This window comes from Clostridium sp. AF20-7 (assembly GCF_003479275.1).
GTDB classification, from domain to species: domain Bacteria; phylum Bacillota; class Clostridia; order Lachnospirales; family Lachnospiraceae; genus Otoolea; species Otoolea fessa.
The window spans coordinates 57,672-115,342 of sequence record NZ_QUGF01000003.1 but is presented as its reverse complement, the minus strand read 5'-3'; the positions used below and the strand labels follow the sequence as shown (position 1 = coordinate 115,342).

Below are 57,671 nucleotides of genomic sequence, written 5' to 3'. Positions count from 1 at the left end.
CGAAAGTTCTGGTGAAGCTCGATCTTCTGGTGCGCGCTCTCCTCCGACGTGTATGTGCTGTATTTTTCCAGAAATAATTCCGGTCTCGCCAGGCGGAATTTATAGATACTCTGCTTGACATCGCCCACCATAAACACATTCGGGCGGTCAAAACGTTCACCGCTGATACACTGGATCAGCGTCTCCTGAACCAGGTTGCTGTCCTGGTACTCGTCCACCAGAATTTCGTCGTACTGCACGGCGAGCTCATCCGCGACTGTGCCTGGTACGCGCACTGTCCAGGCATTTTTCCCTTGCATCTGATCGGTTTCTTCTGCACTTGAAGTTTCCTCCGCCTCGGAACATTCTGATTCCGGTTCTGTCAGAATCTCCAGCGCAAAATGTTCCAGATCATGAAAATCCACCACATTTTTCTCTTTCTTCTTCGCCCTAAACCGCCGTCCAAATTCCTGAGCCAGCTCCAAAAGTTCCAAAATCCGCTCTTTTCCGGCTTCCATATCCGTAAGCATCTGCTCCGGGGAGGCAAACAGGTACTCTCCTTTTAACTTTTCAACTGCTTTTTTGACCCGACCGCGGCAGTCGGAAACAAGCGCCTTTTTCTCCGGATCGACCTCCCCGTTTTTGCCGCGGATCGCCGCCAGACGCGAAAACGTAAATTGTTCCAATGCCTCCGAGATCGTTTCAAACGAACCGGCTGCCCCGCAGACTGCCTCCGCATGGCGCAGATCTTCCTCGATCATCGGCAGGTACGGCATCGGTCCTCCCGTCTCCTGGCAGATCTCCCACGCCTCCCGAAGCTGTATTTCCCACTCTTGCGCCTGCAATGCAATATCACGCAAAAGGAACTGCATCCACTCCGTCTGCTCCAGCTCTCCCTGTTCGGTCAGGAGCAGCTCCTCACGGCATTTTTCATACCACGCATCCGGCCACGGGTTACTCTGGGCGAAATTGTAGACCTGCATCACATACTCGGCAATTCCACCGTCCGCCTTGCCCGTCGCATACGCGTCCACAAACTCCTCATACCGTTTCCCGCCGTCGCGGTAATAATCTTCCAGCAGCCCATCCATCACATCAGCGCGCATCAGAAGCATTTCGCCCTCATCGCCGACCCGGAATGCTGGATCGATGTCCAGCCGGTCAAAATGTTCCCGCATGACATGCAGGCAGAAGCTGTCGATCGTCGTGATCTGGGCAAACTGAACCAGAACTGCCTGCTGCTGGAGATGTTCATTTTCCGGCTCCGATTCCAGTTTTTTCTCAATCGCCGCCTGGATCCGCTCCCGCATCTCCGCCGCTGCCGCCCGGGTAAAAGTCATGACAAGCAGGCGGTCTATGTCCTTCGGGTTCTCCCCCTCCGTGATCATCTGGATGATCCGCTCAACCAGCACCGCGGTCTTGCCGCTTCCGGCCGCTGCCGACACCAGGAGGCTTTTCTCCCGCCCCTCAATTACCTGCTTCTGTTCCCTGGTCCAATTTACTGCCATTTCTCGCCCTTTCCTTTTTCATGACTGGTTCTTCTTTCATTCCCACAGTCACAGCCAAACACAAACCTACCGTTCCGTTTCCTTATCCTTTTCTTCCATCTTCCCCCAGATCTCCTCCGGGCTCAGCTTATCAAAACGCCGGAACTGGTAGCCGTCCGTTTTCAAATCAAATCCGCACACACTGTGGTACGGGCAATAATCGCACGCCGTTTTCTGACCGTTTTTGTACGGCGACGCCGCAATGTTTCCATCCAGAATCTCCCGCCCCATATGCTTCATTTTTCGGTTCACATACGCGCCCAGCACACGGAATTTTTCTTCCCCTGCCGCCTGCGAACGCCGCTCAACGATCGCCTCATTTTTAATCGAAACCGGCACAACATCCGAATCCGCCGTCGCCTCCTCGCCCAGCCGGTTATCCAGATGTGCCAGTGCCTCCCGATCGCCGTTTACCAGCCCGTTCATCCGCAGTGCCTTCAAAATATCGGCATTCGTCTCCTCCTCCGACTCCACCGGCTTGCGCTCCACCATCGGATCCTCGATATGATAATAGAAAAGCCCCGCTGGAACCACCGTTTTATCCGGGTATTCCCGCCCGATCTTCTCCATCGCCGCATCCATGTAGACGACCAGCTGCAGCTGCAATCCATAATAAATATCCGTCAGGTCAAATTTCGTTTTTCCCGTCTTGTAATCAATGATCTTAAGATACAGCCGGTCGCCATCCTCGCAGAGATCGATTCGGTCAATCCGCCCGCGCAGATGGATCGCCTCCTCGCTTGAAAGCGGAATCCGCATCGCTCTCAGGTGATCCATCGGTGAAAAACTGACCTCAAACCCGGCTGGCTCAAAATCACCTTTTTTTAGCTGTTCCGTCAGTGCCCAGATCGTCCGATCCGTGATCCGGTATACCTTCCGTTCCAGATACTGATTCCGGTACGAGCTTCCCAGAATCGCATTGCCGTATTCCTCCGTGACCGACGCCACGCACTCCGCCACCATTTTCTGGCGGTCTTCCTCCGAAATGCCGGAAAACCGGCGATTTTCCTCTTTCATCCGCGTGAAATACATGTCGATCGCCGCATGGAACAGATTTCCGATATCCGACGGGGCAATCTCGTACATCTGCCGTTCCGACAATTCCAGCCCATACGAAAGAAAATGTGCATACGCACACGACGCATACAGCTCCATACGCGTCACACTGCCCCGCAGAATCGGGCTATAGAGCGCCCGCGCCGCCGCCTTCCCGATGCCCGTATCCTGATAGGTATAAAATGCAGCATCCGAGAGCGCCTGCATTTCATCCCGGTACGATTCTGACTGAATAAAGTATCGGTACAGCGATATAAACTGGTCATTTTCCCCGCTTTTTTCATCCTGCAGTCCCCGAAGCACCCAGCTCATGCCAAGCTCCGGCGACCAGAGCGCTTCCTTCTCTTCCTTCGGCTGTTCCAGACGTTTCTCCGGAAATAATTTAAGCAGCTGCAGCATCAGACTCGAAGGACGCATCGCTTTTCCCTCGGCAGAGGACGCCGCACACGACAGATAGAGATAGTCCGACGGCTTTGTCAGCGCCAGATAGAGATAAAATCGCTGCAAAAAGCTTTCCTCCCGCGCGGTCGGCGCCAATTCTACCTGCATTTCCCGCAGCGCCCGGCGATCCGCCTCCGAAAGGATCCCGCCGCGTCCCGAAACAGACGGCACTATCCCGTCATTGACTCCGGCAAAAAACAACACTTTTATATTGGAAAGACGGGTTCGCGTGATATCGCCGACCACGATCCGGTCCACGACCGCGGGGATCAGTCCTACCTTGATCTCCGCAAAACCGGCGTCCAGAATCTCTGCATACTCCCGCTGTCCCATGATCTCCTCGCCGAGAAGCGCCACAATCCGGTCAAACAGATCCATCACCAGCCCATACACCTGCCCGTACTCCTTGGCAAGACTCATATCGCCCACTTCTTCAAACTGCTGCGCCATCGCCGCCAGCTTCTGCTCCATCTCAAGTGCTTCGAGAAAATGGACCAGCGCCTCCGTCCGCTCGCGCACCGTTGCTTTGCGGTTGGAAAACACCTCCCGAAACGGCAGAAATGGTGTGACAACCGCCTCACGGAACTGATTTAACTCATCCAGATTGATAAGCTCAGCCCCCCGGTACACGCGCTCCCATGTGCTGTTCCACCGCTTAAACCCGCGGATTCCAAGCGCAATCACATAATTTTCCGCCTGATAGATCACTTCCGGTGAAAGCCCCGCAAGCGGCATCACCAGCCCTGTTTTCAGGAATCGAAACACCGATTCATAGGAAAAGCCCGATTGCAGCACCTCCAGCGCCGCCCGGATTAGTTCCACCATCGGGTTACTTAAAATATTTTTCTTATAATCAATAAAACACGGGATCTGATTCTTCTCAAACTGCCTCAGAATCTCCCGGGAATATGTCTCCAAGTCGCCGGTAATCACCGCGATCTCCCGGTAACGGATGCCCTCCGATGCCACCAAACGCCGGATTTCTCCGCATAAGAAAGAGATTTCCGCCTGCGGGGTTGCTGCTTCAATTAGACGCAGGTTTTCCCGACCGTGTTCAGCCGCAGCCCCGCTTTCGTTCCCGCTCCCAGAATGATACACCTTTCCTCTATATCGGAACAATTCATTTTCAATAAATCCCAGTTCCGGGCTGTCCTTAAATCTCCACATTGGTTTTTCTTTCAACAAAATATCCTCATCCCGGCTGCATCCGGCAGCTGCAGCACGGTCAATCAGACGGCAGACGGTATGACGGCTCATGTAAAAGAGCTTCTGCTGCACGCTCTCGCGGTACGGGTTGTCCTCCGGATCCATCGTGACCGTCACGATCACCTTCCGGCAGCACTGGAATAAGAGTTCCAGAAGCTCATACTGGATCGGCGTAAAGCCTGTATAGCCATCCAGCGTCACAACGCTGTCGCGGATGAGCTGTGACTGCGGCAGCACCCGGCAGAGAAGGCTTAAAATTTCTTCTTTTACGATCACTTTTTCCTCGGTATACGCCTGGAATGCCCGGTATAAAACCTGCATATCCAGAAGCTTCTGGCGCAGCAGCGGGCTTTTCGTCTCCCCGATCAGCGTCTCCAGCTTTTCCTCCGTGATGCCGTACTGGAAAAACTCAGACAGCATCGATTTGATCTCGCTGATAAAGCCCGCCTTGTCCAGATGCCCTCCAAACAGGTGCAGATTTCCCCGGACGCCCGATGAGACGCGCCGCAGAACCATCGATTTTCCCATATCATCCAGCACCGCCAGATTTTCAATCGCCAGTTCCTCAAACACCCGGTATGCCAGACGCTCAAAACTGACAATATCGATATTCATCACGCCATGGTTCGGATGCAGCATCACGATCTCTTTCTGCGTCTGCATCGTAAACTGTTCCGGCACCAGAGCAAAAAAACGTCCGTCCGGCTCTTCCATCGACTGACGGATCAGATTTTCATACAATGTCCGTGTCTTTCCCGAACCGGAACCACCGATTATAAATTGCAATGACATAGTTTTCCCTCTGTCTTTCTGTCTATGTTTTCTGTCAGATACCAAAGCACTTCCGCCCGGATGCATCCCGGATTCCCATTTCTTCCCGGTATTTCGCCACAGTCCGCCGCGACAGCGTGATCCCCGCTTCCGCCAGTTTTTCTGACAGCACGCGGTCGCTGAACGGCTTTCTCGGATTTTCCGTTTTGATCAGATGGCGGATTGCCTCCCGCGGATCTTTGCCTGTTTCCATCCGATTCACCATTTCTGCCTGAACTGCCGTTTCTTCCTGATTCGCCGCCTCTTCCCGTTCTGCCATTCTTCCCTTATCCGTTGTCCCGAATCCCTCCGCAGCCATATGTCTTGAAAAGAAATATGACAGCGGAAAAATCCCCCAGCGGCATTGCAGATATTTTTCACGCACTGTCCGGCTCAGCGTCGGCTCGCTGACCCCCAGCGATTTAGCCGCCTGTTTCTGCGTCCACGGAGCCAGTTTTCCACTTCCTTTTGCAAAAAACTCCCCCTGTACGCACAAAATCTCTTCTGCCAGCCGCGACAATGTCTGATTGCGCTGCCCAATGCACTGGCAGACCCATTCAGCCTGTCGGATTTTTCCCTCGATGTAGTCCTTCGCCTCCGTCTCGGTATCTTTCTGCTTCATCAATGACAGATAATACGGATTGATGGCAATCTGCGGCAGTGTCTCATCGGAAAGCTGCATTTCAAATCCGTGTTCCGTCTGTGAGATAATTATATCTGGTACAATATATTTATCATAGCTCTCATCCCCATATCCGCTTCCCGGTTTGGGATTCAGCTCCCGGATCCGCGCTGCTGCCAGAAGCACTTCCTCCAGCTTGCAGGAGCATGCACGGGCAAGCTGCTTCATCTGGTTTTTTCCCAGCAGATCCAGATGGTTGGAAATGATGCGTGCCGCCAGAATTTCGGTTCGCATCGTTCCATTCTGAACAATATCAATCACCGCGCCGCCGTCTTCTGCCAGGTAAGACAGCTGCATCAACAGACACTCCTTCAGCGACCGTGCCCCGATCCCACACGGTTCCAGCCTGCCAAAATTTTTCCAGATCCGTTCTCCTTCTGTCTCCTCAATTCCCAGCCCAGCGCAGAGTTCTCCAAAATTCACGCTGAGATATCCGCTTGCATCCAGATTTTTGATCATATAGCGGAATATTTTTTCTTCTCTTTTCGTCAGATGCAGCATACACGCCTGTTCCAGAAGTGATTCCAAAAGCCCCTCCTGGCTTCGTCCCGGCTCTAATCGCCCCGCCTCTTCTTCCTCATCCTGATAATAAGTCTGGTTCTGGCGGTCAAGGCTGGCAAGTTCTTCAAGTCTGCGGATTTTCTCGTTCAGCTCTCCATTTTCTTCCAGCCGTCCGTTCTCCGGCTCCCGCTCTTCCAGATCCACCACTGGATTTTCCAGCGCCATCTCTTCTATGTACTCTTTCAGCTCTATCTGCCCCATCTGAAGAATATTTGCGGATTGTATCATTTTCTGGGACAAGGTCTGTTTGAGCTTTAACTCCTGTTTCAGTTCCATCGTACCACCCCTGAAAAGATGTAAAACGCCCAGATGCCTCGCCGTTTCTGCCTGCGAAGTACCTGGGCGTCCTGTCTTTTGCCTGCCTAATTACTGATCCAGCTCGTCCTCGCCGACCAGCTCATCATATTCCTGCTCGTCCAGAAGCTCGTCAAACGCATCTGCCACGATCTCATACTCATCATCGTCCTCGATGTTTTCCAGGTTCGGCTGTCCGTTCTCATCCTCGCTGTAACGGTACAGATATACCTCTCCGTCCTCTGCCTCGATGTCATCCATCGGAAGAAGGGCAATATAATCCTTACCGCCTGCCGGGAAAATCGTCAGAACAACACACTCAATCTCTCTGCCGTCATCCAATGTCAGAGTCACGGTCATCTCCTCGCCGTTGTCGATCTCTTCCTGCGTCATATTCTTATTATCTGCCATATTTTACCTCTTTCTTTTCTATGCCTTTTCTACGTCCCACAAGATCCGTTGGCGGAATCCTGTCTTGACTCCACTGTATCAGAGTATTCTGTAAAAATCAAGACTTGACTTCCTCATTGTCCTCTTCATCTGCCGCCTCGTTACTGTTCACGCATACGTGCCCAGTAACGGAATTTGCCGTGGCTTCGCATTTAAATACGGCAAATTCCTGCTGCCGCCACGTTTTCTTACGGCACTTTCGGTTCCAAAAGTGCCTACCCGTGTACAGTATCGCCGCTTCATTCCGATACGCCGCCATCTATTCCAGCCCCTCATCCGGCACCTGTACGCGCATTCCACGTGCAAATGCCCGGTTTAAGCGGATTGTGTGCCGTGCCAGCGGGTTAAACAGCATATAGATGCAGAATACCGCCTCGATAAATTCGATTGCCGCCGCCATCACCAGCATAAAAACCAGCGGAAATGGCAGCCACCAGCTCATCTGAAGCAGCGATACGCCGCCCCACACGATACTCGCCCCACGCCCGATCAGCATCAACACCGTAAGCACCGGGCTCTCCCGCAGCATAAGCATATACCAGCCATAAAAAATAAACGGTCCCAAAAGCGTCATGACCGCATTTGTTTTCTCCATTCCATAGACAAATGTCATAATCAGATAAAACAGGCAGTACAGAACCCGCACCCCCGTCAGAATCCGTACCATCCAGTGCAATGCCTCATTCTGCTCCCCGTAACCCGGAAGTGTTTTTTCCATCTGTTTTACCCACATTGCCCATTCCCGCTGCACTGCAGCGTACTCCGGACGATGCTTTCTCTTTATAAATCCCATTCAGAGTCCCCTCTCTAATATTCAATTCCCCGCCGCGCCAGGATTTTCCGGTCAAACGGATGCTTGATTTTTTCCATCTCTGTCACGTAATCAGCCCGCAAAAGCAGCTCCTCCGGCGGTTTCCGCCCCGTCATCACAACTTCCAGATCCGCTGGTCTGTGATCCAGAAAATCCACTATATCCGCCAGCTCCAAAAGTCCCGAAGAAAGAGAAGCGCAGACCTCGTCCAACACTAGCAGAACATCGCAGGTTTCATTATTCTGTATTTTCCTGCTTCTTGAATCCTCCGTTTTCCCACACCGCTTCACTGCCTCACGGCACGCTGTCTCAAACATACTTTTATAATAATCCGCTGCCTCCTGCCTCACCTCATCGGTCATTTTCCACGTGAATCCAAATGTTTTTTCACAGGGAATCAACGTCACCTCCGGGAGCCGCTTTAAAATCTCCACCTCCCCAGACTGGTCCGTTTTTAAAAAGCGGGCAGCAACTACCTGTTTTCCCGTTCCTGCCGCCCGGACCGCCAAACCGATCGCCGCCGTCGTCTTTCCTTTTCCGTCGCCGCAGTACAGATGTACACATCCCATATATTTTTCCTTTTCTTTCTTTTTATCTCGCTTTTCAGCGCACCGATACCAACTATCTTATCATATCAAACTGCCAACCACAATATTTGCCCGATTGAAAATTTACATTGAAATATTTGGCATCTTACTGTTCACGCATACGTGCCCAGTAACGTAAATTTCCCCATATACGCAATCTGGCGGTCTGATCCCAAGGACCAGAACCGCCAGAAAACCAAACTCAATGATTCAATTTTACCAAACTTCTAACTTCAAACTTCTAATTTTCCTATTTGAATGCAGCAACCAGCTCTTCCGCATCCTTATAACCCTGTTTTTTCAGTTCCCCGATATACCACTCGGTTACTGGTTCTACAATCGCCTTGAAGGAATCGATATCCAGATCCTCATACGGGATGACCTCGACGCCATTCTTGGACTGCCATCTGGAAAGGATCTCGTCGTCGCCTGCACGGTTGATCTCGCGCTCGTACTGAACAGCAAGTTTACCGCACTCATCGACTACTTCCTGCTGCTCCGGTGTCAGGCTGTCGTAAATATCCTGGTTGATGCAGAAGAACAAGCAGTCATAGTTTGCATTCCACATGGAAACGTATTTCTGTACTTCCTGTACGCTTGCCGCATCAATCGCCGGAAGCGGGTTCTCCTGACCGTCTACCGTACCCTGCTGCAATGCCGTGTAAGTCTCGGACCAGTTCATGTTGGTCGCATCTGCGCCCCACAGCTCGTAGCACTTCATCAGAAGGTTTGAACCAGCCACACGTACTTTCAGGTTCTTCATATCTTCCACGGAATGAACCGGGCGCACGCCGTTCGTGAGCTGACGGAAACCATTTTCCGCCATACCCATACAATGCAGGTCATAGGAAGAAAGAATCTCATCCATCTTCTGGCCAGCCTCGCCGTCCAGCTTCGCGTCGGCATCCTCCACTGAATCAAACAGATACGGCAGCGATACCACGTTGAAACGCGGGTCAAATGCCGAATAAATCAGGTTGCTGTGCATCGAAATCTGCACCGGATCTCCGTTCATCAGCGCCTGGATGCCCTCGGACTGGTTTCCACCGGTCAGCTGATCCGCTGCGTAAACATCTACTTTGACCTTGCCGCCCGTTGCCTGATCCATGAGCTCGCCAAACTTGCGTCCTGCCTGTGCCCAGGTACTGGTTTCTGTCGTGGAACACGTAAAGTTCCAGGTCATTTCCGGCCAGTTTAGGTCACTGTGATCTTCCACCTGATAGGTCGAAGAATTTTCAATGCCCGCCGTCTTAACTGCACTAGCCGCATTTTCAGTAAAGGTGTTTACCAGATCCTCTGCATCATCAAAGCCCTGGGTTTTCAGTTCTCCGATAAACCATTCCGTTACCGGCTCAGCTGCTTTCTTAAAGGATTCGATGTCGAGATCCTCATATTTCAGCACCTCCACACCGTTCTTAGTCTGCCAGCGATCCAGAATCTCCTCATCGCCTGCACGGTTGATCTCACGCTCGTAAGCAACTGCCTTACGGCCTGCCTCATCAACAACCGCCTGCTGCTCCGGTGTCAGGCTGTCATACAGCTTCTGATTGATGCAGAAGAACAGGCAGTCATAGTTTGCGTTCCACAGGGAAACATATTTCTGTACTTCCTGTACACTCGCCGCATCAATCGCCGGAAGCGGGTTCTCCTGCCCGTCTACCGTGCCCTGCTGCAGCGCCGTATACGTCTCGGACCAGTTCATATTGGTCGCATCTGCGCCCCACAGCTCATAGCACTTCATCAGAAGGTTCGAACCAGCCACACGCAGTTTCAGGTTCTTCATATCTTCCACGGAACGAACCGGATGTTCGCTGTTGGTCAGCTGACGGAAACCATTCTCCGCCATACCCATACAATGAAGGCCATAGCTTTCCAGGATCTCAACCAGCTTGTCGCCCGCCGGACCATCTAAGACTGCATCCGCTGTTTCAACAGAATCAAACAGATACGGCAGTGATACAACATTGAACCGCGGGTCAAATGCCGAATAAATCAGGTTGCTGTGCATCGAAATCTGCACCGGATCGCCGTTCATCAGTGCCTGGATGCCCTCAGACTGGTTTCCACCGGTCAGCTGATCGGCTGCGTAAACATCTACTTTGACCTTGCCGCCGGTCGCCTGCTCCATGAGCTCGCCAAACTTGCGTCCCGCCTGTGCCCAGGTGCTTGTCTCGGTTGTGGAACACGTAAAGTTCCAGGTCATATCCGCCCAATCCAGATCGCTGTAATCGCCGATCGTGTTGAAATCGTCATTGTCTGTCTGGGTGGTTCCGCTGTCGCCTCCGGCTGTCTCGCCATTTTCAATGGCTGCCGAACTTCCCAGTGCCGCCGGCAGACAGGTCGAAATCTGCGGAATATAAGTAATTATCAGTAAAACAACAATGGAAGCGGCTACCATCGGAACGACTGCCCTGGAAATCTCCTGCAGCGTTACGCGGATACCGTCTCTTAATTTGATGCCGATCGCGACAAACAGGTTGACACCGACCGGAGGTGTTACCTGACCAATTGCCAGGTTGACCGTTGCCATGATACCAAATGCGATCACGTTGTAGCCCAGTGCCTTGCAGACCGGCAGCATGATCGGGATGAAAATGTACATCGCAGAATTTGCATCAATAAAGCAGCCCGCGATCAGGAAAATAATGTTACAAATCAGCAAGAAAGTAAACTGGTTGCCTGCCACTCTTGCTAACAGTTCGGAAGCAGCCGTCGAAATACCGAAACGGGTGCAGACAAAAGAGAACAGCGACGCACACGCTACGATCAGCATGATGCCGCCGGTGGTCTTTGCCGAATCAATCAGAATTTCCCACAGGTCTTTAAATTTTACTTCCTTATAAATAATCATACCGACAAACAGACCGTACACAACGGATACGGCTGCCGCCTCGGTCGGTGTAAAGATGCCTCCGTAGATACCGCCCAGAATGATGACCGGCATCAAAAATCCCCAGAATGCATCCTTAAATGCGTTCCAGCGCTCTTTTGCAGATGCCTTCTCTACGTTGGACGGCACGACATGATTGCGGCGTACCTCCAGCATAACGACAACTACCAGAGCCAGACCCATCAGGATACCCGGAATGATGCCTGCCATAAACATATCTCCGATGGAAACACCTGTGATCGACGCGTATACGACAAACGCGATACTCGGCGGGATGACGATCGCGATGGAACTGGAAGTTGCCATCAATGCCGTCGAGAAGGCTACGGAGAAACCGCCCCGCTCTATCATCGCCGGAATCAGGACCGCACCCAGGGCCGCTACCGTCGCCGGACCGGAACCGGAGATCGCGCCGAAGAAGCAGGCTACGATGATACACACATTCGCAATGCCGCCTTTTCTGTGACCGACACATGTGTCAACGAAACGGATCAGGCGCGTGGAAATCCCCGCCTTCGCCATGATATTTCCGGATAATACGAAAAACGGAATCGCCAGCAGCAGGAATTTACTGATGCCGGAGTAAATATTCGTCGCGACAATCGTTAAAGAAGTACCGGAATACAGGATCGCCGCTGCGGAAGAAAGTCCCAGACAGACGGAGATCGGCACATTCAGCACCAATAATACGAAAAAGGTAATAAAAAGAACTGCGCTAACCATTTATTTGTCCTCCTTTTTCGTACACTCATCGAGACAGAACTCGATAAAATGAAGAATCATGCACGCCGAACCGATCGGTACAAAGGACCAGAAGATCCACTCCGGCCAGTTCAGCACAAAGGTACGTTTCTGGTTCGCAAGCTGCGCCAGTACCTTGTCCATGCCATAGTAAAATAAGATTCCCATAAAAAGAACCGAAAAGATCGTAATCAGAATCATGACCGGCTTCTTTGCTGATTTCGGCAGACGCTCTGTTACCAGATTTAAGCCTACCAATCCGCCCTCACGCGCAGACAGCGCCGCGCCAAGCAGTGTAATTAATACGAAAATGGCAACAACCAGCTCCTCTGTAAAGGACCAGGACTGGTGAATCACCTTACGGGAAAATACATTTCCCACCGTCAGTACAAGGATCAGGAGCATCGTGACTACCAGCACAGTTTTCTCAACCATCGCCACAATATCCATCAGCTTTTTATATCCTTTCATACTGCGCTCTCCTCCTAAAATAAGTATCTCATTTTTCCACATTTCTGTCGGCTGTACGCATTCATCTGAACGTTTTTGTGTCATAGGACGCAATTTCCTAAGGCATAAAAAAACGCCCCCAGATAATAGGGACGAATGAAGTGCCAGATTTCTGCTAAATGTTCTGTTTTTCTCGGAAAACACGCAAACATATGCAGCACCAAACAAACAAACGCTGCTCCCGCTTGTGCGGGATTCGTACAAAAACAGTGACCGCCGCGCCCTTGCTCTCAGTCAATCGAGGCATGAACGGTTCCGTTTTCATATGGAACAATATCAAACTAAAATTAAATATTGCTGATATGGAATATATTCTACACTTTTTTAATAAATACGTCAACCATTTTTATAGACTACGGTCTATTTAATAAAAGCTGCGTAAAAATAGCATAAAAGAAATAAAATTCTTTTCCCTCAACCTATTGATGATTTGATTTTTCTATACTATAATAAGCATCATACGCTTTAAAGTGCGAAAATCTTTTAGACAATACAGGAGGATAAAACTCATGGGATTTGAATATGTCAGCAAGCTGCCGACCCCGGACGAGATTCGTGCACAGTTTCCACTGGCACCGGAGCTGGCCGCAGAAAAAGCTCGAAGGGACGCTGCTATCCGTGACGTCTTTACAGGCGACAGCGACAAGTTTCTTGTCATCATTGGTCCGTGCTCTGCTGACCGGGAAGATGCGGTTATTGATTATGTAAACCGTCTTGCCAAGGTACAGGAGAAAGTGAAGGACAAACTGATTCTGGTTCCTAGAATCTACACCAACAAACCTAGAACAACCGGTGACGGCTATAAGGGACTTTTACACCAGCCAAATCCGGAAGGTAAGCCAAACTTATACCAGGGTCTGATCGCGATTCGCAAACTTCACATGCGTGTGATCGAAGAAACCGGCTTCTCGACCGCAGACGAGATGCTATACCCGGAGAACCTGACCTACCTTTCCGACGTTATGTCCTATGTTGCAGTCGGCGCACGTTCCGTTGAGAACCAGCAGCACCGCCTCGTTGCCAGCGGCATCGACGTACCGGTCGGCATGAAGAATCCGACCAGCGGCGCACTCTCCGTCATGCTGAACGCCGTACACGCAGCACAGCACGGTCATGAGTTCATCTACCGCAGCTGGGAAGTAAAGACACAGGGCAACCCGCTGACCCACACCATCCTGCGTGGTGCTGTCAACAAGCATGACCAGTGCCTGCCGAACTACCACTACGAAGACCTGAAGCTGCTCTTAGACCTCTACAACGAGCGTGATCTGAAGAATCCGGCCTGCATCATCGATGCAAACCACTCCAACTCCAACAAAAAATACATGGAGCAGATCCGTATCGTCAAGGAAGTACTCCACAGCCGTCGTCACTCCGACGATATCCGTAATTTCGTCAAAGGCGTCATGATCGAAAGCTACATCGAACCAGGCAACCAGAAAGTTGGCGAACACATCTACGGAAAATCCATCACCGACCCGTGTCTGGGATGGGATGATTCCGAGCGTCTGCTGTATGAAATGGCTGAAGGATTGTAAAATATAGAAATATGCAGAAAAAAAGTCCGGTGGAAAAGCTCCGCCGGACTTTTTTTCGTTAGGAATTCGGATTTCAAAAAGGTTAAAGGATTAAATCTTTTGTATCATGCATTTATTATGGTTATAGTATATCATGCCTATCTCCAAAATGTTTGTATTCTCTTTAAATAAATTATGAAGAAATTCTTAAGATTCACCATTTCGATGCAATAAAAATCTGATTTTCTGCATTAATGAATATTAGGTTTATTGTTCAATTGATTCACATACATAAAAAGAACAGGTTTCGCCATTAAAAAGCTGTACTCCTGCATACAGAGGCTCTCTATCATATGTATATGTCACACTCTTAATATAAAGAAGCGGTGTTCCCTTCTTAACTTTCATCAGTTTTGCTTCTTCGGCCGTGGCTCGGCATAATTCAATCCGCTTCTCTGAGGAAGCAACTCTTACCTTGGCCTCTTCCTGCAGGCACTCAAACAGAGAATTATCATTAAACTGCTTTTCCAGAAGGAAGGAATATTTTACCGGAAAGTAATTCTTCTCAATGGCTACCGGTTCCCCATCCGCTGTACGCAGACGCGAAATATAAACCACATAGGATCCAGGTTCCAGATTTAACTGTTTTTGAATCTTGTCATCTGCCAGAACCAGCTTGTTTTCAAGCATCTGTCCTCCAGGCTTCATATTCATATGACGGCACATTTCTGAAAAGCTCTGGAGATTTTTTATATCCTTCGCGAATTTCTGTCGGCAGATGAAGGTTCCTTTTCCCTGCTTCTTTTCCACAAGGCCCTGGCTCACCAGATCATCCACTGCACGCCGAACTGTGATCCGGCTCACATTGTACTGTTTTGCTAACTCTGCCTCTGCCGGAATTCGTTCCGTTGCATTATAAACCCCATTCTCAATATCTCGTTTCAAACTCTCCACAATCTGTGCATATAATGGAACTATGCTGTTTGGATTTGTATTTATCTCCATACCCTTCTCCTTTTCATTCTTTATAATAATTGAGCCCTACATCTATATAGTCAAAATGATATATAATGTTATATACACTATCATACTATTTGTATTGTTCCATTACAAGCTTTTTTCGTTATTTTAACAAAGAAATTGTATTTTTTTTACTCGGTATAAAAAAGAAAAAAGCAGGCCCACAACAACTACAAGGTTGCAGGCCTGCTTTTATATTATATTTTTGTAACTATTCAGAACTCCATTCGAAAAACCGCTGCTTTGCAGCTTCTGTTTTGCTCATGTGGTTACTTCAATCCTTAATAATCAAATTTCCACATATACCGGCGATATGTCATCGGATGCATTCTCACATCTGCCATTGCTGAAATAAACTGCTTGGAAATCGGATGGAACAGAAGTGAATTGAAGTATTCTGCAACACTCTCATCCAGTTCGCCTAAGCCAAGCTTCTCTGCATCGATAACCCAATGATGACCGCCAAACTGATTTAAGAAGCGTTCTGCTCTCTCATCTACCGGTCTTGTTCGTCCAATGCTCTTGAACAGAAGGATGGCAAGATCCTTGTCACAGGTCTCAAAAGCACCGTGGAAATATTCACCAGAATGAATCGGAACACAGTGTACGGTCTGCATCTCCTGAAAGAAGCAGAATGCATCTGAATAGGATACCTCCCAGGCTGCACCACTTGACATTACATTCCATACAGTATCATCTTTGTAGGTCATGGCAAATTTAGCTGCCTCCGCACGCACATCTGTATATGCTTTTCCGTAAATTGTTTCCAGCTTCTCGAATCCTTCCAGAGCCTGATCATATGCCTCATAATTGTCATATTCTTTTAAGAGCCAGAACGCAATCTTTAACGCCGTGCCCTGGCTGTTGTAATGAACTAAGGTTGGATCCTTATACCACTCATCTGCATGATAGTAGGTAATATAATAATCAGCCGTCTGCGCTGTCAGAGAATCTGCATATCCGGATAAACCAACCGTAACGGCGCCTTTTTCTTTTGCCACCTTTAATGCTTCCACGGTTTCTGCCGTTGCCTTAGTGGAGGTTCCAATCACAAGTGTATTCTTATCTACATTCTTCGGAGTTGCATTCACGAACTCACTGCTGTTATATCCCTGAACACGCAGAGAGCTCTCCTGATTTAACAGAAACCGTGCCGGATAAGAGGATGCAAAGGATCCTCCGCAAGCCACGAAAATAACCTGTTTTAATCCGCCATTTTTATCCAGATCTGCTTTGGCTTTTGTCATCACATCGATGACTTCCTGCATACCTTTAATCATAGAATTAATCCTCTCTTTCTTACGTTTTGCCGTATCTTATCCTCTGAGGGCTTTGGTTGCCTGTTCGTCTACCTGATAATGAACTCCATCTGATACAACAACCACACCATAATCTTTTTTCGCTGCCTCTACAGACACCTTTTTCTCAATGACATCCTTTAATACCTTTTCCGGCTCACGCTTCATCGGATCACCATATCCGCCTGCACCAGGAGTTTCAACCCGGATGATATCGCCCTTCTTTAACGGAAAACTGGTTGTCTTGTGTCCCATTTTTGTGATAGTTCCATCCGGAGTTACACGGTAGAATGCACCGGCAGCGCCTTCTTTACCGCCATCTAATCCCCATGGATGGAATTTATGACGATCACCTAATCCGGTATATGCCACATCATCCTGCATCATCTCTAACTCACGCTCGATACCAAGGCCGCCTCTAAACTGGCCGGCACCGCCTGTATCTTCCTTCAGTTCATATTTTCTGGCAAGAATCTTTGTGAACTCCATCTCGGTTGCCTCAATCGGCATATTAGAGGTATTGGTCATGTTTACCTGAACACCAGATAAACCATCTAATCCCTTCGAAGCACCGCCGCCTCCGGCAATAACCTCGTGGAAAATAAACACACTGTCTGTTCCGATTGCACCTTCACCTGCTAAGATGGTGGTGGTACAAGCACCATTACCAGCCGTTACGACGGTATCCGGGAAGATTGGTGCCAATGCTCCGAAAATGGCATCCGGGATTCGCTGCTGGCAGTCAATCTGTGCACCAATCGGACTTGGTTCTGTTGGATTAACGATACAGCCCTTCGGTGCAATGATCTTAATCGCACGGTTAATTCCCTCATTGGCTGGGATATCATCTCCCATTAATGCCTTAATGGAGAAGAATACGGCTGCTTTCGTACAAGGGTACGGCACATTGATCGGTGCTTTAATCTGCTCAGCGGTTCCTGTAAAATCAATTGTCAGGTCATCACCCTTAATGGTAATTTTCACTTTAATCGGAAGCGGATCCGGATATTTGTCGCCGCAGCCATCCACATAATCGGTATAGCTGTATTCTCCATCCGGAAGTTCTGCAACGACTGCACGGACACGGCGCTCCGAATAGCCTACCAGCTCTTTCATGCACTCAATCAAATCGTCCTGATAACGGGCATAAGCTTCCTGAATTCTCTGTACACCGATCAGGTTTGCTGACATCTGTGCGGTCAGGTCGCCCTCTCTTTCCTGTGGAACTCTGGTATTATCAAGAAGAAGGTCCATAACACTCGGAATCAGTTTTCCATTCTGGCGGATACGGATTACCGGAATTCGAATACCTTCCTGGAATAAGCTATCTGCATCTCCGGAGGTAGAACCAGGTACCTTACCACCGATATCTGAATGATGCGCAATATTGGCAATCCAGCCAACCAGTTTATCTCCCACAAAGGCCGGTGCTGCGATTACGATATCCGGCAGATGATTGCCGCCGCCATGATACGGGTCATTGGCAATATACATATCGCCTGGCTGAACATTTTCCTTTCCAAATTTTTCATAAATATTAGGAACTACACTCAGCATTGAGCCTAAAAGTGCAGCTAAACTTTCCACCTGGGCAACACTATTTCCATCCGGATCGATTACTGCAGTACACACGTCGCGACGTTCCTTCATATTAGTAGAATATGCACTGCGGACAATGATTCCATAAGTCTCCTCAGCAATGGACATCAGAAGATTGCGGACAACCTCAACTGTTACGGTATCAATCTGTTTTGCCATCTTACTTCGCCTCCTCATCATGAATCTTTAAGTTGTGATATCCATCTACGTGGATGACCCATCCTTTCGGAACCACTAACGTAGTATCCATCTGTTCGCAGATGCACGGACCAGGAATCGACTGACCCGGAACAAATTTATCTCTTAAATAGACCGGTGTTTCAACATACTCATCACTGTTCTGGAACAGAACCTGACGAACTTCGATCGGTTCTGGAATCGGTGCCTCCGGATGAAGCTCTGCTGCTTTCAGGTCCGGTTTATCGATAACGCCGATAGCGGATACACGATAACTTACAAACTGTACAATCGCATCTTCTTTGCAATAGCCGTAGCTTCTCTTATGCTCTGCATGGAAATCAGCCAGTGCTTTCTTCAAAGTCTCTTCCGTCATCTTTCCTGCCGGAACCGGAATGCTGATCTCAAAGTTCTGACGCTGATAACGCATATCAACGGCAAATTCAAAGTAACGTCTGTCTGCCGGAACACCTTCTTTATCCAGAAGACCGGTTCCCTGCTCTACCATGTTATCAAACTGCTCATTGATGTCATCTAAGTTTCCGGCTTCACCATTCATGATCTTAGTTCTGGATAAGTCGAATTTTGTATCTGCCAGAAGAAGTCCGAGACTACAAAGAGTACCTGGATGCGGCGGAATCAATACTTCCTTCATTCCCAGTTCTTTTGCCACCTCGCATGCATGAAGCGGGCCGGCGCCTCCGAATGCCATCAGGCTAAATTCGCGGACATCATATCCCTTTTCTACGGATACGCTTCGGATTGCACGAACCATGTTGGAATTTACGACTGTGATAATACCGTTCGCTGCACGTTTCATATCCAGATTGGATTTATCACAAATTTTTGTCTTGACAGCGTTTTTAGCCAGTTCAATATCTACATACATTCTGCCGCCAAGAATCTTCTTCTGATTCAGCTTGCCAAGAACAATATTGGCATCTGTTACGCAAGGATTCTCACCGCCGCGCATATAGCAGGCCGGTCCAGGTGTTGCACCCGCACTCTTAGGTCCTACCTTTAAGGCACCGCCTTCATCAATCTTTGCAATGGAACCGCCGCCGGCACCGATGGTAATAATATTAATCATCGGGATTCTGGCCGGATATCCTTCTACATAACGCTCATTCGATACCTGCGGTGTATAATTTTCAATTAAGGAAATATCTGCGCTGGTACCACCCATATCAAAGGTAATAATCTTGTCTGCTTCGCACTGTTTGCCAATATATGCAGCTGCGATAACACCGGCACTCGGTCCGGACAATGCTGTCTTAATCGGGCAGTCGATGGTTTCTTTTATTGAAATGATGGAACCATTGGACTGGGTTACATAGGGCTCTACCTGAATACCAAGCTTCGCAATGGAATCACGGAAATTATTTACATATTTTTCCATAACCGGTCCCAGATAACTATTCATAACCGTTGTACTCATACGGCTGAACTCACGGAACTCCGGTGCCAGTTTACTGGAAATCGTAACGTATGCTTCCGGGAACTCTTCATGAATGATCTCTTCAATTCTTTCTTCATGAACCGGATTAATGAATGAGAACAAAGTACAAACTGCAATTGCTGTCACACCCTGTGCTTTTAAGTATCGAACGACCTCTCTTGTTTCGTTCTCATCCAGCGGAGTCTCAACACTTCCGTCGTAACGGATTCTCTCTGTTACCGTACAGTTTAAACCGGACGGAACCAGTGGATACGGTTTCTGTGCCTGAAGATTGTAAAGAGAAGGACGTCTCTGGGTTCCGATTTCCATCAGATCCTTAAATCCTTTGGTAGTAATAAGGCCAAGGCGGCAACCTTTCTTCTCGATTAATGCGTTCGTTCCTACGGTTGTACCGTGTGCCAGATAACTAACTTCTTCCGGAGCTGCTTTCTTAATCTCTAATACATCCTGAACGCCCTTTACAATTGCTCTGGACGGATCCGCCGGTGTGGAACTATCCTTGTAATTGAACAACTCACCTGTTTCCTGATTAAAAACAGAAAAATCTGTAAACGTTCCTCCAACGTCTACGCCAATCATATATGACATAGTATTTCCTCCTATGTAGTGTATTTTTCAAGCTGCACCTTCCGGGTATGGTCGTTTACCCATCCGGACTTTTCAGGATATTGACATCATACAGTTTATATTGTTATATAACGTCATATCTCCTTTACTGATAACATACTCTTCTTTCCGTCATTTGTCAATACTTTTTCAATCAAAAATTCCATGCTTTTTGAGCCACCTTATGCTCTGTATATCTGCCTGCCTTGGATTAGAGCGATACCTCGGATCATTCTGCTCCAGCGCATACATTCCCTTATATCCAGCTGATTCAAGAATATCCAGATATTCACAGATGGGAAGATCCCCATCCCCAAGGGCCATGTGAACCGCCGGGTGGGAATCATGGAGATGAATATGTGATAATTCTGCTCCATGGGCTAAGTAACGTTCTATCTTCTGGTCCATATAAACCATTTGTCCTATATCCAGCATAGGCTTCATGCTTCCTGAAGGCATAAGGGAAATCATCTCTTTCTGCTGCTCCGGCGTGTTCAGCACGTTCGAAGACAGAGGTGTCAATGTCTCCAGCACAAGTAAAATACCCATTTTCTGAGCCTTTTCTGACAAACGATGCAGGCTCTCTTCGCTCCGCTTCCACGCATCCTCCACTGGTTTGTTGAAATAACCGCATCCAGCTGAAACCAACACCTTTGGGCAGTTCAATATTTCTGCTGCATAAAATGCACGTTCAAAATTGCGTATGCTATATTCACGTATTTTTTCATCTTCTGCTGCCAGATTGACCGGATACTGGCATTGCTCCGGCGTGATACAGCATACTGAAAGCTCACGGCTCCGAATCTGAGCAGCTTTTTCTTTCAGCTGCGCTTCGTCCATCGTATCCAGACAGAAGGACGGACCTGCTGCCCAGAGTTCCACATTTTGCATTCCCAGTAAAACAGCCGTATCCAGAAAGTACTCGAACGGATACCGCAGATACTGATAGCTCCCCAGTGCAAATCGTTCCTTTGATATCTGCACCATGACCCTCACTTCCTTTTTTATTTTTGTTTTTATAATTCTCTGTAAATCCGGTCATGCTCAGACTTCGGTACCGGCACACCGTCTCCAAAGGCACCATTCTTCAAGCAGGTTCCTGCTGAAAATACAGCTGCCGCTTTCAATGCCTCCGGAAGTATCTCTGCCCTTATCTCACTGTTTTTCCAGCTTCCCTCCGGTTGTGTTTCCAGCTTTTTCAAGATGGTAATCAGCATAGCAGTGGCAAAGCTGTCTCCGGCTCCCATGGTATCCACCGGAGTGACATAATCCGGCAGCTGGCAATAAAACCGCTCCCCATCAAAAACCGTTGCTCCCTTACTTCCACGGGTAGCTGTCACCACACTGCATCCCTTTTCATACAGCTTCCGGCACAGTTTTTCTGTCTCCTCATCATTCAGATCACTACAGGATAGAAATGCAAAATCAATATATGGGCATACACGTTCCACCCTGTCTTCCTCATTCCAGCGATACGAAAAATCATAGCTTACCAAGGGAGAAAGTCCATGCAGGGCTGGAAGCAGCCCATCGGTAAACCCATTGTTGGTTGTATGAATCAAATTAAAACCATCCGCATATTCCAAATCCTCTTTTTCCAGATAAATTGGATGCTGCTGCAGAACACCACCTTTATTGCTTCCTTTAAATACACGATCTCCATCTACAAGGGTTACTCTGGCAAAGCCATTTTCTCCTTCATAGATGCGGCAATGACTGTGTCCGACTCCGTGTGCATCTAAAGATGCCTGCACGTGATCCGCTACTGCATCCTTTCCAAATACTCCCATAAAATCCGATTCTGCTCCCAGCATTCTTGCATATACCGCAAAATTTACTGCCTGACCACCCGGATACATGGTTCCGGTATGCAGATATACATCACACACATTATCTCCAAGACCTAATACTTTCAGCATTTTCTGTTTCCTCCTGTATTTTTATCGATTGAATTTGTTTTGAAACGAAAAGCGGCCGCCTGGAAGAGGCCGCCATTCCCTGGCAGTTCTGTCCCAAGCGGCAGCATTATTCTTAATTTAAATTTTACTTATTTATTAAACTGACGAGTCTGATCATAAAGATCCTTGGTTGTAAAGAAGCCTTCATCCTGAAGCTCTTTTCCTAACGGTTCTGCTGCATCAATAAATGCCTGGCGATCAATGTCACAGAATGTTACGCCGCCTTCGTTAATTAACCACTCTTTATCTTCCTCCCACTTGTCGAGAGTTCTTTCAGAATGATGAGAAGCTACCTGTGCTGCTGCATCAGAAATTACTTTCTGATCTTCTTCCGATAAGCTGTTCCAGAACTGAGTGGAGAAGCAGATCTGCTCAACCGGATATGCGTAATCCACATCTGCTACATATTTTGCAGACTCATAGAGGCCTGCAGAACGATAGGAGTCTTTCGAACACTCACCACCGTCAACTACGCCCTGCATTAAAGCAAATGGATATTCGGACCAGGCAACTACAACCGGTGTTGCTCCCATCGCTCTCGCATTTTTCTCAAAGATCGGAAGGTTCGGAATACGATATTTCATGCCAACCATATCTTTCGGGCTCTTGATCTCTTTGTTTGCAAAGAAGATACGCGGATTCTTCTGGAATTCGAAGTTTACTACGTGAATTCCCTGATTATCCAGGCTCTCCCAGATTGGATCTGCCACATCACTCTTTAAGTAATTAATCATGGAATCGTAATTGTTAAATGCAAATGCCATGGAAAGAATGTTTAAATCAGATTCATAAGTTGCCAGGGTATCTAAGGCACACATCATGCCCTCCTGCAGTCCTACCTGAAGGTTCTCCAGCATCGTGGTCTCATTGCCAAGCTGCTCTGCGGGATAAAACTCAAAGTAATATCTGTCACCGATCTTATCATTTACCAGATCACAGAACTCTTCACAGGACTGCGGTGCCGGCTCTCCGATGGCTCCGGAGTTACCGAATTTGACAACCTTAGCTCCAGCCGGAGCCGGTTTTGTTTCTACTGTATCAGCTCCTCCTTCAGTCTTATCGGTGGTCTGTGCGGAGGCCTGCTCCGATGTGGTTGTCTGTGCAGTGGACGATCCACAGCCTGCTAATGTGCCTACTGCCATGGCTGCCGTCAGGACAAGTGCAATTTTTTTCTTCATAAACTTTCCTCCTTAAATTGTGTACTTTATACTATCTTAATCTCTTACTCTTACATGGATCCTAACAGTCTCGGAAGGAACATGGTCAGCGGCTCCCAGAATGTTGTAATCATCAGTGTAATAAACATCGGGATCAGAAACTGTACCGTATATTTCAGTGCAGTTTCAAATTTATTACCGGTCGCCTTCGCTGTTACAAACAACGCTGGTGCCATCGGCGGAGTGATTAATCCAAGTGTTACATTCAGTACGGCCATAACACCCATCTGAACATAGCTCATACCAAGAGCCGTTGCCAGATTCATAAGAAGCGGTGCCACCATAATCAAAATCTGCATGGAACCAATAAAGCAGCCCAGGAATAATAACATTGCATTTAATACTAAAAGAATGATGATTTTATTTCCTAAGGACATCAGAAGAGTTGTCATAAAACCAATCAGACCACTGGTTACAATTACCCAGTTAAATACAAGACCGGTTGCACACAGACACATGGACATACCCGCGCTGGCTAATGTATCCTTTAATGCCTTTGTCAGCATCTTAAAGCTGAAACGTTTTAAGCAGATAGCCAGGATGACGCAATACATAGCTGCTACAACGGAACACTCTGTAGGAGTAAAGATACCGGTCATAATGCCAAGTACCAGGATAGCCGGGCCACCCAGTGCCGGAAGTGATGTATACAGAGAGTGGAATCGCTCGCCCCAGGATGCCTTCGGTGCCCGCGGGCAGGCAATGTGCTGGGTTTTCACTGCAATCGGAATCCAGATCATCATGGCCACGCCCATCAGGACACCCGGTCCCATACCAGCCTGGAACATAGCCAGTGTGGAGGTCTGGCTTAAGAATGCCCAGACAACGAAGTTGATGGACGGCGGAATAATCGGTCCGATACCTGCGGATGCTGCCGTTACTGCTACTGAGAAGTCTGGATCGTATCCGGCTTTTGACATCGCACTTACCTCAATGGTTCCAAGTCCTCCGGCATCTGCCAGAGCGGAACCGGACATTCCGGCAAATACCATGGAAGATAATACATTGGCATGTGCAAGTCCTCCCGGGAGATGACCGATCCATTTTTCAAACATTCCAAATAGTCGGTCCGTTAGTCCCACTTCATTCATAAAGCATCCTACAAAGAGGAATGCCGGTAATGCCAGCATGTTGAAATCAGCCAGGGAGTTTGCTGTTTTCTGTGCAAACATAACAAATGATTGATGGTTAAATACAATGAATTCAAACGCTGAAGCCAGCATTGCGTATGCAATCGGTACTTCCAGAAGAATTAATACCACAAAGGTGATAAAATAGACGGCTAAATAGGGATCCAGATTAGTCAAGAAGACCGCCTCCTTCCTTTTCTACCGGTACACAGATGGATTCATCTCCGGTAATTACAAATGCGATTGCCTTATATGCAGACATTACCAGCATAATCACTCCCATCACCAGAACCGGCAATGCATAGTAATAACCCTTGCTGATAGGAAGTCCTCCAACGGGAGGCATCTTCTTCTGCATCTGAAACAGCTGCCAGGATGCCGGAATATAAACCCAGCTTATCACAACAATCAAAAAGTTCGTAAATGTAAACATTCCTCTGCGAAATGCCTTTGGCATACGGTTCATGATAAACTCCAGAACTGCATGACCATTGTCCCAATAAACGGTACACCATCCAAGACACATGGACCATATCATCAACGCTGTTACACATTCATCAATTCCGTATATAGGGTGCTTAAATATAAAACGCATCAATACCTGAAGGAACAATAGTGCCATAAAAGCGAATATCATGTATCCGGTAAATACTTCCACCACACTATTCGCTTTATCCATAGCCTTACCAATTGAATAGATACTTTTCTTCATACTCTAATTGCCGCGCTTCGCTGCTGCGAATACGTACTCTCCTTCCTTTAAAATTAATTTCTATCATATAATGTCATGTGCTATAAGGGGTTCCTGGTTTTCTCTGCTCTGGCCGACCTATCCATTCAAATACTCGTCCAGATCCCCTTATATTATAACACCTTCAAAGACATCATATATCGTTATGTTATTTTTACCATACTTTGATTCATTTTGCAAGTATAAATTTATTTTTCATCGTCGCTTTTTATATTATCATAGGTTTTCTCCTTTCTTTTTTGTAAATTTTGCCAACTTTTGATTCATTTGCGTTATTATACGCAAAAAGTGGAACTCTCTCCTTCGTTGGAGAGCAGTTCCACTTTCATCTTATAACATTATATAATCTTTTGATGTCTCTCATTCTAACACTGCATCTTTTTATTGTCAAGCCTCTCTTTTAAAAAAACAAGAATAAAAAATAGGAGGTTCATGCTTCCCAACAAAAAGCTAAAGAGAATCAAGAATTCCGGGTAAAACAGATCGCACAGCTTCCCCCCTGCCATGTTTGCACATACGGTTCCGATCACACTGCTGATGGTTAGACCAATGGAAATACTAAAGCTTTTCAGACGTTCATCCGATGTTTCCGCAAAACACTCTACGCTGGCACTCATATAAAGGGCAAAACTGACGGACTGAAGAATCTGCCCCAGATAAAGAGACCACTCACCCGAAAAAAGCTGAAAGCAAATCGGACGAAGCAGGTTTGTGCCCAAAGCTGCTGCCATCCCCCAGAGGGCCGGATAGGTTTTCTTTTTTCCAATATAGGCTAACAAAAGCAGACTCAAAAACTCTACTGCAGCTCCTATTCCACAAACATTTCCAAATAATTCCGCATCTCCTCCACGCTCCGCAATAATCAATGACAGGAAGCTGCCAACTGGCCGATGACTGAACCAATAAAGAGTGCTTATTGTTAAACAAAACAAAAAACGACGGCTTTTTACCAATTGCTGAAACGCCTGAACAAACGAAAGACTTTTCTCTGCCTCCCCTTTCTTTCGATGATTGCCAAGCCTGGTATCCGGAAGCAGGATGAGAAATGGAATCATCATAAGAAATAAAAGAATCTGCATCTGAAAATAACGATTCCATCCCCAGTGTTTGAAATAAAATCCTCCAATCACTGACATCACTGCAAATCCAATGGAACCACCGGCACGAATCCGGCTGTATATCAATCCCGGATAACTTTCCTTACTTAAATTAACCCAGGCATCCATCAGCTGACTAAAGGGATAGGCCAATCCGGCTGCCAGAACCAGCCCCGGCAGAAGCAGCCATGACTGGTTCATGAATTTTGTGCAAAAAGCACACACCATTGATACGATACCGATACAAACTAAAAGGTATCTTCTGGTGGGCAGAAATGTATCTGTTATATAGCCTCCCACCGGTTCCATCAAAAGATTGGCCAAAAATGTCAAACTGGTAATAATTCCGCAGACTGTGGCGCTATAGCCCTGCTCTGTTAAAAACAAAACGATGAAACTCGAAAAGACACAATAGACCGCATAATAAATAAAATAAGCCGAAAAAAACAGAACAGTACAGCTCCTTTTCCCTTTCACTAATGTATCTTTTCCCGCCCCAGTCATAACAAAACCAAAGGAATAACCGCCAGCGATAATCTCTGATTAAAAATACAGTTTCCATCCTGCCAGCCTTCCTCGTAAAAGCAAGCAATCGCATCCTTTCCTGCAAGATCCGATGCTCCCCCTTCTTCTGCTATCATAAGTCCATCGTTCCATGTAACACCATCATCTTTACTAAGCCGAATCGTGAGCTTCTGACGAGCGTCAAGACTCCAGCGAACAGACTCTCCCTGTTTCTGCCGTTCCAGCGCCGGTTCATCTCCATAGGCACAATTAACAAAAGCCATCTTCCCATCTGACAGTGACAAAAGAGCGCCTCCACAGATTGGATCCGGAAGTTCTTGATTTAACCAGGGTTCTCCCCAGCGTATAGTATCTTTCCCATCTATCTCTTTTTTGCTTTCACAAAAAGCTCTTCTTCTGACTCCCGGAATTTCATGGCGCATGGTTGCAAGCAGTGTTCCATCACTCCGTTCTGCCACGGAGCTTTCTGTGGGATCGCCAACCCCGTTTCCCGCCGGAACTACACTGCTGCATCTCCATGTTTTTCCTTGATCCTGACTGGATAGACATGCAAAACAAGCTGGGAGATGGGCATTTTCCCCACGGCTCAGCCACAATGGAAGTATCAGTGTCCCATCTTTTTTGCTTATTCCATGACCAGGTGCAATCGCCCACAATGTAACCGGCCATTCTTTCCGGAATCCGTCAATCAGGGATGTCAACTCCCTTTCCGTTCCAAATGAAACACCATTATCATCGCTTTCTTTCAAAAATAATCTCTTATAATCCTGACACCAGAAAAAATAGAGCTTTCCCTCCGCTGCTGCTATTAACAAGGGATTATGAATCAGCTCATCGTCTTTGGGAGAAACCATCGTAACCCGCTCGCCGATTGGCTCTATCGTTTCACCTATCATGCGATATCTTCTTAAAAACAGAGTTCGGCTGTTTCCTCCACCTTTTCTTCCTTCATAGGTCAGGAGCAAATCCCCATTGGAGGCTGTCACGATTCCCGGTACGCGATAGGAATCAAAACCATGCTCATTATTTTCTTCTACCACAATCCGGGTATATTTTTTTTCTGCCATATGGTCCTCCTATCTTACTTCTCCAGTGAAAAAGAACAGTCATATTGTTTTACATATTTATCCATTCCGGAGGCTGAATATAATACCATCGTACAGCAGCTGCCAAAATCACCGGTACGCACTACGACTTTGGCCTTCTGCATCGTTTCCGTTAAGCGATCCTGGCTGATGGTTCCGCCAGGCAGCTGCGGCAGCTGCGACTGAATCTTTTGATACATAGCATCATTATACTGGGGCATTAACTCAAACACTTCGTAACGCTCTGCCACCAGGTCGTTCATGATTGCGCACATCGTCTGTTCAAGGGTTGGAACTCCTCTTATCAGTGACACATCAATTACATTGCAGCCATCCGGAATCGGCATATTAGCATCGCAAATCACAATTGCATCCTTATGGCGGGCCGTGGCTAATGCATATCCAAGCTCTGCGTTAATCACCGTGTTCTTAATCATATACTACTTCCTCCTTTTTGCAGCATTATGTTATATAATGTCATTACGTTATATGATAAGTATAGAGGAAAGAACAAAAAAGTCAATGCTTTCGATAAAATATGGCATAAAAAGAACGGACTCTGTCACATCTTGTACAGAATCCGTTCTTTTTCAATTTTTTATGAACTAAATATTCTTAAACAAGTCACAAAAATCAAAGGTCGCAAAATAATCCTTCGGTGTCTCTGCCCGGCGGATCATCTCCACGGAACCATCCTCTTTCAGGAGCAGTTCAGCCGAGCGCAGCTTTCCGTTGTAGTTGTAACCCATCGAAAAACCATGTGCGCCGGTATCATGGATGACAAGGATATCGCCCATATCGATCTTCGGAAGCATCCGGTCAATCGCAAATTTATCATTGTTCTCGCACAGGGAACCAGTTACATCGTATTTGTGGTCGCACGGCTCGTTCTCTTTTCCCATGACCGTGATGTGATGGTATGCGCCGTACATCGCCGGGCGCATCAGGTTGACTGCACACGCGTCCACACCGATATACTCTTTGTAGGTGTGTTTCTCATGGATTGCCGTTGTCACAAGGCAGCCATACGGCGCCAGCATGAAACGTCCCATCTCTGTATAAAGCGCTACATCGCCCATGCCAGCCGGAACCAGAACTTCCTCATAAACCTTGCGGACGCCCTCGCCGATTGCAAAGATATCGTTCGGCTCCTGATCCGGGCGGTAAGGAATGCCAACGCCACCAGACAGGTTGATAAATTTAATATCTGCGCCGGTCTCTTCTTTCAGCTTGACCGCTACCTCAAATAATACCTTCGCAAGCATCGGATAATACTCATTTGTAACCGTATTGCTTGCAAGGAAGGCATGGATACCGAAATGTTTCGCACCTTTTGCTTTCAACACCTTGAATGCCTCAAATAGTTGCTCGGTTGTCATACCGTATTTCGCATCGCCTGGGTTGTCCATGATATCATTGCTGATCTTGAACAGTCCGCCCGGATTGTAACGGCAGCTGATCGTCTCCGGAATATAACCGATCGTCTTCTCCAGGAAATCAATGTGCGTAAAATCATCAAGGTTGATGATCGCGCCCAGTTCGGCAGCCATCTTGAATTCCTCCGGCGGTGTATCGTTGGAGGAGAACATGATCTTCTCGCCATCGTACTTCATCGCCTTTGCCATCATAAGCTCTGTCAGCGAAGAGCAGTCCACGCCGCATCCAAGTTTCTTTAAAATATCAATTACAAATGGGTTCGGTGTTGCCTTTACAGCAAAATACTCTCTGAATCCCTTGTTCCAGGAAAATGCACGCATCAGGCGCTCGCCATTCTCGCGGATTCCCTTTTCATCATACAGGTGGAACGGTGTCGGGTATGTTTTCTTGATCTCCTCCAGCTGCTCCCGTGTTACAAATGGTTTCTTCTCCACTTTTACATCCTCCGAACTAAAATCTACATATAAAACTTAAAAGTCTGGACTACCGGGAACATACACTACTCCCGGCACGCCCAGACTCCTTTGTCCTGCTACTATTTATACACCAAAAACCGTGTTTTATCAACTGATTTCCCGAAAAACGCCCACAAATGGGCGGTATTTGTTACTGTTCACGCATACGTGCCCAGTAACGGAATTTGCCGTGGCTTCGCATTTAAATACGGCAAATTCCTGCTGCCACCACGTTTTCTTACGGCACTTTCGGTTCCAAAAGTGCCTACCTGTGAACAGTAACTGGTATTTTTCTCCTTTTCTCCGCCAGGACACAAACTCCGGACAAATTGAATCATTTTCCAGATACATCTATGAACCGGTCACAGATTCAGGCGCAGAATCCGGTCTCTACTCTACCACCATTACACGCATGATATTCGTATCGGCTACCGGTTCATGACGGTTGGCACGTGTCACCACACCCGCAGTTGCAACCACAATTTCACCCTCTTTGACGATACCTTTCTCTTTCAGCAGTTCCACCGATGCAAATAAGAGTGCATCCGTCGATTCAGCGCGTTTTGCATGGAACGGCTTAACACCCCAGTAGAGCTGCATCTGGCGGACAGCCGTCATGCTCGGGGAAAGTCCCGCGATCAATGCTTTCGGACGCCATTTCGAAAGCATTCTCGTCGTAAATCCGCTGACACTCGGAGCCACAATGACCGGCGCTTCCAGATCGGAGGCGGTCGCTACGGATGAATAGCATACCGTATTAGATATATTTCGAAGATTTTCTGCCGATACCTTTCTTCTCTGGTAGAACATATAATCCAGATATTTCTCCGACTCCTCGGCGATCTGGCTCATCATGCGGACTGCCTCGATCGGGTAACTTCCCATCGCCGTTTCTCCGGACAGCATGACCGCATCGGTTCCCTCGTACACTGCATTCGCCACATCCGATACCTCGGCACGCGTCGGACGCGGGTTGCGGATCATTGAATCGAGCATCTGGGTCGCCGTGATAACGACCTTGCACGCCAGGTTACATTTGCGGATGATCATCTTCTGGATGTGCGGAACTTTCTCTGCCGGAATCTCCACGCCCATATCGCCGCGGGCTACCATGATGCCGTCGCTCGCCTCAATGATGGAATCAATATTTTCAATTCCTTCTTCATTCTCGATTTTCGCGATAATCTGCATGGCAGAACCTTTTTCATCCAGAATCTCCCGGATCTCGCGGATCGCATCGGCATTGCGGACAAACGAAGCCGCCACAAAATCAAAGCCTGCATCCACGCCGAAACGAATGTCTTCCTTATCTTTATCGGTCAGTGCCGGAAGCTTGACACGTACCCCTGGTACATTGACACCCTTCTTCTCGCCCAGCTCGCCTCCATTTTCAATCCGGCAGACGATATCTGTTCCATTGACCTCCCGCACGTGCAGCTCGATCAGACCATCGTCAATCAGAATGCGGTCACCCGGCTTTACATCCTCCGCCAGCCCCGCATAGTTGATGTAGCCGCGTGTCTCATCACCCACGATCTCCTCGGTCGTCAGCGTATACAGATCGCCCTCTTTCAGCGTCACTTTCTTTCCATCTTTTAATTTGCCGGTACGGATTTCCGGTCCCTTGGTATCCAGAAGCGATGCGATCGGAATCCCCAGCTCCTCGCGCACACTCTCCAGAATCTCCAGACGATGTTTATGCTCCGCATGATCGCCATGCGAAAAGTTAAAACGTGCGACATCCATGCCATTTAACGCCAACTCCTTCATAATCTCCCGGTTATCGGTGTTTGGTCCCATTGTGCAGACAATCTTTGTCTTTTTCATTCTGTCATTCCTCCTCATATTCTGTCATTTATCGAGATTTTTCCCATCAGTGAATCATTTATAACCTCTTTTGTATGCTTCATCCAACCAATTTAAATCCCCTGCTAAAAAAACAATCCACCGCTTGGTTCTATTTAGAATCTTTCAATTCTTCTTCGGTCACGTGTTTGTGCGTATACAGATGATCCATGCAATATTCCAGATTTCCCGCACACTTCGAACAATAGCGGAATTCCAGGTTCGGATCGTCCTTCTCGGTACGTCCGCAGACCGCGCATTTGTGGCGGGTCAGGGAAATTTTCTGGATCTGCGCTTTCTGCATCTCGTTTTTGAACTTCTGCTTGCGAACCGCCTCTTTCGGGCTGATCTTCCGGTAGTTACGCGTCATCAGGAAGAAAATGATAAAATTGAGCATCGAAACAACAATCTCAATTTTCGCGATAATGCCACCCGTTAAGAAACTGTAGACCAGAAGCGCTCCGTACATCATTCCGAGGTATTTCGCCCGGATCGGAATAAAAATCAGAAGGAACTGCATCTCCGGGAAAGTGCAGGCAAACGCCAGAAACAGCGATTCATTTAAGTAATACGGGGACATCGGCACCGAAAAGCCGGTCACACCGTACACCAGAAATGCCGCGATGATGTGTCCCAGCACGCCCATAAAGAAAAACATATTAAATCGGAAGGTTCCCCACACGCGCTCCAGCGTCGAGCCAATCGAATAATAGAGATACATCGCAAGCAGCGCAAACAGTACGCCCGACTGAGGCGGGCATACGAGAAAGGTCACGATTCTCCACACCTGCCCCCGCAGGATCGCCGCCGCATCAAGTGCCAGATACTGCACGTAAAAATATGGATTAAACAGGCTCATCACAAATCCAGCCGCATACATCATGATGATGTAGTACATCAGATTCGGGATCGCAAACCGACCGAATTTGCGCTCTAATTTTCTAAAAAAATTCATAATTCACATCCTTTTCCGTTTTCCTTCCATTATAGAGAGCGGCGGATTCTTTGTCAAATTATATTGTCGCTTCCACCACGTTATCTTACGGCACATTCGGTTCCAAAAGTGCACGCCTGCGCTCTGTAATGGCTGCATTCCAACTCAGAAAAAGCGGTATTTTCCACGCAGAAAATGCCTTTCCTTGTACAGGAACGCCCTTCTCCCATTATGCGCTATATTAACAAATTTTGCACATTTTTAGCATCTTTTTAACGCACCCTACCGATTGTTTTCTTCCTTATTCTATGTTAAAGTATAGCCGAATACATGTGTAATACAAAGGAGGGAAGGGGCACTGCCCCGATTGTACATGAATTCCTGTAAAAAATTAGGAATCGACATCGGTTCCACAACGGTTAAAGTATCTATTATTGAAGACGGCGGTAAGCTTCTTTTCGCCGATTATAAACGTCATTTTGCAAACATACAGGAGACGCTCGCGGACCTGCTCCGTGAGGGTGAAGAGAAACTTGGCGCACTGACCGTCGAGCCGGTCATCACTGGTTCTGGCGGTTTAACACTTTCTAAGCATCTGGGCATTCCATTTGTCCAGGAGGTTGTGGCGGTTGCCACATCCCTGAAGGATTATGCCCCGCAGACCGACGTTGCCATCGAGCTTGGCGGCGAGGATGCGAAAATTATTTATTTTACCGGCGGCATCGACCAGCGTATGAACGGAATCTGCGCCGGAGGCACCGGCTCTTTTATTGATCAGATGGCTTCGCTGCTTCAGACGGACGCATCCGGTCTTAATGAGTACGCGAAAAATTACAAGGCAATCTATCCGATCGCGGCGCGCTGCGGCGTTTTCGCCAAGACGGATATCCAGCCTCTCATCAATGAGGGCGCAACCAAAGAGGATCTGTCCGCCTCCATTTTCCAGGCGGTTGTCAACCAGACCATCAGCGGTCTGGCATGCGGCAAGCCGATCCGCGGCAATGTTGCGTTTCTCGGTGGACCGCTTCATTTTCTCCCGGAGCTGCGCGCGGCATTTATCCGCACCCTGAATCTGGGGGCGGACCAGATCATTGCCCCGGATCACTCGCATCTGTTTGCGGCGATCGGCGCGGCGATGAACTCTGATCCGAAGACAACTGCCAGCCTGCACGATCTGATCGAACGGCTTTCCCACGGCATCAAGATGGATTTCGAGGTAAAGCGGATGGAACCCCTCTTTACTGATGAAGCTGACTATGAAAAATTCAGAACCCGCCATGCAAGTCATGACGTCAAAAAAGGTGATTTAGCGACCTACGAAGGCAACTGCTACCTCGGCATTGACGCCGGTTCCACCACAACCAAGGTGGCGCTTGTCGGCGAGGACGGCTCTCTTCTATACCGCTTCTACAGCAACAACAACGGCAGCCCGCTGGCGACGGCGATCCGCGCGATGCAGGAGATCCACGACCAGCTTCCTGAGAAAGCACAGATCGCTTATTCCTGCTCCACCGGTTACGGTGAAGCGCTCTTAAAATCTGCCCTGATGCTGGATGAGGGCGAGGTCGAGACGATCTCCCACTACTACGCAGCGGCGGCATTTGAGCCGGATGTAGACTGCATCCTTGATATCGGCGGTCAAGATATGAAATGCATCAAGATCAAGGACGGCACCGTAGACAGCGTACAGCTCAACGAAGCTTGTTCGTCCGGCTGCGGCTCCTTTATCGAGACATTTGCTAAATCCTTAAATTACAGCGTACAGGATTTTGCCAAGGAGGCACTCTTTGCCAAAAATCCGACCGACCTCGGTACCCGCTGTACTGTTTTCATGAACTCTAACGTCAAACAGGCGCAGAAAGAGGGCGCTTCCGTCGCAGATATTTCTGCCGGACTGGCTTACTCCGTCATCAAAAACGCCCTGTTTAAAGTTATCAAGATTACCAACGCCTCCGATCTCGGAAAACACGTGGTCGTACAGGGCGGTACCTTCTATAACGATGCGGTTCTCCGCAGTTTTGAGAAGATCTCCGGCTGTGAGGCAGTCCGCCCGGACATTGCCGGTATCATGGGTGCCTACGGCGCGGCTCTGATTGCCCGTGAGCGCTACGATGCTTCCAAGACGACCACGATGCTGCCGATCGACAAGATCTTAAGCCTGACCTACAAGACGACGATGGCACGCTGCCAGGGTTGTACAAACCACTGCGTCCTGACGATCAACCGTTTCGATGGCGGACGTCAGTTCGTGACCGGAAACCGCTGTGAGCGCGGACTGGGCGGCAACAAACAGAAAAAAGACATTCCGAACTTATTCGACTATAAATACCACCGTATGTTCGATTATGAACCGCTGACCGCCGATCTGGCGCCGCGCGGTACCGTCGGCATCCCACGTGTCCTGAATATGTATGAAAACTACCCGTTCTGGGCAGTCTTCTTCAGGGAACTGGGGTACCGCACCGTTCTGTCCCCGAAATCGACAAGACAGATCTACGAACTTGGTATTGAATCAATCCCGAGCGAATCCGAGTGCTACCCGGCAAAACTCGCGCACGGTCATATCGAATGGCTGATCCGCCAGGGACTGACCTACATTTTCTATCCGTGCGTTCCTTACGAGCGCAACGAAACCCCGGAAGCGGGAAATCACTACAACTGCCCGATGGTCACATCCTACGCGGAAAACATCAAAAACAACGTAGAATCCCTGACGGATCACAAGGTACATTTCCGGAATCCGTTTATGGCATTTACAAATGAGGAAATCCTGACAAAACGTCTGGTCGAAGAATTTACCAGGGATCAGTCGATCCCGGAGAAAGAGATCCGCGCCGCCGCTCACAAGGCATGGCAGGAACTCATCGCCTCCCGTCAGGATATGGAAAAGAAGGGCGAGGAAGTCATCGCCTGGTTAAAAGAAACCGGACACCACGGCATCGTGCTGGCAGGCAGACCGTACCATGTAGATCCGGAGATCAACCATGGCATTCCGGAACTCATCACTTCCTACGGTTTTGCCGTGCTGACCGAGGACTCCGTCTCCCATTTAGGACGCGTTGACCGTCCGCTGATCGTCACCGACCAGTGGATGTACCACTCCCGCCTCTACGAGGCAGCTTCCTATGTGAAGACACAGCCAAACCTGGATCTGATCCAGCTCAACTCCTTCGGATGCGGTCTGGACGCAGTTACTACTGATCAGGTCAATGATATTCTGACCCGCTCCGGCAAAATTTATACGCTGCTCAAGATCGACGAGGTCAACAACCTCGGCGCCGCACGTATCCGTGTGCGCTCCCTGATCGCCGCAATCCGTGTGCGCGAGATGCGCCACTACCATAAACCGATCGTTTCCAGCGCATACAGCCGTGTTTATTTCACGAAGGAAATGAAGAAAAACTACACAATCCTCTGCCCGCAGATGTCGCCGATCCATTTCGACCTCATCGAACCGGCAGTCCGAAGCTGTGGTTACAACCTGGAGGTACTGCAGAACTCCGACCGTACCGCTGTCGACACAGGACTTAAGTACGTCAACAACGACGCCTGCTACCCGTCCCTGATCGTGGTTGGTCAGATCATGGATGCGCTGCTCTCCGGCAAATACGACTTAGAGCACACAGCCGTTATCATGAGCCAGACCGGCGGCGGCTGCCGTGCTTCCAACTATATCGGCTTTATCCGCCGTGCCTTAGAGCGCGCCGGTATGCCGCAGATTCCGGTTATCTCGTTAAATGCCAACGGCATGGAGACGAATCCGGGCTTTAAAATCACCCTGCCGCTTCTTACCAAAGCAATGCAGGCGGTTGTCTACGGCGACCTCTTCATGCGGGTTCTCTATGCGACCCGCCCATACGAAGCAAAAGCCGGCTCCGCCAACGCCCTGCATGAGAAATGGAAAGCAATCTGCATCAAATCACTGCAGAAACGTTCTTTATCCATGGCAGAGTTTAACCGCAACATCCGCGGTATTGTTCATGACTTCGACGAACTTCCAAGACGCAATGTCCAAAAACCGAGGGTTGGCATTGTCGGCGAGATCCTGGTAAAATTCTCCCCGTTAGCAAACAACCACGTGGTAGAGCTTCTGGAAGCCGAGGGTGCCGAGGCTGTAATGCCGGATCTGCTTGATTTCCTGCTTTACTGCTTCTACAACAGCAACTTCAAAGCCGACAATCTGGGCGGCAAACGTTCCACCGCACACCTGTGCAACATGGGAATCTCCCTGCTGGAGTATTTCCGCCGCACCTGCCGCCGCGAACTGGAACGCAGCACACATTTCCTTCCGCCTGCACGGATTCAGGATCTGGCGTCGATGGCGAAGCATTACGTTTCCCTCGGCAATCAGACCGGCGAGGGATGGTTCCTGACCGGCGAGATGCTGGAACTGATTCACAGCGGCACGACGAACATCATCTGCACCCAGCCGTTCGGCTGCCTGCCGAACCACATCGTCGGAAAAGGCGTCATCAAGGAACTGCGCGCCAGCCATCCAGAGGCGAATATCATCGCCGTAGACTACGATCCGGGTGCCAGTGAAGTCAATCAGTTGAATCGTATCAAACTGATGCTTTCCACCGCACAGAAGAACCTGTCAGAAGGGAAAAAAGATTCGAGAATTGGATGATTTTGGATAAAATTTCCAGCTGACTTTTAAAGACGTCTGTGATATAATAAATTTATATGGAGTTTAAGATAGGCTATGGATTCCATAGCCTATCTTCTATATAGGGGAACAAAAAGACAGACTAAAAGGAGATCTCAGGATGAAATCAAAATTATTCCTCTGCGCGGCTCTGGCTGCGGCTCTCTACGTGACGCCGTCTTATGCAGCTGATTATTCCGCACAGGTTGTGAGTTTTTCTCAGGAGAACCCGGACAACCTCTCCATCGAGCTGACCGGCTCCAAAGTAATTACCGACGATTTTTCATTCAAACTTCCATCCCAGGCATTTTCGAGACTCATCATGGTTCCGAGCGGGGATTCCTACGAGGTATATGAAAAAACAGCCTATGAAGCCAACGGAGGCGGACTTCTCTTCCGCATTCTCGCATTTGAGGACACGCACTACCGCGATTTAAACGGCTGCACCATCTTAGGCTTCTGCGGCAACAAGATCTTCATTCTGGATCCGCACTACGACGAGCAGTATGCCAGCGACAGCGAAGAATATACACAATGCAAAGAAATCGTGACCTCGATCAAGAAGAGTTTCATTTCCTATATCAAAGACGCCGGGACGGTTGAGTAGCATCGAATCGAATATAAATATGCAAAAAGAACGTCAAATTCTAAGTTTTTCGCTTGGGTTTGACGTTCTTTTTTACTTTAAACTCTTCTATTTTTGGCTCTTCTATTTTCGTCTTTGTGCCATAGAGGTCCCTTACAAGACCGCTGATGGTCGTGTACTGGCTTCTACGCAGGTAACGGACTGCCAGCATGGAAGAAACAACCGCGCCGATCGCCCATGCTGTATCATACCAGCCTGCCAACAGCCCCACGGTAAAGGCGTTCTCCGCGATACCGATCGTCGAAGCGCCGCCGATCGCCAGACCCGCGATACTGGCTGCCACGACAAACGCATTATTTTTTCCTTTATATAAAAGGAAGTTCTCTGAATCCTTTTTCTGGCTGTAAGACACATAGATACTGATGCCAAACAGCAGAAGCACATATAAAATAACAATTAGCAGCGGAATATTCATTACTTCGCGCCTCCATTTTCCTCTGCCTCGCGGCAAATACGCTCGTAGGCTTCCTTTGTCTGTGGGAGCACGCTTCCGCCGTACGGAATTACATATACATCTTTTCCGTTAAAGTCTACCTCTGCCAGCAGAGCCTTCATATCTTTAAACGATCTTACGCCCATATCCCGAACCAGCTCCGGCTCCATGGAAGACAGAAGCAGCGTCTTCGAACGACGGATGGACTCGCAGGCTGCGTAGAAAATATAGCCACCGATGGTGAAAGACGCACGCAGTGCCTCATCCAGGCATCCCTTAGAGAGAGGCTTAATCCAGTCGAAGAAATCCTTGGAACCGCTTCCCTCCGGGCATTCCGCCAGCATAATGAGTGTACCGCCCTCTTTGACCGCTCTCGATGCGTTAAACAGCGTCTTGGTGGACTGATAAAAATTCAGATCCTTCGGGAAACCGCCGCAGCTTGCAATTACGACATCTGCCTGATAGTCAATCGGCAGTCCGTATCCCTTCTGTACATAACTGCAGCTTGCCTGCCATGCCTTGTCAAACTCACCACAGAATAAACCGCTGTGGCGGGAAGATGTATCTACCACGATATTGATACCGAATGTAACATGTACCATGGCACCTGCCTCGCGCATATCCAGGTTGATCGGGTTGTTCTCCACCAGACCGCTGCCGACACGCACATCCGTCATCGGTTTCTCCGGATCCAGCGCACGCTCATGGTTCATGCGGATCGTCTCACGGGAAGCAATACCTGGAACGATGCTCTTTCTTCCGCCGCCGTAGCCTGCCATCAGATGGTGCACCGTACCGCCGATGCAGATGACCTTTCTGCCGACTGCCAGAGGATTGACCGATACACGCGTTCCAAAGGACGTCGTACCGATGTATACCAGATCCGGCGCATCGCAGTCATGGTCAGTCACGCTCGCTACATGGTCGTAGACAAACTCGCTTGCAAGTTTTCTGCGATCCTCCGCCGTATTCTTGCGGTGTGTTCCCAGTGCAACCACAACCGCAATCTGGTCATATCCCACGCCTATCTCATCGTGCAGATATTTTACCAGAAGCTCGCAAATCACGTCCTGACGCATCCAGAAACGCGTCATATCACTGATCACGATCGTAACCGGATCGGTCGGTGCAATCAATTCCTTTAACGGCTTCGTGCCAATCACACCATCCGTCACACAATGCAGAAATTCTGCTTTTATATCTTCAATGACCCGCATCTTATTTTCATACAGGTATTTTACACTCTTCGCTCCGTCAACCTCAAAATCGACCGCCGACGTTCCGTACTTTAAATGTACTTGCTCCATTGTCTTTCTCCTTCACATTTCCTCATCTGCGTTAAACGTTTGCACTTTAAACCACTAAAGCGCATAATAAAGCACCTGTTTTGTCAAGTCTTTCACAAAACAGGTGCTTTATTTTTATAATTTATATGATATTTTTCAATCTTCCCGGTACGCCGCATACATCTGCGTCGTCGCCATATCCGAATGTCCAAGAATCGTCTGAACCGCCCGCATGTCTGCACCTCTCGCAATCAGGTGCGCCGCAAAGGAATGGCGCAGCGTGTGCGGCGTGATATCTTCCTCAATCCCGGCTTTCTCACCGTAATATTTGATAATCTTCCAGAATCCCTGCCGGCTCATCGCGCCGCCTGTACAGTTGACAAAGAAATAGTCCGATCCCTTTCCACGCAGCAGCTCGTTTCTCGCATGTTCCAAATACTCCTCCAGCGCTGCTTTCGCCGAACGTCCAAATGGGATCGTCCGTTCCCTCTCCCCGTCGCGACAGACCAGAAATCCAATGTTCATATTGATATCTTCCATCTGGATCCCTATAAGCTCTGACACCCGGATTCCGGTCGCATATAAAAGAGCCAACATCGCCTTGTCCCGAATCTCCTTCGGTGTCTGCCCGGATGGCTGTGCCAGAAGCGCTGATACCTGATCGACACTCAGGACCACCGGCGCCTTTTTCTCCACTTTCGGCGCATGCAGACTTTCCGCCGGGTTCCGCCGGATGCATGCCTGCATACATTCATAATTAAAAAACGCTTTCATCGCCGCCATCATCCGTGAAATGGTGGTAGCCGCCTTTCCCTGCTCTTCCATATGAAGAATATATCCATGCAGGCTGGTCTTTGTCACCTTCGCCGCCTCCCGGATCTCTTTCTCCTCCAGATAAGTAATCATCTGCATCAGATCTCTCCGATATGACTGTACGGTATTTTCTGATGCCTGTTTTACCTCCCGCAGGTACTGTTCAAATCTGTCTACTTCCCCTCTCATACTTCCCCAATCTATTCTCGTAACCATTTCCGCCATTCTTTTATTCACGGCATTTTCTGCCAAAGCCCCAGCCTGCAGGGCAAATATCGTTCCGCGGCAATCCTATCGATTCCTCCATCTGAACCATCCATTCTCCTGAGGTTTTCTCACCCTATCTGCAACTTACCTTCTTCTCCACAAACAGGGCTTTTATCGTCCGCAGGTATCATTATATCTACATTTTCCCATAAAATCAAACATAATTTTCCCCACTTTTCCTACATTTTTCGACTGATTTACATAAAAATACAACATATGGTGCGTCCACTTTTTTCACCCCCATATGTTGTAAATTTTGAATTATATTTTTATTCGGACAGCCCCATTAAAATGGGCAGTGTGAGACCAGTAATGATACAAAACCAGGATTCAGCCACACTTCCAGCGCTGTTCCCATCCCCAGCACCAATAAAAGGATTAAAAATCCAGCCGTCCGTATCCGCCTCTCCTTTGCAAGCGCCCAGGAAAGAAGCAGCCAGAACACAGGAATATAAAACACCACCTGTGGAAATAACGTCGCCACAAATACAGGCAGTCCCCAAAAACCGCCCCAGCCAGTAAATCCTGCCAGCAGCCATGCCTGCTCCAGACCTAAGACGAGACAAGCCCCCCACGCAGCCAGGCATGCGACCGGAGTCATACCTGCCAGCCACAGCATCAGCGCCATCCCTGACCGCTGCAGCCAGACCTGAAAAAACAAAGTTCCCCGGCTGGCTGCCTTCATTCCGGCGTTTAGATGCCACCCGGCACCCGATGGATCTCCAATTTCTTGTCCAAGCCTCGCTGCCAGCACACTTTCCAGCCCGGCATGTCCGCTCCCGGACGAAATTTGAAAACAAACGGCTGCTATCGTCCCCAATACAATCCCAAGGATCCAAAAAAACACTGATACATCCCAGGTACTTAAAGCCGGAAGCCGGAATCTCCTTTTCACATGCAATCCCTGCCTATTCCTTTGTTACCTTATCTGTATTCAGTGTTTTTTATAATATGCCTTTATATCTGCCTCTATATGCTGTTAGCTTCATGCGTCTTTCAGCGTTTAATCCATATATTTATTTCATCACAGATGCTCACAGTGCTTCGCTGATCCTTATTTTTACTTCTGTCCTGCTTTGCAGGCATACGCCAGAATCGCGGACACAGTCTTTCCATCCGTCAGCTCTCCTGCGTAGATCCGTTTCAAAAGGTCGGAAAGTTCCCACGCCTCTATCTCAATCTCCTCGTCCGGGTCAAGATGCTGATGGGTTTTCTTGAGATCGCGTGCCAGAAAAATATCCAGCGCCTCATCACAGAACGCGATCGTTGTGTTGACGCTCATCAGATATTCCAGATGGTCACAACGGTAGCCCGTCTCCTCCTCCAGCTCGCGGTACGCGCAGTCAATCTTCGCCTCATCCGGCGAATCCAGCTTACCAGCCGGAATCTCCAGTGTATAGCGGTCCAGCGCATTGCGGTACTGACGCACCATGAGAATCTTTCCATCCTCCGTAACCGGAAGCACCGCTGCCGCGCCGTCATGATGGATAAAATCCCATTTTGCCTGATGTCCGTTTACCTCGACGGTATCTTCGTACATTTTCAAGATGGTTCCCTGATATTTTAACTCTCGTTTCAGGCGTTTGACCGGCACGGACTCCAGCGATGCCTGCTTTTCTACTTTCTGTTCCATATTTTCTCACCCTTATATCCAGGTTCCTTCTGGGTTCTTTTTCAACATTTTTTCACTATTTCAGGTCGATGCACTTCTCATAGCATGCGTCACATGCCTTGATAACCGCATTCCGCAAACCATACTCCTCCAGGACGCTGACCGCGTAGATCGTCGTACCGCCCGGCGAGCAGACATCATCTTTGAGTGCGCCCGGATGCTTGCCGGTCTCGAGTACCATCTTCGCACTGCCGACAACGCCCTGCGCCGCCATCCGGTAAGCCACATCTCGCGGCATGCCGTACTTAACGCCCGCATCTGCCAGCGCCTCGATGAACATATAGATGTATGCCGGTGCACTGGAACTGATACATACAACCGCATTCATCATATATTCCGGAACGATCTCCATCATACCAAAAGATTCAAAGAAATTGCTGATCATCTGCTTTTCTGTCTCTTCAAACAGCTTCTTGTCGTAGCAGACACCTGTCATACCCTCGCCGATCAGCGCCGGCGTGTTCGGCATCGCACGCACGATACGGCGGTCACCGCCCAGCTTCTCGTTGACACTGTCAATCGTGATACCCGGTGCAATCGAAATAATAATATTTTCTTTCGTTACATGGTCCTTGATATCTGCCAGTACATTGTCATAAAACTGCGGTTTTATAGCTAATACGATATATTTTGCATTTTCCGCACAATCCTGGTTTGTGTCAACCGCCTTGACACCTGTCTCTTTCTCTATCTGTGCCACTCTCCGGCGGTTCAGATCCGTAAAAGTGATGTCTTCCGTTTTATATTTGTTCAGCAGGCTTCGCATGATCGCATAGCCGATATTTCCCATTCCGATAAAACCAATTTTCGCCATAATCTTTGTCTCCCTCCATCTGCCATCCGGCACTTCCCTGCCGGATGAGCCTCCATTTGTTGTCTGACTGCAGCTGCTCTTTCCAACAGCCACATCTGGCTTTCTATTCAGCATCTTGGTAACGGTTCAATCTTCTTACCATTACGCCACAATAAATGCATGAAGCTGCTAAATAATCACTATTTTTCAACTCTATCATGCTATAATACTCGTCTTTTGGACAGTTTGCAAGCAAAATTTCTCCGCCTGCCTTCACGCTCACGACCCTTTATTTTACCCTGCTCATGCAAATTTTCAGTCTGTCCGAAAAACAGAGTTTCCGTTTTCCGCTTCATGAAAAAAAAACTGTATTTTTCTGTATTTCTTTCTCTCTCAAAAAAGATGTAAAGAATGTGCTTTGGCACATTCGGGCGTCTCGCGCGGTCGCTTGCGACATGTTTCTGCTTCGCGCGAGCGCGCATCCTCGCGGAGCGTTTTTTTGTTTCATAGGACGCAATTTCCCATGAAACAAAAAAGTCTTATGAATGTAATGTATCTTCATCCATAAGACTTTTATTTTCATGCTCAAGTTTACTCCATGCAGCCCTGCTGCCGGGTTTTATTTGGCGTACTCGGTAACTCTCGATTCACGGATTACATTGACCTTGATCTGTCCCGGATACTGTAACTCTTCCTGAATCCGCTTTGAAATCTCTCTCGCCATCAGAACCATATCATCGTCGCTGACCTGTTCCGGTACAACCATGATACGCACCTCGCGACCTGCCTGAATTGCGTAGGATTTATCAACACCCTTATAGGAGTTCGTGATATCCTCCAGCTGTTTCAGACGGTTGGTATATGTTTCCAGAGTCTCTCGTCTCGCACCTGGACGTGCCGCTGAAATCGTATCAGCTGCCTGTACCAGACATGCAATCAAGCTCTGTGGCTCTACATCGCCGTGATGGGCTTCCACTGCATTGATAACGGTTGCGGACTCTTTGTACTTCTTACAGAGCGCCACACCCAGTTCTACGTGGGTTCCCTCCTGCTCGTGATCGACTGCCTTTCCAATATCATGTAATAAACCTGCACGTTTGGCGGTCCGTACATCGACGCCCACCTCAGCCGCCAGAAGTCCGGCTAACTGTGCAACCTCAATCGAATGCTTCAATGCATTCTGACCGTAGCTTGTCCGGAATTTCATCTTACCAAGCAGCTTGACAAGTTCCGGATGGATACCATGAATGCCAACTTCCAGAAGAGCCGCTTCGCCCTCCTCGCGCATCATGTTTTCCACTTCTTTCTGTGCCTTCTCTACCATTTCTTCGATTCTGGCTGGATGAATCCGTCCATCCACAATCAGACGTTCCAGTGCAATACGCGCTACCTCTCTCCGGATTGGATCGAAGCCAGACAGGACAACTGCCTCCGGCGTATCGTCGATGATCAGTTCCACGCCCGTCAGAGTCTCCAGTGTACGAATATTTCTTCCCTCACGTCCGATAATTCGTCCCTTCATCTCATCATTCGGAAGCTGTACGACTGATACGGTTGTCTCAGCCACATGATCCGCAGCACAGCGCTGAATCGCTGTCACCACATAATCCTTGGCTTTCTTCTCTGCTTCCTCTTTCGCTTTCGCCTCGAGATCTTTGATCAGCTTCGCCGTATCATGCTTTACATCTTCTTCCACGGAACGCAGCAGATATTCCTTTGCCTGTTCAGAGGTTAAACCGGAGATCTTCTCCAGTTCCAGCATACCTTTCTCATAGAGAGCCTCTGCCTCCGCAGTCTTTCTCTTAAGTGCCTCCTCCTTGACATTCATACCCGCTTCACGCTTTTCCATCGCTTCTGCTTTTTTGTCCAGGTTTTCTTCTTTGCTCAGTACACGTCTTTCATAGCGCTGAAGCTCAGCTCTTCTTTCCTTTGTTTCTTTCTCAAGCTCATTCTTTGTCTTTAACGACTCTTCCTTCGCTTCAAGGAGAGCTTCTCGCTTCTTTGTCTCAGCAATTTTCAATGCTTCATCTATTATTTCCCTGGATCGTTCTTCTGCGCTTCCAATCTTCGCCTCATATGTCTTCTGGCGATGCTGGTTCGCAACGACCCAAGTAATAGCTGCTACAATAACACCTGTAACGATAACCGCAATTATTACTTGTGACACAGGAGCACCTCCTTATTTAGTTTTCATTGTACGAAAATACAATACTATAATTTTAAACGGTTTTATACAGTATGTCAAGCAGAATAAGCGCTTCCTAACCTGCTTCCTGAGACACCTTCAGACAGCGTTCTGTTCTGTTTTATAATACATTTGCACGTTCACAGTCATGAAACAAAATCCATTCAAAATTATCTTTGGTAAATGACTCTGCGCCTGAAAGTCAACCAAGTGCATCCTCCTGCTCCTTCATCTCTCTCCGGATATCTTCCCATGAAAATCCCCGCCTCATCAGATAGGCAATGATCTTTTTTTCCTCCTCCGGCGCTGTCTCTCCCGCCCTGTAATGCTTTTTTTCAAGCAAGACGCGGATTGCCTCGCCCGAATCATGTTCTGTCTCTTCCAGCTGCTCCCGGATGATCTCGCGCGATATGCCTTTTCGCTGCAGGTAAAGCTTCAATTCCGCCTGGCTTTTCCGCTTTCCATGAACCTGCAGGTAATTCGCCGCATATCTGGCATCGTCCACAAAATGATATTCCTGCAAAAATCCAATCGTCTCCTGCACGATCGAATCCGGATACCCGTCCTGAAAAAGGCGGCGGCACATTTCTCCTTCCGTCCGGTCCTGCACCTTCAAAAGATTCAGCGCCCGCTCATGTGCCCGGCGGCTTAAAAGATCCAAAAGCTCCCTCTCCGTTCTTTCTTCCAAAACCGCGCCTTCACAGACACCGTATTTTTCTAATTCCCCATTATATAAAAGAAAGGCAAAGTCCTCATCCGTGAAAACTTTGCACTTTCTCTTATCCAGGGATTCTACGCGTTCAATCCGCATATACAGCCCCTTTTCATAGCTACAGTTCACACGCTGCCAGCTGTAACTTTTCCTGTTACTGTTCACACATATGTGCCCTGTAACAGGATTTTGCTCTATTTTTCGTCCTCTGCGTCCACTCCTACCGGCGGAAGCTCCGTCGGTGCTTCCTTGGACGCCTCCGGCATCATCGTGTCTTCGGAAAGTCCGTATTTGACACGTACCTTGTTCTCAATCTCAAGGCAGATTTCCGGATTTGCTGCCAGGAAATTCTTCGCGTTCTCGCGTCCCTGACCGATCTTGCTGCCCTCATAAGCATACCAGGCGCCGCTCTTCTCCACGATGTTCTCCTTCGCCGCCAGATCCAGGATATCGCCCTCACGGGAAATACCTTTTCCGAACATGATATCAAACTCTGCCTCACGGAATGGCGGAGCAATCTTGTTCTTCACAACCTTGATGCGGACACGGTTTCCAATCACTTCGCCACCCTGCTTCAGAGACTCAATTCGGCGGACATCCATGCGGACAGAAGAATAGAACTTGAGTGCCCGTCCACCGGTCGTAACCTCCGGGTTTCCGAACATGATACCAACCTTCTCACGCAGCTGGTTGATAAAGATAACGATACAATTTGAACGGCTGATTGCTGCGGTCAGCTTTCTGAGTGCCTGCGACATCAGACGTGCCTGCAGACCTACGTGGGAATCACCCATCTCGCCGTCAATCTCTGCCTTCGGAACCAGTGCGGCAACCGAGTCCACAATCACGATATCGATCGCACCGGAGCGCACCATCGTCTCGGTAATCTCAAGCGCCTGCTCGCCGTTGTCCGGCTGGGAGATATACAGATTATCGATATCAACACCGATCTTCTTCGCATATGCCGGATCGAGTGCGTGCTCTGCATCGATAAATCCAGCGATACCGCCTCTCTTCTGTACTTCTGCCACCATATGCAGGGCAACCGTCGTCTTACCACTGGACTCAGGTCCGTATACCTCGATGATTCGTCCCTTCGGAACACCGCCCAGTCCCAGTGCAATATCCAGGCTCAGGGAGCCGGTCGGAATCGTCTCTATATTCATATTCGCACCAGAATCACCCAGCTTCATCACTGAGCCTTTTCCGTATGCTTTCTCAATCTGTGTCAACGCAGCATCCAATGCTTTCAGCTTGTCTTCTTTATTCATCTTTCCCTCCAAAACGCCGCTCCGCGGCCAATCACGAACAAATGTTCTAAACTTAGCTCTATCATAGCGGATCCGGCTGTAAATGTCAACTGTTTTCTTTTGGTTTTCCCCCGGACGCACTGCAGGATGCTGCCGGATCTATAACCTGATTCTGCGATTCAAAGTATCTACAATTATATCATTTTCCGGCTGGTTCTGTCTATTATTTTGCCGAGAAAAGCTGCTACCCGAACTGTGTCGTACGGAATTTTCAGTTCGGAAAATTCCGTACGACACAGTTACGCTGCCACCATTACTGTTCACACAAAACCTTCCGTTGCAAAAATGCCTGCCTGTACACGTCATCTGGCACCGCCCCGCTTCTACTCTAACAGCCGCCCGATATCCAGTGCTCCCCAGCCCTGCTGGTTGCGCGGCAGCCCCAGATCCACTGCCCGCTCTTTAAAGCGAAGCTTCACATCCCGGTTCGTCATGTCCGGGTTCTGCTCCAGCAGAAGCGCCGCCGCCCCCGCGACAAGCGGCGTAGACATGGACGTCCCGCTTTTAAAACGGTACCCGTTCCGCCGCAGGTTACAGCTCACAATCCGTGATCCAGGCGCCACAATGTCCGGCTTGCAGATACAGGCGTCCGTCGGACCCCGCCCCGAATAGTCCACCATCCGGCTGCCTGCCACCTCTACCTCCCGGTCATCATCCGCACATCCCACCGTGATGACCTTCCGGCTGATCCCCGGTGTTGTGATCGTGTGCGCGGCTGGACCATTATTTCCCGCTGCCACCACGACCACATACCCGGCATCCCACGCCGCATCGACACCGCGCACCAACGCCGAATCTTCGCTCATTCCCTTCGGTGTAAAGGAGCCAACCGATATATTGATAATCCGGATCCCGTACTGGCTGCCATTCTGGCGCACCCAGCGAAGCCCTGCCAGCACATCCGATACATACCCATTTCCCCTCTGATCCAGCACTTTCAGGCAGACCAGCTGCGCCCCCGGCGCCACACCCTGATAGCGTCCCGCCGACGCCGTGCCGCTGCCGGCAATCATCCCTGCCACATGCGTTCCATGCCCATTGTCATCATACGGCTGCTGTTTTTTCTTAAGGAAATCCCGAAATCCGTAAACGCAATTTTCCAAATCCGGATGCAGAAATACCCCTGTGTCCAGGATCGCCACCCCGACGCCTTTTCCTGTCAGTCCTCGTCTGTACGCCTCATTGCAATGAATCCATTCTCTCGCCCGGTTCACAGGAAAAAGCCCCCATATTCTTCCCTTACTGTTAGAATATGGGGGCTTTCGCCGTATGTGAATGCAGCCTGTTATTTGTGGAAGCTGTAATAGACGGTTCCGCCTGCCAGTCCACCACGGAACTGCGCCAGCTCACTGACCGTCACCAGCTGATAGCCGCGCTCCACAAGCGCCGGAATGATCGTGACTGCCGCGTCACCGGAAGCATTGTAAAGCTCATGCATCAGAACCACCGAGCCATCTTTTACCTGGTTTAACACGGTCTGCACCGATGAAGCCGCATTGCGCGTCTTCCAGTCCAGCGTATCCACATCCCAGAGTACGATCGGCTGGCTGATATTGGCAAGCACAGTGCTGTTTTTTCCACCGCCCGGAAGACGGACTGTTTTCGGTGCCTCGCCTGTGATCGCGGCAACCGCCTGATTGCAGGCCTCCACCTGCTGACGAATCTCCTGTGCGCCTAACTTCTGGAGATACTTGTGATCCTGCGTGTGATTTCCAATCTCATGCCCATTGGCATACATCCGCTGAATCTCACTCTTATAGGAATTCACACGGTTTCCGACCACATAAAAGGTCACACGGCCGCCGTACTGCTCCGCGCAGTCCATGATGCGGTTTCCAACCGGGGCATACGGACCATCATCAAAGGTCAGTGCCACCATCGGTGCATTCGGATCGATATAACGACCGCCGCTGGCTACCATTCCATCCGGAACCTGGCTGTCCCCCTGCTCCGTTCCCTGTGTCTCAGAAGCAGTCTGTCCGTTATTTCCTGTCTCCTGGTTCTCTGTTGTCTGCTGTCCTTCCGCTGCGCCAGCATGATTCTCGCTGCCAGCAGCCGTCTGTGCATCCCCCGCCTCATTCTGGGAACCGGACGCCTGCTCCCGCCTCTGAATCAGCTCCATATCCGATGCCGGTCCGGACGGCACATCATCCGCATACGCCGCAAACGACGCCCCTACCGTACAGACCGCCGTAAGTAACAGTGCTGCTGCTCTCATTTTCCATGTTTTTCTCATACCGCTCCAAAACCTCCAAATTGTTTTCTTTTTCTTCTGCCATTCCGATGCAATCCGGAACAGCCGACCATGTGACATACTCACGTACAATGGTTTTATTATATCACACTCTTCCTTTATTAAGAACACTTCGTCCCATTTTACTTCTTACATTTTTCTGACAAGGTTAGTGTTCACGCATACGTGCCCAGTAACGGAATTTGCCGTGGCTTCGCATTTAAATACGGCAAATTCCTGCTGCCGCCACGTTCTCTTATGACGCTTTCGATCCCAAATGTGCCTGTAAACAGTTCCAAAGAATATTCATAAGTATTTTTAATAAATATTTCATATTGTGTAATACGCCTAATATATGATATGATAAAAATGATGTCGTTACGCATCACAACGCGTGCAACGTAACACATGGAGTTTATTGACAAAAGAGTTGAAAGGAAGTAACAAATGGGCGGATTTTTTGGTGTCACATCAAAAACAAACTGTACACTGGATCTTTTTTTTGGTACGGACTATCATTCCCATCTGGGAACACGACGCGGTGGTATGGCGGTTTATGGAGAAAACGGTTTCAGCCGTTCTATCCACAATATCGAGAATTCCCCGTTCCGTACAAAATTTGAGCACGATGTCGATGAAATGCAGGGTAACATGGGCATCGGCTGTATCTCAGATATGGAACCGCAGCCTCTGTTAATTCAGTCGCACTTAGGAAGCTATGCCATCACCACAGTCGGCAAGATCAATAATGAAAAAGAGCTGATTCAGGAAGCATTTAAGAAAGGGCATATTCATTTCATGGAAATGAGCGGCGGCAAGATCAATGCAACCGAGCTGGTCGGCGCCATCATCAGTCAGGCAGATTCCCTTGTTGAAGGTCTGAAACTGGCACAGGAAAAAATCAAGGGTTCCATGACCATTCTCCTGCTGACCCCGGAGGGCATCTATATCTCCCGTGACCGCCTCGGACGTACCCCGGCGATCATCGGACGCAAAGATGGTGCGTTCTGTGTTTCCTTTGAAAGCTTTGCATACATCAACCTTGGATACACGGACTACAAAGAACTGGGACCGGGCGAGATCGTCCGCATGAACGCCGACGGCGTAGAGGTACTCAGCCCGGCTCGCAAGGAAATGAAAATCTGTTCTTTCTTGTGGGTTTACTACGGTTATCCGACCTCCTGCTACGAAGGAATCAACGTCGAGGAAATGCGGTACCACTGCGGTCGTATGCTTGCCAAACGCGATCAGTCCGACGCCGATCTGGTAGCCGGAATCCCAGATTCCGGTATCGCGCATGCAGTCGGCTACGCCAATGAATCCGGCATTCCATTTGCCCGTCCATTCATTAAATATACCCCAACCTGGCCGCGTTCCTTCATGCCGACCACCCAGAGCCAGAGAAACCTGATCGCACGTATGAAGCTGATCCCGGTAGACGCCCTGATCCGCGACAAGAGCCTGCTCTTAATCGACGATTCCATCGTCCGCGGCACCCAGCTCGGCGAAACAACCGAATTCCTGTATCAGAGCGGTGCCAAAGCAGTACATATCCGTCCGGCTTGTCCGCCGCTGCTGTTTGGATGTAAATATCTGAACTTCTCCCGCTCCAATTCCGAGCTGGATCTCATCACACGCCGCATCATCCGCGACCGTGAGGGCGACAATGTTTCCCCGGAGCTTCTGGATGATTATGCAAACCCAGACAGCCAGAATTATAAGGAAATGGTCGAAGAAATCCGTAAACGCTTAAACTTTACCTCCCTGCAGTTCCACCGCCTCGACGATTTAATCGAATCGATTGGCCTGGAACCGTGCAAGCTGTGTACGTATTGCTGGAACGGAAAAGAATAATATTGTAGAATACGTTTCTATGATAACCAAAATGGCAGCCCATCAATTTCTGCTGATGAGCTGCCATCTTTATTCTGTTAATTCTCTGCCAATCGTTTTATCAGCACCGTGCCTTTATAGTTTATACAAGCACATCGCCAATACCCACATCACTTCTGCCCTGTCACCATCATATAACGGTTATGTGCGTCCTTCAGACAGGCAATGAGCGGCTTCTGAGTCAGTGCAAAATACCTTTCCCGGATACTCTGCTGCATCTCGTCCAAATCCGTTTTCAAACTCTTTCCAAGCAGCATCGACACAACAAAATTGCGCGTCACCGACAAAATCGTATTGCACTCCAGATCAAGAATCTTTCCCGTCGCCCGTTCTACTACAAAACTCACATAAAACTCGCCGTGCAGGCTGTAAATCGCGTCCTCCTTGCTCGGTTTCGCCTGGCCTACAACCAGAATCGTATCATCCTTATACATTATATCGTTTCCCCTTTTCTTCGAAACTGCCCTGATAAAAGCAGTTTCATCCATATACTGGTTTTATGATACCATGTTCTTAGGAAAGGTACAAGCTACGCTTCCTCGGAACCATATAAAATATGTAGGATTAGTTACTGTTCACGCATACGTGCCCAGTAACGGAATTTGCCGTGGCTTCGCATTTAAATACGGCAAATTCCTGCTACCACCACGTTTTCTTACGGCACTTTCGGTTCCAAAAGTGCCTACCCGTGAACAGTAACTAGGATTACAATACATCATAAAAGGAACCAAACGCTCTCACGAGAAAAGGGATCGAAATCGACCCCTTTTCCCACTCTTCTTAGGTTAACAAGTATGGTTAACAAATAGTTAACAAGTAATTAACAAATGATGTACTTTTTACTGCTTTTTACCACATCTAACCACCCTTAAAACCCTTGAAAAATCAATATTTTTTAGAATTTTCCAGCTGTAGCTGCTTCCTCAATCGAAACTGCAACCGCCACAGTAGCGCCAACCATCGGGTTATTACCCATACCGATCAGACCCATCATCTCTACATGAGCCGGTACAGAGGAAGAACCTGCAAACTGTGCATCGGAGTGCATACGTCCCATGGTATCAGTCATACCGTAAGAAGCCGGACCTGCTGCCATGTTATCCGGGTGAAGGGTACGTCCTGTACCGCCGCCGGATGCTACGGAGAAGTATTTCTTGCCTTTCTCTACGCATTCCTTCTTATATGTACCTGCTACCGGATGCTGGAAACGGGTCGGGTTGGTGGAGTTACCGGTGATGGAAACATCTACGCCCTCTTTCCACATGATCGCTACACCCTCGGTAACGTCATTTGCACCATAACAGTTTACTTTCGCACGAAGTCCCTTGGAGTAAGATTTTCTCCACAGTTCTTTCACTTCGCCTGTGTAATAATCCATCTCTGTCTCTACATATGTAAAGCCGTTGATACGGGAAATGATCTGAGCCGCATCTTTGCCAAGACCGTTTAAGATAACGCGAAGCGGTTTTTTACGGACTTTGTTTGCTTTCTCTGCGATACCGATCGCACCCTCTGCGGCTGCAAAGGACTCATGACCTGCCAGGAAGCAGAAGCAGTCGGTCTCTTCTTCCAGAAGCATCTTACCTAAGTTTCCATGTCCCAGACCTACTTTACGCTGATCTGCTACGGAACCCGGAATACAGAATGCCTGCAGTCCCTCGCCGATCGCTGCCGCCGCATCGGCAGCTCTGCGGCAGCCTTTCTTGATTGCGATTGCCGCGCCTACCGTGTAAGCCCAGCACGCATTTTCAAAACAGATTGGCTGGATCTTCTTTACCTGATCGTATACATCCAGTCCGGCATCCTTCGTGATCTTCTCAGCTTCTTCGATCGAAGCAATGCCATAGCTATTTAATACGGAATTGATCTTGTCAATTCGTCTCTCGTATGATTCAAATAATGCCATTGTGATGTTCCTCCTTAACTATGTACCCTGTGATTATTTGTTACTGTTCACGCATACGTGCCCAGCAACGCAATTTTGCCGATGCTTCGCATTCCAAATCGGCAAACTCCGATGTCAGAAATGTATCGTACGGAATTTTCAGTTCAGAAAATTCCTATCTATGTACAATAACAATTATTCCTGTCTCGGATCGATAATCTTAACTGCATCGTCTACACGGCCGTACTGACCTTTTGCCTTCTCATATGCAGTGGTCGGATCGTCGCCCTTCTTGATGAAGTCGGTCATCTTACCTAAGTTTACAAACTGGTAACCAATGATCTGATCTTCTTCATCCAGTGCAATTCCTGTTACATAGCCTTCTGCCATCTCAAGGTAACGCGGACCTTTTTTCAGAGTTCCGTACATCGTACCTACCTGAGAGCGGAGTCCTTTTCCAAGGTCTTCAAGGCCGGCACCAATCGGAAGCCCCTCTTCAGAAAACGCACTCTGCGTTCTGCCATATGCGATCTGGAGGAACAGCTCACGCATGGCGGTGTTGATTGCATCACAGACAAGGTCTGTATTTAATGCTTCCAGTACGGTTCTTCCCGGAAGAATCTCTGCTGCCATCGCTGCAGAATGGGTCATACCAGAACATCCGATCGTCTCTACCAGAGCTTCCTGAATGATACCTTCCTTAACATTCAGGGTCAGCTTACAAGCACCCTGCTGCGGCGCACACCAGCCAACACCGTGTGTTAAACCGGAAATATCCTTTACTTCTTTGGACTTAACCCACTTTGCTTCCTCCGGGATCGGAGCAGCGCCGTGATTTACGCCCTGGGCTACTGGACACATATTTTCTACTTCTTGTGAATAAATCATTGTAAGACTCCTTTCGAAATGATTGGATTTTGTACTTTGTTAATTTTATCACATCAATCCTGTCCCTATTATCTCACGAAATTCTCAATTCGTCCATATGTTTTTTGTAACTTTTCAGACGGTTTTCTCATCTTTCTTTCTCTCCAAAAAAACATACAAAAACACGACAAAACTAACGAACAGAATACATCCCTTTACCATGCTGGAAATACTTAACGCCCACCAGATACCGCTAAGTCCCATCACAGAGGACAACAACACCGCCACTGGGATGCGCGCGGAGGTAAAGGTCACGCTGACGATCGACGGATACAGCGTCCGCCCCAGACCGGAAAACGCACCGATCGAGGTCTGTTCCACCATCATAAACATCTGGCTCAGTCCCACGATCCGCAGGTAATTGACGCCGAGCGCCATGACCTCTTCTTCCTGCAAAAAGATCGAGAACAGCGGACGCGCCATTCCGATCAGCAAAAATGTCGTGCAGAGTCCCCACGCCGCCGTCATCGCGATCGCACAGAAATAGCCGCGGCGCACACGGTCATACCGCTTCGCCCCATAATTCTGTCCGAGGAATGCATTGACTGCCGCCGAAAAGCCATCTCCGACCATCCAGGAAACGGATTCAATCTGACTGCCAACACGCTGTGCCGCCACTGCCAGATCACCCCATCCGGTGATAAGGCGGGTCAGAATCATCGAAATTCCTGCGTAAATCAGGTTCTGCACCGCCGACGGCACACCGATCCGCACGATCTCCCTCCAAACCTTCACTGGAACCAGCACCCAGATACGCAGATGCGGAAACAGCACCTTTTCCCGCAGGACTGCCTTGAAAAACAGGAGGCTTACGAGCGCCTGTGCCGTGACCGTCGCAGCCGCTGCTCCGCTGACTCCCAGTTCCGGAAATGGTCCGATTCCAAAGATCAGCACCGGATCCAGCACAACATTGAAGACAAGCCCCGCCACATTGACGATAAACGGTGTCCGGCTATTTCCCGCCGCCGTCAAAAGTCCTGTCAAGATCGCATTTAGATAAGAAAAGATCACAAGCCCACAGGCGATCCGCACATACCATTCTGCCTGTGCAATCACCTCCGGGCTGTTTAATTTAAAAAATCCAATTAACCGACTGGCTCCAAAGAGCGAAACCAGCCCATACAGCACGGCAAACAAAATTCCCAACTGCAGCGCACCTCTCGCATACTGCGCCGCACTGTCATTTTCTCCCGCACCAAGACAATGGGCGGTCTTTACCTGACCGCCCGTCCTCGCCAAAATCGCAAATCCCTGTGAAAACCAGGTATACATACCTGCCGATCCCACCGCCGTGACGGCGCCTGCCCCGAGGCGTCCGATCCACGCCATATCAGTCAGATTGTAAAGCATCTGAACCAGAGAGGTCGCCATGATCGGAAGCGCCAGCCGGGTCAGTGCCGGGGCGATTGCTTCATTCAGCAAATCTACATGATGAGATTTCATTATTTTGCAGAAAGATACTCGTCGATGCCTCTTGCACCTGCTCGTCCGGCTTCCATCGCGAGAATAACCGTAGCCGCGCCAGTCACTGCGTCGCCTCCGGCGTAAACGCCCTCTTTCGTTGTCTTTCCATTGCTCTCATCCGCCACGATACATCTCCAGCGGTTGATCTCAAGACCTTTGGTCGTATTGGAAATCAGCGGGTTCGGGGAAGTACCCAGCGCCATGATAACGGTATCTGCATCGATCGTGAAATCGGAACCGACCACCTCAACCGGACGTCTTCTTCCAGATTCATCCGGCTCGCCAAGCTCCATACGGCGGCATACGATGCCTTTGACCCATCCGTTCTCATCCTCGAGAATCTCAACCGGGTTGGTCAGAAGGTCAAAATGGATGCCCTCCTCTTTTGCGTGATGTACTTCCTCCACACGTGCCGGAAGCTCTTTCTCACTTCTTCTATATACAATATGAACTTCTGCACCGAGACGCAGAGCCGTTCTTGCCGCATCCATCGCTACGTTTCCGCCGCCGACTACAACTACCTTCTTCGATTCCATGATCGGTGTGTCATAATCATCGCGGAATGCCTTCATCAGGTTATTTCTGGTCAGGTACTCATTTGCAGAAAATACGCCGTTGGCATTTTCACCCGGAATACCCATGAACTTCGGAAGTCCGGCACCAGAACCGATGAAGACTGCCTGGAAACCTTCTTCATCCATCAGTTCGTCGATTGTGATAGATTTTCCGATAACTACGTTTGTCTCAATCTTAACGCCCAGCTTGCGGACATTCTCGATCTCCGGCTGTACAACGCCGCTCTTCGGAAGACGGAACTCCGGAATGCCGTAGGTCAATACTCCGCCCGGCTCATGAAGTGCCTCGAAAATGGTTACTGCATAGCCCAGTTTTGCCAGATCGCCTGCACAGGTCAGACCTGCAGGACCGGAACCGATGACTGCTACTTTCTTTCCGTTTGTCTTCTCCGGCGCTGCCGGTACAAAACCATGCTCACGGGACCAGTCTGCCACGAAGCGCTCAAGTTTACCAATGGAAACCGCCTCGCCCTTGATACCGCGCACACACTGTCCCTCACACTGGGATTCCTGTGGGCAGACACGTCCACAGACTGCCGGAAGTGCCGAAGAAAGTGCGATGACTTTCGCTGCCTCCTCAATATTTCCCGCTTTTACTTCCTGGATAAACGCCGGAATATTGATGGAAACCGGGCATCCAGCGATACATTTTGCATTTTTACAGTTCAGACATCTCTCAGACTCCGCAACTGCTTCTTCCATATTATAGCCGAGACATACCTCTTTAAAATTAGTCGCACGTACCTTCGGATCCTGCTCTCTGACCGGCACCTTTTTCATCATATCTCTCTTTGCTTCCATTATTTGTCACCTCCGCACTGTCCGCATCCGCCGTGATGAGTATCGCCCTCTTTCAGGCGCAGCATCGCTCTGCCTTCCTGAGTCTTATAAATTCTCTGACGTTCCATCGCCTCGTCAAAATTAACAAGATGTCCATCAAACTCCGGTCCGTCTACGCAGGCAAATTTGACCTGGTCGCCTACGGTGACACGACAGGCACCACACATACCGGTTCCATCTACCATGATCGGGTTCAGGCTGACAATCGTCGGAATCTCCAGTTTTTTCGTCAGCAGGCAGACAAATTTCATCATGATCATCGGTCCGATTGCAACACAGACATCGTACTTGCGTCCCTGTTTTTCAACTAAATCCTCGATGACACCTGTAACCATACCTTTAATGCCAAAGCTGCCATCATCGGTTGTGATGTAAAGGTTTCCGGCTGCCTTCTCCATCTCCTCGGTCAGGATC

General features: G+C 48.8%; 45 protein-coding genes (2 of these 45 cut by a window edge). 5 read left to right on the top strand and 40 right to left on the bottom strand.

Annotated elements, in window-relative coordinates:
- The 8 genes from addA to DWX68_RS03610 all read right to left on the bottom strand — a co-directional run.
- Positions 1–1,487, bottom strand: partial view of a helicase-exonuclease AddAB subunit AddA gene (addA, locus tag DWX68_RS03650; protein WP_118628638.1) — the 5' portion only. Its footprint begins 2,341 nt before the window's first position; only the first 1,487 of its 3,828 coding nucleotides appear in the window; the start codon lies at positions 1,485–1,487; the stop codon falls past the left edge of the window.
- 66 nt (positions 1,488–1,553) lie between these two features.
- Positions 1,554–5,021, bottom strand: coding sequence for a helicase-exonuclease AddAB subunit AddB (gene addB, locus DWX68_RS03645; RefSeq protein WP_118628637.1), 3,468 nt, complete (start codon positions 5,019–5,021; stop codon positions 1,554–1,556).
- A gap of 34 nt (positions 5,022–5,055) precedes the next feature.
- Positions 5,056–6,558 (bottom strand): RNA polymerase factor sigma-54, encoded by a 1,503-nt coding sequence (rpoN, locus tag DWX68_RS03640; protein ID WP_118628636.1) that lies wholly within the window; start codon positions 6,556–6,558, stop codon positions 5,056–5,058.
- A 90-nt stretch (positions 6,559–6,648) separates the two neighbouring features.
- Entirely contained in the window at positions 6,649–6,987 is a 339-nt protein-coding gene (locus DWX68_RS03635) for a DUF1292 domain-containing protein (RefSeq protein ID WP_022358993.1), read from the bottom strand.
- 298 nt (positions 6,988–7,285) lie between these two features.
- Positions 7,286–7,819, bottom strand: coding sequence for a hypothetical protein (locus DWX68_RS03625; protein WP_118628635.1), 534 nt, complete (start codon positions 7,817–7,819; stop codon positions 7,286–7,288).
- A gap of 14 nt (positions 7,820–7,833) precedes the next feature.
- Positions 7,834–8,406, bottom strand: a complete 573-nt coding sequence (locus tag DWX68_RS03620; RefSeq protein WP_118628634.1) for a cob(I)yrinic acid a,c-diamide adenosyltransferase — start codon at positions 8,404–8,406, stop codon at positions 7,834–7,836.
- 268 nt (positions 8,407–8,674) lie between these two features.
- On the bottom strand, positions 8,675–12,037 hold the full coding sequence (locus tag DWX68_RS03615) for a TRAP transporter large permease subunit (protein WP_118628633.1): 3,363 nt from the start codon (positions 12,035–12,037) through the stop codon (positions 8,675–8,677).
- Positions 12,038–12,526: a TRAP transporter small permease gene (locus tag DWX68_RS03610; protein ID WP_107000453.1), complete on the bottom strand. Its 489-nt coding sequence runs from the start codon at positions 12,524–12,526 to the stop codon at positions 12,038–12,040.
- A gap of 548 nt (positions 12,527–13,074) precedes the next feature.
- Here DWX68_RS03610 and DWX68_RS03605 point away from each other — a divergent pair.
- On the top strand, positions 13,075–14,103 hold the full coding sequence (locus tag DWX68_RS03605; protein ID WP_118628632.1) for a 3-deoxy-7-phosphoheptulonate synthase: 1,029 nt from the start codon (positions 13,075–13,077) through the stop codon (positions 14,101–14,103).
- Positions 14,104–14,349: 246 nt separating this feature from the next.
- Here the strand turns inward: DWX68_RS03605 and DWX68_RS03600 are convergent, their stop codons facing one another.
- The 15 genes from DWX68_RS03600 to DWX68_RS03530 all read right to left on the bottom strand — a co-directional run bounded on the left by DWX68_RS03600 (position 14,350) and on the right by DWX68_RS03530 (position 32,696).
- Positions 14,350–15,087 (bottom strand): GntR family transcriptional regulator, encoded by a 738-nt coding sequence (locus DWX68_RS03600; protein WP_118467923.1) that lies wholly within the window; start codon positions 15,085–15,087, stop codon positions 14,350–14,352.
- 296 nt (positions 15,088–15,383) lie between these two features.
- A complete protein-coding gene (locus DWX68_RS03595) occupies positions 15,384–16,382 on the bottom strand; it encodes an SIS domain-containing protein (RefSeq protein ID WP_118467921.1) in 999 nt (332 codons plus the stop codon).
- 36 nt (positions 16,383–16,418) lie between these two features.
- Positions 16,419–18,158 (bottom strand): hydantoinase B/oxoprolinase family protein, encoded by a 1,740-nt coding sequence (locus DWX68_RS03590; RefSeq protein ID WP_118467920.1) that lies wholly within the window; start codon positions 18,156–18,158, stop codon positions 16,419–16,421.
- A 1-nt stretch (position 18,159) separates the two neighbouring features.
- Positions 18,160–20,223, bottom strand: coding sequence for a hydantoinase/oxoprolinase family protein (locus DWX68_RS03585; protein WP_118467918.1), 2,064 nt, complete (start codon positions 20,221–20,223; stop codon positions 18,160–18,162).
- 168 nt (positions 20,224–20,391) lie between these two features.
- Positions 20,392–21,228: a sugar phosphate isomerase/epimerase family protein gene (locus tag DWX68_RS03580; RefSeq protein WP_118467916.1), complete on the bottom strand. Its 837-nt coding sequence runs from the start codon at positions 21,226–21,228 to the stop codon at positions 20,392–20,394.
- Between the two features lie 29 nt (positions 21,229–21,257).
- Complete coding sequence (locus tag DWX68_RS03575) at positions 21,258–22,160, bottom strand: fructoselysine 6-kinase (protein ID WP_118467914.1); 903 nt, start codon at positions 22,158–22,160, stop codon at positions 21,258–21,260.
- 128 nt (positions 22,161–22,288) lie between these two features.
- Positions 22,289–23,377 carry a TRAP transporter substrate-binding protein DctP gene (gene dctP, locus DWX68_RS03570; RefSeq protein WP_118467912.1) on the bottom strand — a complete coding sequence of 363 codons (1,089 nt, stop codon included), beginning with the start codon at positions 23,375–23,377 and terminating at the stop codon, positions 22,289–22,291.
- 50 nt (positions 23,378–23,427) lie between these two features.
- A complete protein-coding gene (locus DWX68_RS03565; RefSeq protein ID WP_118467911.1) occupies positions 23,428–24,723 on the bottom strand; it encodes a TRAP transporter large permease in 1,296 nt (431 codons plus the stop codon).
- Entirely contained in the window at positions 24,716–25,225 is a 510-nt protein-coding gene (locus DWX68_RS03560) for a TRAP transporter small permease subunit (protein ID WP_182432129.1), read from the bottom strand. The genes DWX68_RS03565 and DWX68_RS03560 overlap by 8 nt, the downstream gene beginning before the upstream one ends.
- A 437-nt stretch (positions 25,226–25,662) precedes the next feature.
- Positions 25,663–26,898: an MFS transporter gene (locus tag DWX68_RS03555; RefSeq protein ID WP_118467907.1), complete on the bottom strand. Its 1,236-nt coding sequence runs from the start codon at positions 26,896–26,898 to the stop codon at positions 25,663–25,665.
- A complete protein-coding gene (locus DWX68_RS03550; protein ID WP_118628631.1) occupies positions 26,895–27,986 on the bottom strand; it encodes a sialidase family protein in 1,092 nt (363 codons plus the stop codon). Before DWX68_RS03550 ends, DWX68_RS03555 begins: the two co-directional genes overlap by 4 nt.
- A gap of 14 nt (positions 27,987–28,000) precedes the next feature.
- Positions 28,001–28,441 (bottom strand): RbsD/FucU domain-containing protein, encoded by a 441-nt coding sequence (locus DWX68_RS03545; protein WP_118467903.1) that lies wholly within the window; start codon positions 28,439–28,441, stop codon positions 28,001–28,003.
- A gap of 168 nt (positions 28,442–28,609) precedes the next feature.
- Complete coding sequence (locus tag DWX68_RS03540) at positions 28,610–29,875, bottom strand: diaminopimelate decarboxylase (RefSeq protein WP_118467901.1); 1,266 nt, start codon at positions 29,873–29,875, stop codon at positions 28,610–28,612.
- Positions 29,876–30,286: 411 nt separating this feature from the next.
- Positions 30,287–31,741 carry a pyruvate kinase gene (pyk, locus tag DWX68_RS03535; protein ID WP_270523636.1) on the bottom strand — a complete coding sequence of 485 codons (1,455 nt, stop codon included), beginning with the start codon at positions 31,739–31,741 and terminating at the stop codon, positions 30,287–30,289.
- A gap of 112 nt (positions 31,742–31,853) precedes the next feature.
- Positions 31,854–32,696, bottom strand: a complete 843-nt coding sequence (locus DWX68_RS03530; protein WP_107000332.1) for a hypothetical protein — start codon at positions 32,694–32,696, stop codon at positions 31,854–31,856.
- Between the two features lie 50 nt (positions 32,697–32,746).
- Here DWX68_RS03530 and DWX68_RS14615 point away from each other — a divergent pair, with 50 nt between their 5' ends.
- From DWX68_RS14615 to DWX68_RS03520, 3 genes are all read left to right on the top strand, one after another.
- Complete coding sequence (locus tag DWX68_RS14615) at positions 32,747–32,920, top strand: hypothetical protein (RefSeq protein WP_182432128.1); 174 nt, start codon at positions 32,747–32,749, stop codon at positions 32,918–32,920.
- A 128-nt stretch (positions 32,921–33,048) separates the two neighbouring features.
- Positions 33,049–37,305, top strand: coding sequence for a 2-hydroxyacyl-CoA dehydratase (locus tag DWX68_RS03525; RefSeq protein ID WP_118628630.1), 4,257 nt, complete (start codon positions 33,049–33,051; stop codon positions 37,303–37,305).
- Positions 37,306–37,444: 139 nt separating this feature from the next.
- Positions 37,445–37,930, top strand: a complete 486-nt coding sequence (locus tag DWX68_RS03520; protein ID WP_118628629.1) for a hypothetical protein — start codon at positions 37,445–37,447, stop codon at positions 37,928–37,930.
- A gap of 40 nt (positions 37,931–37,970) precedes the next feature.
- Here the strand turns inward: DWX68_RS03520 and DWX68_RS03515 are convergent, their stop codons facing one another.
- From DWX68_RS03515 to DWX68_RS03460, 11 genes are all read right to left on the bottom strand, one after another.
- Positions 37,971–38,384 (bottom strand): hypothetical protein, encoded by a 414-nt coding sequence (locus DWX68_RS03515; protein WP_243027519.1) that lies wholly within the window; start codon positions 38,382–38,384, stop codon positions 37,971–37,973.
- Entirely contained in the window at positions 38,384–39,709 is a 1,326-nt protein-coding gene (larA, locus tag DWX68_RS03510) for a nickel-dependent lactate racemase (protein ID WP_118628628.1), read from the bottom strand. The genes DWX68_RS03515 and larA overlap by 1 nt, the downstream gene beginning before the upstream one ends.
- A gap of 135 nt (positions 39,710–39,844) precedes the next feature.
- Positions 39,845–40,690 carry a site-specific tyrosine recombinase/integron integrase gene (gene xerA, locus DWX68_RS03505; RefSeq protein ID WP_118468091.1) on the bottom strand — a complete coding sequence of 282 codons (846 nt, stop codon included), beginning with the start codon at positions 40,688–40,690 and terminating at the stop codon, positions 39,845–39,847.
- Between the two features lie 364 nt (positions 40,691–41,054).
- On the bottom strand, positions 41,055–41,663 hold the full coding sequence (locus DWX68_RS03500) for a hypothetical protein (protein WP_118523674.1): 609 nt from the start codon (positions 41,661–41,663) through the stop codon (positions 41,055–41,057).
- A 165-nt stretch (positions 41,664–41,828) separates the two neighbouring features.
- The gene (locus DWX68_RS03495) at positions 41,829–42,401 is read right to left on the bottom strand and encodes an NUDIX hydrolase (protein WP_118293596.1); all 573 of its coding nucleotides are present in this window, start codon (positions 42,399–42,401) and stop codon (positions 41,829–41,831) included.
- Positions 42,402–42,456: 55 nt separating this feature from the next.
- The gene (gene proC, locus DWX68_RS03490) at positions 42,457–43,368 is read right to left on the bottom strand and encodes a pyrroline-5-carboxylate reductase (protein WP_347472256.1); all 912 of its coding nucleotides are present in this window, start codon (positions 43,366–43,368) and stop codon (positions 42,457–42,459) included.
- A 484-nt stretch (positions 43,369–43,852) separates the two neighbouring features.
- The gene (rny, locus tag DWX68_RS03480; RefSeq protein ID WP_107000340.1) at positions 43,853–45,400 is read right to left on the bottom strand and encodes a ribonuclease Y; all 1,548 of its coding nucleotides are present in this window, start codon (positions 45,398–45,400) and stop codon (positions 43,853–43,855) included.
- A 220-nt stretch (positions 45,401–45,620) separates the two neighbouring features.
- Positions 45,621–46,229, bottom strand: coding sequence for a regulatory protein RecX (locus DWX68_RS03475; RefSeq protein ID WP_118628627.1), 609 nt, complete (start codon positions 46,227–46,229; stop codon positions 45,621–45,623).
- Between the two features lie 95 nt (positions 46,230–46,324).
- Positions 46,325–47,401 (bottom strand): recombinase RecA, encoded by a 1,077-nt coding sequence (gene recA, locus DWX68_RS03470; RefSeq protein ID WP_022359677.1) that lies wholly within the window; start codon positions 47,399–47,401, stop codon positions 46,325–46,327.
- Positions 47,402–47,763: 362 nt separating this feature from the next.
- Positions 47,764–48,654 carry a S8 family peptidase gene (locus tag DWX68_RS03465; RefSeq protein ID WP_022359678.1) on the bottom strand — a complete coding sequence of 297 codons (891 nt, stop codon included), beginning with the start codon at positions 48,652–48,654 and terminating at the stop codon, positions 47,764–47,766.
- A 71-nt stretch (positions 48,655–48,725) separates the two neighbouring features.
- The gene (locus DWX68_RS03460; RefSeq protein ID WP_117796355.1) at positions 48,726–49,676 is read right to left on the bottom strand and encodes a polysaccharide deacetylase family protein; all 951 of its coding nucleotides are present in this window, start codon (positions 49,674–49,676) and stop codon (positions 48,726–48,728) included.
- Positions 49,677–50,120: 444 nt separating this feature from the next.
- Between DWX68_RS03460 and DWX68_RS03455 the strand changes: the two genes are divergently transcribed.
- The gene (locus DWX68_RS03455) at positions 50,121–51,527 is read left to right on the top strand and encodes an amidophosphoribosyltransferase (protein ID WP_107000345.1); all 1,407 of its coding nucleotides are present in this window, start codon (positions 50,121–50,123) and stop codon (positions 51,525–51,527) included.
- A 149-nt stretch (positions 51,528–51,676) separates the two neighbouring features.
- Here DWX68_RS03455 and DWX68_RS03450 read toward each other — a convergent pair whose 3' ends face one another.
- The 6 genes from DWX68_RS03450 to DWX68_RS03425 all read right to left on the bottom strand — a co-directional run.
- Complete coding sequence (locus DWX68_RS03450; RefSeq protein ID WP_022359681.1) at positions 51,677–52,000, bottom strand: DUF3870 domain-containing protein; 324 nt, start codon at positions 51,998–52,000, stop codon at positions 51,677–51,679.
- Between the two features lie 461 nt (positions 52,001–52,461).
- A complete protein-coding gene (locus DWX68_RS03445; RefSeq protein WP_107000346.1) occupies positions 52,462–53,472 on the bottom strand; it encodes a GGGtGRT protein in 1,011 nt (336 codons plus the stop codon).
- A gap of 174 nt (positions 53,473–53,646) precedes the next feature.
- Positions 53,647–54,339 carry a hypothetical protein gene (locus DWX68_RS03440; RefSeq protein WP_022359683.1) on the bottom strand — a complete coding sequence of 231 codons (693 nt, stop codon included), beginning with the start codon at positions 54,337–54,339 and terminating at the stop codon, positions 53,647–53,649.
- Positions 54,340–54,453: 114 nt separating this feature from the next.
- Entirely contained in the window at positions 54,454–55,800 is a 1,347-nt protein-coding gene (locus tag DWX68_RS03435) for an MATE family efflux transporter (RefSeq protein ID WP_347475157.1), read from the bottom strand.
- A gap of 20 nt (positions 55,801–55,820) precedes the next feature.
- Positions 55,821–57,218, bottom strand: coding sequence for an NADPH-dependent glutamate synthase (gltA, locus tag DWX68_RS03430; protein WP_118467845.1), 1,398 nt, complete (start codon positions 57,216–57,218; stop codon positions 55,821–55,823).
- Positions 57,218–57,671: the 3' portion of a sulfide/dihydroorotate dehydrogenase-like FAD/NAD-binding protein gene (locus DWX68_RS03425; RefSeq protein WP_022359686.1), read on the bottom strand. It continues 437 nt past the right edge of the window; 454 of the gene's 891 nt are visible here — the last part of the coding sequence; the start codon falls outside the window, past its right edge — the gene reads right to left on this strand; it ends in the stop codon at positions 57,218–57,220. Before DWX68_RS03425 ends, gltA begins: the two co-directional genes overlap by 1 nt.

What these genes read in the sequence shown, in the direction of transcription:
- DWX68_RS03495 (WP_118293596.1), bottom strand. Translation starts at nt 42,401, where the DNA reads ATGGAACAGAAAGTAGAAAAGCAGGCATCGCTGGAGTCCGTGCCGGTC.
- proC (WP_347472256.1), bottom strand. Translation starts at nt 43,368, where the DNA reads ATGCTGAATAGAAAGCCAGATGTGGCTGTTGGAAAGAGCAGCTGCAGT.
- rpoN (WP_118628636.1), bottom strand. Translation starts at nt 6,558, where the DNA reads ATGGAACTGAAACAGGAGTTAAAGCTCAAACAGACCTTGTCCCAGAAA.
- DWX68_RS03560 (WP_182432129.1), bottom strand. Translation starts at nt 25,225, where the DNA reads ATGGATAAAGCGAATAGTGTGGTGGAAGTATTTACCGGATACATGATA.
- DWX68_RS03555 (WP_118467907.1), bottom strand. Translation starts at nt 26,898, where the DNA reads ATGACTGGGGCGGGAAAAGATACATTAGTGAAAGGGAAAAGGAGCTGT.
- DWX68_RS03585 (WP_118467918.1), bottom strand. Translation starts at nt 20,223, where the DNA reads ATGTCATATATGATTGGCGTAGACGTTGGAGGAACGTTTACAGATTTT.
- DWX68_RS03580 (WP_118467916.1), bottom strand. Translation starts at nt 21,228, where the DNA reads ATGGTGCAGATATCAAAGGAACGATTTGCACTGGGGAGCTATCAGTAT.
- DWX68_RS03455 (WP_107000345.1), top strand. Translation starts at nt 50,121, where the DNA reads ATGGGCGGATTTTTTGGTGTCACATCAAAAACAAACTGTACACTGGAT.
- addB (WP_118628637.1), bottom strand. Translation starts at nt 5,021, where the DNA reads ATGTCATTGCAATTTATAATCGGTGGTTCCGGTTCGGGAAAGACACGG.
- DWX68_RS03595 (WP_118467921.1), bottom strand. Translation starts at nt 16,382, where the DNA reads ATGATTAAAGGTATGCAGGAAGTCATCGATGTGATGACAAAAGCCAAA.
- DWX68_RS03590 (WP_118467920.1), bottom strand. Translation starts at nt 18,158, where the DNA reads ATGGCAAAACAGATTGATACCGTAACAGTTGAGGTTGTCCGCAATCTT.
- DWX68_RS03515 (WP_243027519.1), bottom strand. Translation starts at nt 38,384, where the DNA reads ATGAATATTCCGCTGCTAATTGTTATTTTATATGTGCTTCTGCTGTTT.
- DWX68_RS03610 (WP_107000453.1), bottom strand. Translation starts at nt 12,526, where the DNA reads ATGAAAGGATATAAAAAGCTGATGGATATTGTGGCGATGGTTGAGAAA.
- gltA (WP_118467845.1), bottom strand. Translation starts at nt 57,218, where the DNA reads ATGGAAGCAAAGAGAGATATGATGAAAAAGGTGCCGGTCAGAGAGCAG.
- xerA (WP_118468091.1), bottom strand. Translation starts at nt 40,690, where the DNA reads ATGAGAGGGGAAGTAGACAGATTTGAACAGTACCTGCGGGAGGTAAAA.
- pyk (WP_270523636.1), bottom strand. Translation starts at nt 31,741, where the DNA reads ATGAGGAGGAATGACAGAATGAAAAAGACAAAGATTGTCTGCACAATG.
- DWX68_RS03545 (WP_118467903.1), bottom strand. Translation starts at nt 28,441, where the DNA reads ATGATTAAGAACACGGTGATTAACGCAGAGCTTGGATATGCATTAGCC.
- DWX68_RS03460 (WP_117796355.1), bottom strand. Translation starts at nt 49,676, where the DNA reads ATGAGAAAAACATGGAAAATGAGAGCAGCAGCACTGTTACTTACGGCG.
- DWX68_RS03615 (WP_118628633.1), bottom strand. Translation starts at nt 12,037, where the DNA reads ATGGTTAGCGCAGTTCTTTTTATTACCTTTTTCGTATTATTGGTGCTG.
- DWX68_RS03625 (WP_118628635.1), bottom strand. Translation starts at nt 7,819, where the DNA reads ATGGGATTTATAAAGAGAAAGCATCGTCCGGAGTACGCTGCAGTGCAG.
- DWX68_RS03445 (WP_107000346.1), bottom strand. Translation starts at nt 53,472, where the DNA reads ATGGCATTATTTGAATCATACGAGAGACGAATTGACAAGATCAATTCC.
- DWX68_RS03520 (WP_118628629.1), top strand. Translation starts at nt 37,445, where the DNA reads ATGAAATCAAAATTATTCCTCTGCGCGGCTCTGGCTGCGGCTCTCTAC.
- DWX68_RS03620 (WP_118628634.1), bottom strand. Translation starts at nt 8,406, where the DNA reads ATGGGATGTGTACATCTGTACTGCGGCGACGGAAAAGGAAAGACGACG.
- recA (WP_022359677.1), bottom strand. Translation starts at nt 47,401, where the DNA reads ATGAATAAAGAAGACAAGCTGAAAGCATTGGATGCTGCGTTGACACAG.
- DWX68_RS03450 (WP_022359681.1), bottom strand. Translation starts at nt 52,000, where the DNA reads ATGTATAAGGATGATACGATTCTGGTTGTAGGCCAGGCGAAACCGAGC.
- DWX68_RS03635 (WP_022358993.1), bottom strand. Translation starts at nt 6,987, where the DNA reads ATGGCAGATAATAAGAATATGACGCAGGAAGAGATCGACAACGGCGAG.
- DWX68_RS03440 (WP_022359683.1), bottom strand. Translation starts at nt 54,339, where the DNA reads ATGATTTATTCACAAGAAGTAGAAAATATGTGTCCAGTAGCCCAGGGC.
- DWX68_RS03530 (WP_107000332.1), bottom strand. Translation starts at nt 32,696, where the DNA reads ATGAATTTTTTTAGAAAATTAGAGCGCAAATTCGGTCGGTTTGCGATC.
- dctP (WP_118467912.1), bottom strand. Translation starts at nt 23,377, where the DNA reads ATGAAGAAAAAAATTGCACTTGTCCTGACGGCAGCCATGGCAGTAGGC.
- DWX68_RS03475 (WP_118628627.1), bottom strand. Translation starts at nt 46,229, where the DNA reads ATGCGGATTGAACGCGTAGAATCCCTGGATAAGAGAAAGTGCAAAGTT.
- DWX68_RS03575 (WP_118467914.1), bottom strand. Translation starts at nt 22,160, where the DNA reads ATGCTGAAAGTATTAGGTCTTGGAGATAATGTGTGTGATGTATATCTG.
- DWX68_RS03525 (WP_118628630.1), top strand. Translation starts at nt 33,049, where the DNA reads ATGAATTCCTGTAAAAAATTAGGAATCGACATCGGTTCCACAACGGTT.
- larA (WP_118628628.1), bottom strand. Translation starts at nt 39,709, where the DNA reads ATGGAGCAAGTACATTTAAAGTACGGAACGTCGGCGGTCGATTTTGAG.
- DWX68_RS03600 (WP_118467923.1), bottom strand. Translation starts at nt 15,087, where the DNA reads ATGGAGATAAATACAAATCCAAACAGCATAGTTCCATTATATGCACAG.
- DWX68_RS03550 (WP_118628631.1), bottom strand. Translation starts at nt 27,986, where the DNA reads ATGGCAGAAAAAAAATATACCCGGATTGTGGTAGAAGAAAATAATGAG.
- DWX68_RS03605 (WP_118628632.1), top strand. Translation starts at nt 13,075, where the DNA reads ATGGGATTTGAATATGTCAGCAAGCTGCCGACCCCGGACGAGATTCGT.